The 56744-nt window shown below is 43.4% G+C and carries 61 protein-coding genes, 1 rRNA gene and 1 pseudogene (1 of these 63 running past the window's edge); 40 read left to right on the top strand and 23 right to left on the bottom strand.

The window, feature by feature from the left end; all coding sequences use genetic code 11:
• Positions 1–412, top strand: partial view of an immune inhibitor A domain-containing protein gene (locus tag M1K46_RS17670; protein ID WP_256227169.1) — the 3' end only. Its footprint begins 1946 nt before the window's first position; 412 of the gene's 2358 nt are visible here — the last part of the coding sequence; its start codon lies beyond the left edge, outside the window; the stop codon is at positions 410–412.
• Between the two features lie 381 nt (positions 413–793).
• Positions 794–1855 carry a ribosome small subunit-dependent GTPase A gene (rsgA, locus tag M1K46_RS17665; protein ID WP_256227053.1) on the top strand — a complete coding sequence of 354 codons (1062 nt, stop codon included), beginning with the start codon at positions 794–796 and terminating at the stop codon, positions 1853–1855.
• Between the two features lie 84 nt (positions 1856–1939).
• Here the strand turns inward: rsgA and M1K46_RS17660 are convergent, their stop codons facing one another.
• A complete protein-coding gene (locus M1K46_RS17660; protein ID WP_062238595.1) occupies positions 1940–2398 on the bottom strand; it encodes a DUF3050 domain-containing protein in 459 nt (152 codons plus the stop codon).
• A 91-nt stretch (positions 2399–2489) separates the two neighbouring features.
• Between M1K46_RS17660 and M1K46_RS17655 the strand changes: the two genes are divergently transcribed.
• Positions 2490–2891 carry a secondary thiamine-phosphate synthase enzyme YjbQ gene (locus tag M1K46_RS17655; RefSeq protein WP_256227051.1) on the top strand — a complete coding sequence of 134 codons (402 nt, stop codon included), beginning with the start codon at positions 2490–2492 and terminating at the stop codon, positions 2889–2891.
• Positions 2892–2953: 62 nt separating this feature from the next.
• Here M1K46_RS17655 and M1K46_RS17650 read toward each other — a convergent pair whose 3' ends face one another.
• Together M1K46_RS17650 and M1K46_RS17645 are read right to left on the bottom strand one after the other, a co-directional pair.
• Positions 2954–4897: a phospholipase D-like domain-containing protein gene (locus tag M1K46_RS17650; RefSeq protein ID WP_256227041.1), complete on the bottom strand. Its 1944-nt coding sequence runs from the start codon at positions 4895–4897 to the stop codon at positions 2954–2956.
• A gap of 184 nt (positions 4898–5081) precedes the next feature.
• The gene (locus tag M1K46_RS17645; protein WP_256227040.1) at positions 5082–5804 is read right to left on the bottom strand and encodes an NAD-dependent deacylase; all 723 of its coding nucleotides are present in this window, start codon (positions 5802–5804) and stop codon (positions 5082–5084) included.
• Between the two features lie 112 nt (positions 5805–5916).
• On the opposite strand from M1K46_RS17645, the gene M1K46_RS17640 reads away from it, so the two are divergent.
• Positions 5917–6387, top strand: a complete 471-nt coding sequence (locus tag M1K46_RS17640) for a low molecular weight protein-tyrosine-phosphatase (protein ID WP_053355690.1) — start codon at positions 5917–5919, stop codon at positions 6385–6387.
• Between the two features lie 13 nt (positions 6388–6400).
• Entirely contained in the window at positions 6401–6832 is a 432-nt protein-coding gene (locus tag M1K46_RS17635) for a GNAT family N-acetyltransferase (protein ID WP_091007925.1), read from the top strand.
• Positions 6833–6872: 40 nt separating this feature from the next.
• On the opposite strand, the gene M1K46_RS17630 is transcribed toward M1K46_RS17635, so the two are convergent.
• Complete coding sequence (locus tag M1K46_RS17630) at positions 6873–7127, bottom strand: GlsB/YeaQ/YmgE family stress response membrane protein (RefSeq protein WP_053355688.1); 255 nt, start codon at positions 7125–7127, stop codon at positions 6873–6875.
• A 165-nt stretch (positions 7128–7292) separates the two neighbouring features.
• On the opposite strand from M1K46_RS17630, the gene M1K46_RS17625 reads away from it, so the two are divergent.
• From M1K46_RS17625 to M1K46_RS17615, 3 genes are all read left to right on the top strand, one after another.
• Positions 7293–7796 (top strand): hypothetical protein, encoded by a 504-nt coding sequence (locus M1K46_RS17625; RefSeq protein WP_256227039.1) that lies wholly within the window; start codon positions 7293–7295, stop codon positions 7794–7796.
• A gap of 53 nt (positions 7797–7849) precedes the next feature.
• Positions 7850–8725 carry a YihY/virulence factor BrkB family protein gene (locus M1K46_RS17620; RefSeq protein ID WP_091007931.1) on the top strand — a complete coding sequence of 292 codons (876 nt, stop codon included), beginning with the start codon at positions 7850–7852 and terminating at the stop codon, positions 8723–8725.
• A 169-nt stretch (positions 8726–8894) separates the two neighbouring features.
• Positions 8895–9377 carry a VanZ family protein gene (locus tag M1K46_RS17615; RefSeq protein ID WP_256227038.1) on the top strand — a complete coding sequence of 161 codons (483 nt, stop codon included), beginning with the start codon at positions 8895–8897 and terminating at the stop codon, positions 9375–9377.
• Positions 9378–9586: 209 nt separating this feature from the next.
• Here the strand turns inward: M1K46_RS17615 and M1K46_RS17610 are convergent, their stop codons facing one another.
• On the bottom strand, positions 9587–10036 hold the full coding sequence (locus tag M1K46_RS17610) for a TlpA disulfide reductase family protein (protein ID WP_053355684.1): 450 nt from the start codon (positions 10034–10036) through the stop codon (positions 9587–9589).
• A 135-nt stretch (positions 10037–10171) separates the two neighbouring features.
• Complete coding sequence (locus M1K46_RS17605; RefSeq protein WP_256227037.1) at positions 10172–11356, bottom strand: MFS transporter; 1185 nt, start codon at positions 11354–11356, stop codon at positions 10172–10174.
• Between the two features lie 129 nt (positions 11357–11485).
• Between M1K46_RS17605 and M1K46_RS17600 the strand changes: the two genes are divergently transcribed.
• The gene (locus M1K46_RS17600; RefSeq protein WP_062238580.1) at positions 11486–11869 is read left to right on the top strand and encodes an OsmC family protein; all 384 of its coding nucleotides are present in this window, start codon (positions 11486–11488) and stop codon (positions 11867–11869) included.
• A 52-nt stretch (positions 11870–11921) separates the two neighbouring features.
• On the opposite strand, the gene M1K46_RS17595 is transcribed toward M1K46_RS17600, so the two are convergent.
• Positions 11922–12305, bottom strand: a complete 384-nt coding sequence (locus tag M1K46_RS17595; RefSeq protein WP_256227036.1) for a pyridoxamine 5'-phosphate oxidase family protein — start codon at positions 12303–12305, stop codon at positions 11922–11924.
• A gap of 144 nt (positions 12306–12449) precedes the next feature.
• On the opposite strand from M1K46_RS17595, the gene M1K46_RS17590 reads away from it, so the two are divergent.
• Positions 12450–13232, top strand: coding sequence for a YfkD famly protein (locus M1K46_RS17590; RefSeq protein ID WP_091007947.1), 783 nt, complete (start codon positions 12450–12452; stop codon positions 13230–13232).
• A gap of 28 nt (positions 13233–13260) precedes the next feature.
• On the opposite strand, the gene M1K46_RS17585 is transcribed toward M1K46_RS17590, so the two are convergent.
• Both M1K46_RS17585 and yfkAB read right to left on the bottom strand, forming a co-directional pair.
• The gene (locus tag M1K46_RS17585; RefSeq protein ID WP_053355679.1) at positions 13261–13590 is read right to left on the bottom strand and encodes a winged helix-turn-helix transcriptional regulator; all 330 of its coding nucleotides are present in this window, start codon (positions 13588–13590) and stop codon (positions 13261–13263) included.
• A gap of 117 nt (positions 13591–13707) precedes the next feature.
• Complete coding sequence (gene yfkAB / locus M1K46_RS17580; protein ID WP_256227031.1) at positions 13708–14817, bottom strand: radical SAM/CxCxxxxC motif protein YfkAB; 1110 nt, start codon at positions 14815–14817, stop codon at positions 13708–13710.
• 170 nt (positions 14818–14987) lie between these two features.
• On the opposite strand from yfkAB, the gene M1K46_RS17575 reads away from it, so the two are divergent.
• The 4 genes from M1K46_RS17575 (at position 14988) to rlmD (ending at position 19339) form a co-directional block, all read left to right on the top strand.
• Positions 14988–15200 carry an SE1561 family protein gene (locus M1K46_RS17575; protein WP_053355678.1) on the top strand — a complete coding sequence of 71 codons (213 nt, stop codon included), beginning with the start codon at positions 14988–14990 and terminating at the stop codon, positions 15198–15200.
• 80 nt (positions 15201–15280) lie between these two features.
• The gene (locus M1K46_RS17570) at positions 15281–16825 is read left to right on the top strand and encodes a fumarate hydratase (protein ID WP_256227030.1); all 1545 of its coding nucleotides are present in this window, start codon (positions 15281–15283) and stop codon (positions 16823–16825) included.
• A gap of 189 nt (positions 16826–17014) precedes the next feature.
• The gene (gene pdaA, locus M1K46_RS17565; protein ID WP_256227028.1) at positions 17015–17839 is read left to right on the top strand and encodes a delta-lactam-biosynthetic de-N-acetylase; all 825 of its coding nucleotides are present in this window, start codon (positions 17015–17017) and stop codon (positions 17837–17839) included.
• A gap of 99 nt (positions 17840–17938) precedes the next feature.
• Entirely contained in the window at positions 17939–19339 is a 1401-nt protein-coding gene (gene rlmD, locus M1K46_RS17560; RefSeq protein ID WP_256227027.1) for a 23S rRNA (uracil(1939)-C(5))-methyltransferase RlmD, read from the top strand.
• 713 nt (positions 19340–20052) lie between these two features.
• On the opposite strand, the gene M1K46_RS17555 is transcribed toward rlmD, so the two are convergent.
• The 5 genes from M1K46_RS17555 to M1K46_RS17535 form a co-directional block, all read right to left on the bottom strand.
• Entirely contained in the window at positions 20053–20223 is a 171-nt protein-coding gene (locus M1K46_RS17555) for a YfhD family protein (protein ID WP_082316035.1), read from the bottom strand.
• Positions 20224–20255: 32 nt separating this feature from the next.
• Positions 20256–20393 (bottom strand): hypothetical protein, encoded by a 138-nt coding sequence (locus M1K46_RS17550; protein ID WP_156316260.1) that lies wholly within the window; start codon positions 20391–20393, stop codon positions 20256–20258.
• A 99-nt stretch (positions 20394–20492) separates the two neighbouring features.
• Positions 20493–21059 (bottom strand): GNAT family N-acetyltransferase, encoded by a 567-nt coding sequence (locus M1K46_RS17545; protein ID WP_053355674.1) that lies wholly within the window; start codon positions 21057–21059, stop codon positions 20493–20495.
• A 190-nt stretch (positions 21060–21249) separates the two neighbouring features.
• Positions 21250–22392 (bottom strand): amidohydrolase, encoded by a 1143-nt coding sequence (locus M1K46_RS17540; RefSeq protein WP_053355673.1) that lies wholly within the window; start codon positions 22390–22392, stop codon positions 21250–21252.
• 45 nt (positions 22393–22437) lie between these two features.
• Positions 22438–23334, bottom strand: coding sequence for a TIGR01777 family oxidoreductase (locus M1K46_RS17535; RefSeq protein ID WP_256227026.1), 897 nt, complete (start codon positions 23332–23334; stop codon positions 22438–22440).
• A 101-nt stretch (positions 23335–23435) separates the two neighbouring features.
• On the opposite strand from M1K46_RS17535, the gene M1K46_RS17530 reads away from it, so the two are divergent.
• The 3 genes from M1K46_RS17530 to recX all read left to right on the top strand — a co-directional run bounded on the left by M1K46_RS17530 (position 23436) and on the right by recX (position 26722).
• On the top strand, positions 23436–25538 hold the full coding sequence (locus M1K46_RS17530; RefSeq protein ID WP_256227025.1) for a carbon starvation CstA family protein: 2103 nt from the start codon (positions 23436–23438) through the stop codon (positions 25536–25538).
• Positions 25538–25756, top strand: coding sequence for a YbdD/YjiX family protein (locus tag M1K46_RS17525; RefSeq protein WP_062238558.1), 219 nt, complete (start codon positions 25538–25540; stop codon positions 25754–25756). The genes M1K46_RS17530 and M1K46_RS17525 overlap by 1 nt, the downstream gene beginning before the upstream one ends.
• A gap of 153 nt (positions 25757–25909) precedes the next feature.
• Positions 25910–26722, top strand: a complete 813-nt coding sequence (gene recX / locus M1K46_RS17520) for a recombination regulator RecX (protein ID WP_256227024.1) — start codon at positions 25910–25912, stop codon at positions 26720–26722.
• On the opposite strand, the gene M1K46_RS17515 is transcribed toward recX, so the two are convergent.
• Positions 26709–27377, bottom strand: a complete 669-nt coding sequence (locus M1K46_RS17515) for an SDR family NAD(P)-dependent oxidoreductase (protein ID WP_062238553.1) — start codon at positions 27375–27377, stop codon at positions 26709–26711. The genes recX and M1K46_RS17515 overlap by 14 nt on opposite strands.
• 79 nt (positions 27378–27456) lie before the next feature.
• Here M1K46_RS17515 and M1K46_RS17510 point away from each other — a divergent pair, with 79 nt between their 5' ends.
• Entirely contained in the window at positions 27457–27771 is a 315-nt protein-coding gene (locus M1K46_RS17510; RefSeq protein ID WP_053355667.1) for a YfhH family protein, read from the top strand.
• A 119-nt stretch (positions 27772–27890) separates the two neighbouring features.
• Here the strand turns inward: M1K46_RS17510 and sspK are convergent, their stop codons facing one another.
• On the bottom strand, positions 27891–28046 hold the full coding sequence (gene sspK / locus M1K46_RS17505; protein WP_053355666.1) for a small, acid-soluble spore protein K: 156 nt from the start codon (positions 28044–28046) through the stop codon (positions 27891–27893).
• Positions 28047–28148: 102 nt separating this feature from the next.
• On the opposite strand from sspK, the gene M1K46_RS17500 reads away from it, so the two are divergent.
• Positions 28149–28403 carry a YfhJ family protein gene (locus M1K46_RS17500; protein WP_091007975.1) on the top strand — a complete coding sequence of 85 codons (255 nt, stop codon included), beginning with the start codon at positions 28149–28151 and terminating at the stop codon, positions 28401–28403.
• A gap of 36 nt (positions 28404–28439) precedes the next feature.
• Here the strand turns inward: M1K46_RS17500 and M1K46_RS17495 are convergent, their stop codons facing one another.
• Positions 28440–29438 (bottom strand): metal-dependent hydrolase, encoded by a 999-nt coding sequence (locus M1K46_RS17495; protein WP_256227022.1) that lies wholly within the window; start codon positions 29436–29438, stop codon positions 28440–28442.
• A gap of 63 nt (positions 29439–29501) precedes the next feature.
• Between M1K46_RS17495 and M1K46_RS17490 the strand changes: the two genes are divergently transcribed.
• From M1K46_RS17490 to M1K46_RS17480, 3 genes are read left to right on the top strand one after another with little or no spacing between them, the layout of a single operon-like run.
• A complete protein-coding gene (locus M1K46_RS17490) occupies positions 29502–29813 on the top strand; it encodes a hypothetical protein (protein ID WP_091007984.1) in 312 nt (103 codons plus the stop codon).
• Positions 29814–29820: 7 nt separating this feature from the next.
• Positions 29821–30918: an A/G-specific adenine glycosylase gene (mutY, locus tag M1K46_RS17485; protein WP_256227020.1), complete on the top strand. Its 1098-nt coding sequence runs from the start codon at positions 29821–29823 to the stop codon at positions 30916–30918.
• Positions 30915–31676, top strand: coding sequence for an SDR family NAD(P)-dependent oxidoreductase (locus tag M1K46_RS17480; RefSeq protein WP_091007988.1), 762 nt, complete (start codon positions 30915–30917; stop codon positions 31674–31676). Before mutY ends, M1K46_RS17480 begins: the two co-directional genes overlap by 4 nt.
• A gap of 48 nt (positions 31677–31724) precedes the next feature.
• On the opposite strand, the gene M1K46_RS17475 is transcribed toward M1K46_RS17480, so the two are convergent.
• Positions 31725–31949 (bottom strand): cytosolic protein, encoded by a 225-nt coding sequence (locus tag M1K46_RS17475; protein ID WP_256227019.1) that lies wholly within the window; start codon positions 31947–31949, stop codon positions 31725–31727.
• Positions 31950–32142: 193 nt separating this feature from the next.
• Between M1K46_RS17475 and M1K46_RS17470 the strand changes: the two genes are divergently transcribed.
• From M1K46_RS17470 to M1K46_RS17435, 8 genes are all read left to right on the top strand, one after another.
• Complete coding sequence (locus M1K46_RS17470) at positions 32143–32322, top strand: gamma-type small acid-soluble spore protein (protein ID WP_256227018.1); 180 nt, start codon at positions 32143–32145, stop codon at positions 32320–32322.
• A 393-nt stretch (positions 32323–32715) separates the two neighbouring features.
• Positions 32716–33243: a nucleoside tri-diphosphate phosphatase gene (ntdP, locus tag M1K46_RS17465; RefSeq protein ID WP_053355658.1), complete on the top strand. Its 528-nt coding sequence runs from the start codon at positions 32716–32718 to the stop codon at positions 33241–33243.
• A 159-nt stretch (positions 33244–33402) separates the two neighbouring features.
• Entirely contained in the window at positions 33403–35151 is a 1749-nt protein-coding gene (locus M1K46_RS17460; protein WP_256227017.1) for an ABC transporter ATP-binding protein, read from the top strand.
• Between the two features lie 252 nt (positions 35152–35403).
• On the top strand, positions 35404–36408 hold the full coding sequence (locus M1K46_RS17455; protein WP_256227016.1) for an ABC transporter ATP-binding protein: 1005 nt from the start codon (positions 35404–35406) through the stop codon (positions 36406–36408).
• A complete protein-coding gene (locus M1K46_RS17450) occupies positions 36389–37354 on the top strand; it encodes an ABC transporter ATP-binding protein (RefSeq protein WP_053355655.1) in 966 nt (321 codons plus the stop codon). Before M1K46_RS17455 ends, M1K46_RS17450 begins: the two co-directional genes overlap by 20 nt.
• Positions 37355–37411: 57 nt before the next feature.
• Positions 37412–39010, top strand: a complete 1599-nt coding sequence (locus tag M1K46_RS17445) for an ABC transporter substrate-binding protein (RefSeq protein ID WP_256227015.1) — start codon at positions 37412–37414, stop codon at positions 39008–39010.
• 93 nt (positions 39011–39103) lie between these two features.
• Positions 39104–40105, top strand: a complete 1002-nt coding sequence (locus tag M1K46_RS17440) for an ABC transporter permease (RefSeq protein WP_091008008.1) — start codon at positions 39104–39106, stop codon at positions 40103–40105.
• Positions 40106–40120: 15 nt separating this feature from the next.
• On the top strand, positions 40121–41032 hold the full coding sequence (locus M1K46_RS17435; RefSeq protein WP_256227013.1) for an ABC transporter permease: 912 nt from the start codon (positions 40121–40123) through the stop codon (positions 41030–41032).
• 50 nt (positions 41033–41082) lie between these two features.
• Here M1K46_RS17435 and M1K46_RS17430 read toward each other — a convergent pair whose 3' ends face one another.
• The 3 genes from M1K46_RS17430 to M1K46_RS17420 form a co-directional block, all read right to left on the bottom strand.
• On the bottom strand, positions 41083–42159 hold the full coding sequence (locus M1K46_RS17430) for an FUSC family protein (RefSeq protein WP_256227012.1): 1077 nt from the start codon (positions 42157–42159) through the stop codon (positions 41083–41085).
• Between the two features lie 147 nt (positions 42160–42306).
• Positions 42307–46767, bottom strand: coding sequence for a glutamate synthase-related protein (locus tag M1K46_RS17425; protein WP_256227011.1), 4461 nt, complete (start codon positions 46765–46767; stop codon positions 42307–42309).
• 278 nt (positions 46768–47045) lie between these two features.
• The gene (locus tag M1K46_RS17420; protein ID WP_256227009.1) at positions 47046–48341 is read right to left on the bottom strand and encodes a glutamate-1-semialdehyde 2,1-aminomutase; all 1296 of its coding nucleotides are present in this window, start codon (positions 48339–48341) and stop codon (positions 47046–47048) included.
• A gap of 219 nt (positions 48342–48560) precedes the next feature.
• On the opposite strand from M1K46_RS17420, the gene M1K46_RS17415 reads away from it, so the two are divergent.
• The 6 genes and pseudogenes from M1K46_RS17415 (at position 48561) to bcp (ending at position 52741) form a co-directional block, all read left to right on the top strand.
• The gene (locus M1K46_RS17415) at positions 48561–49577 is read left to right on the top strand and encodes an ABC transporter ATP-binding protein (protein WP_256227008.1); all 1017 of its coding nucleotides are present in this window, start codon (positions 48561–48563) and stop codon (positions 49575–49577) included.
• Positions 49570–50361: an ABC transporter permease gene (locus tag M1K46_RS17410; protein ID WP_053355647.1), complete on the top strand. Its 792-nt coding sequence runs from the start codon at positions 49570–49572 to the stop codon at positions 50359–50361. Before M1K46_RS17415 ends, M1K46_RS17410 begins: the two co-directional genes overlap by 8 nt.
• 6 nt (positions 50362–50367) lie before the next feature.
• Positions 50368–51153, top strand: coding sequence for an ABC transporter permease (locus tag M1K46_RS17405; RefSeq protein WP_053355646.1), 786 nt, complete (start codon positions 50368–50370; stop codon positions 51151–51153).
• Positions 51154–51481: 328 nt separating this feature from the next.
• Positions 51482–51661, top strand: a pseudogene (locus M1K46_RS17400) (S8 family serine peptidase); the annotation flags it as partial.
• A gap of 128 nt (positions 51662–51789) precedes the next feature.
• Positions 51790–52212, top strand: coding sequence for a potassium channel family protein (locus tag M1K46_RS17395; RefSeq protein ID WP_062238512.1), 423 nt, complete (start codon positions 51790–51792; stop codon positions 52210–52212).
• 58 nt (positions 52213–52270) lie between these two features.
• Positions 52271–52741 (top strand): thioredoxin-dependent thiol peroxidase, encoded by a 471-nt coding sequence (gene bcp, locus M1K46_RS17390; protein WP_256227007.1) that lies wholly within the window; start codon positions 52271–52273, stop codon positions 52739–52741.
• A gap of 40 nt (positions 52742–52781) precedes the next feature.
• Here bcp and M1K46_RS17385 read toward each other — a convergent pair whose 3' ends face one another.
• Positions 52782–52961 (bottom strand): H-type small acid-soluble spore protein, encoded by a 180-nt coding sequence (locus M1K46_RS17385; protein ID WP_053355643.1) that lies wholly within the window; start codon positions 52959–52961, stop codon positions 52782–52784.
• A gap of 148 nt (positions 52962–53109) precedes the next feature.
• On the opposite strand from M1K46_RS17385, the gene M1K46_RS17380 reads away from it, so the two are divergent.
• Together M1K46_RS17380 and perR are read left to right on the top strand one after the other, a co-directional pair.
• Positions 53110–54219 carry an aminopeptidase gene (locus M1K46_RS17380; protein WP_256227006.1) on the top strand — a complete coding sequence of 370 codons (1110 nt, stop codon included), beginning with the start codon at positions 53110–53112 and terminating at the stop codon, positions 54217–54219.
• A 285-nt stretch (positions 54220–54504) separates the two neighbouring features.
• Positions 54505–54939: a peroxide-responsive transcriptional repressor PerR gene (gene perR, locus M1K46_RS17375; RefSeq protein WP_053355641.1), complete on the top strand. Its 435-nt coding sequence runs from the start codon at positions 54505–54507 to the stop codon at positions 54937–54939.
• A gap of 30 nt (positions 54940–54969) precedes the next feature.
• Here the strand turns inward: perR and M1K46_RS17370 are convergent, their stop codons facing one another.
• Entirely contained in the window at positions 54970–55338 is a 369-nt protein-coding gene (locus M1K46_RS17370) for a YgzB family protein (RefSeq protein WP_053355640.1), read from the bottom strand.
• A gap of 108 nt (positions 55339–55446) precedes the next feature.
• Here M1K46_RS17370 and M1K46_RS17365 point away from each other — a divergent pair, with 108 nt between their 5' ends.
• Together M1K46_RS17365 and M1K46_RS17360 are read left to right on the top strand one after the other, a co-directional pair.
• Complete coding sequence (locus M1K46_RS17365; RefSeq protein WP_256227005.1) at positions 55447–56313, top strand: nucleotidyltransferase-like protein; 867 nt, start codon at positions 55447–55449, stop codon at positions 56311–56313.
• 273 nt (positions 56314–56586) lie between these two features.
• Positions 56587–56744 (top strand): 16S ribosomal RNA (locus M1K46_RS17360); the annotation flags it as partial.

Here is a 56744-nt window from a genome sequence, read left to right as displayed (position 1 = left end):
GTATGCGGATGACAGCTTCTCTGATAACTGGACTGGACCGCATCCAGGTGAAGGCTTCCTTGGAGTAGTAGACTCTCATCCGAAAGCAATTGTCGGTACGTTGAATGGCAAGCCTTCAGTTGAGGATTCTACACGTTACCAAGTAGCAGATGCTGCATTCTCTTTTGATAAAGCTCCGGCTTGGTACATCAACTCTCCATCCAGAGGAATCTTTGACTACAAAGGTTCTAATGGAGTAACATCATTCGATGATTCAAGACAATACATCGATATGACCGATTATAATGGCAGCGCAGAAGACGGTGTCATCGATGATGCAGGACGCAAGCTTCCTAACCTTGGGTTGCAGTTCCATGTAATCGGTGAAGCGAAGGACAACTCTGCTGGTGCGGTTTGGATCCGTCACAGATAATTACGTTAGTTTTAATAAACCTGAATGGCATCATCCATTCAGGTTTATTTTTTGAATTTTTGAATAACCTATTTACAAATCCTGCATACTTATACTATAGTTAGATTATTAAAGAGTCTTTAAGGAGGTATGTTATATGAGCATTGTTATTGAATACGCCATTACTGTTGTTAATTTCATATCACAGCCCTCCGGTAATATGGACATTTAATTTCTTTGAAGTATTTCAATGGTTAAGTGATTTTACCCGTGGGCTGTGAACAGCTCGCGGGTTTTTAATTGTAGAGGAATTCTGTCATTATGCAGATCTCCAAAAGACCGGTGCGCCGGTCTTTTTTATTTTAAACAAAATTAATCATTTAATCATTGGAGGAAAACAAATTGAATTTAAAACAATTAGGCTGGGACCTATTTTTTGAAGAAGGGTTCACATCATTTGATAAAGAAAGCTTTACGGTCGGCAGGGTAGCTCTTGAGCATAAGGGAATGTACCGATTGTTCACAGAGCACGGGGAACTTCTCGCTGAAGTGACAGGAAAGCTCAGACATATGGCATCAGAAAGGCAGGATTACCCGGCTGTAGGGGATTGGGTCGTTATTACGGCGAGGCCGGAGGAGAAAAAGGCTTCAATACATGCCATTCTTCCACGCAAAAGCAAATTTTCAAGAAAAGCGGCAGGACATACGACAGAAGAGCAGATAGTAGCCGCAAATGTGGACACAGTTCTACTCGTGAATGCATTAAATACGGATTTTAATCTAAGAAGGATAGAAAGATACTTGCTGATGGCCTGGGAAAGCGGAGCAAATCCGGTGATTGTGCTCAGTAAAGCTGACCTGTGTGATGATATTGAGGAAAAAATCAGGGAAGTGGAAGAGGTTGCAATGGGTGTTCCGATTCATGCGATCAGCGCGGAGAATGAAGATGGCCTAGAGCAGCTTGCCACCTATCTTGGAGAGGGTAAGACGGTTGCCTTGCTGGGTTCTTCCGGGGTAGGTAAATCCACGATGACGAATGCTCTCTATGGAGAAAAGAAGCAGGATGTTAAAACCATCAGGGAAGACGATGACAAAGGGCGGCATACGACGACGCATCGCGAACTCATCGTTTTAAAAAGCGGAGGAATTGTCATTGATACTCCTGGAATGCGTGAGCTGCAGTTGTGGGAAGCAGAAGAAGGAGTAGGGCACAGCTTTTCAGATATTGAAGGGCTTGCTGAACAATGCAGGTTCCGGGATTGCAGCCATACGAACGAGCCAGGATGTGCGGTTCAAAAGGCCATTAAGAATGAGACATTGGATGAAGGCCGCTATAGCAGTTATGTTAAGCTGCAAAAAGAGCTGGCTTTCCTTGCAAGAAAAGAAGACCAGCGTGCCGCACTGGCTGAAAAAGCAAAGTGGAAAAAGATTGCCGGAGACCGTACACGTGTAAATCGCAAATAAGAGGAAAGAGCTGCCCACACGGCAGCTCTTTCTTATGCTTTGCATTCTTCTATTTCTTGAAGGACGCCATCCCTAGTTTTATTCTCATTTCCAATGATTCCATGGCAGCCGTTTTGGCTTGCTGAAGTTTATCAGGATTCTCGCATCCGATCCAAGGGCCAAAAGGGGATCCTCACCTTCTTTTACCCGTGTAAGATAAGTCACTATAGGATTGGTATCGGCTTTCACTTCTTTCATAGCTTTCAAGTAAAGTTCGAAGTGGCTGATAAAACCGCCTTCGCCATCTTCATCTGTTTCTTCACCTAATACAATTTCATTAATGAATCGGGCGTATTCCGGGTGTGGCTGTGGCATCCAGGGAACGGAAACGCTGGTCAGCTCGATCTGCAGTTTCTTTAAAAGGCTCATGAAATCCCAAACGGCAAACACATGATGCTTCATTAGAATTTTTACCCTTTCTGCATTCGTTAGTTTTTTGTACAATGGGTGATTGATGAGTTCTTTGCGTATAGTGGTTAGTTCTTTAAAAGCGGCATGTTCCAAAATAAGCATCCTTTCTTTATTCTGGTGTTTGATGCTGAACCAGAATGGTAATGTTTATAAGATAACGGAAAACATAGCGAGGTGATCAGTTTTGCTGCAAAAATTCACAATAAAGACACACCATCGGGACGAAATGATCGATGTAACGGATACGGTCCGTGCTTATGTCCAAGAGCAAGGGGTACAGGAAGGGCTGTTGTATGTCTATTGTTCCCATACTACTGCGGGGATAACAATCAATGAGAATGCTGATCCTGATGTGAAGTCGGACATGCTGATGAGGCTGGATGAGGTTTATCCTTGGGAGCATCCAAAGTACCGGCATGCGGAAGGCAACACAGCGTCACATTTAAAAGCGAGTACAGTAGGATCTTCACAGATGGTTTTTATTCATAACGGTGACCTGGTGCTTGGCACATGGCAGGGGATCTATTTCTGTGAGTTTGACGGCCCGCGTTCCCGCAATTATTTTATAAAGGTTATCGCCGATTAAAGAAAAAAGAAATCCTCTTTTTGCTAAAAGAGGATTTCTTTATTTTATCTAACAGAAAACAATTATTGAACGCTTCCTCCAGCCATCTGATAGCGGGCTAGAAACTCCTGTTTAAATTGATTAGCAATAGCTGCATCATGAACGAATAAAGAATTTTCATCGTTTACATCGTTCCCGTTTGTACTCCAATTCGTTGATCCAGTAATCACTGTAGGGTCACTGGATGTATCAGCATCCACAATCATGTATTTATGATGCAGCTTACGAACTTCTTTATCCATGTATACAGGTGCAGGGTTCTTCCAGCGGGTATTTGGATTATTTGTACTCGTTTGGCTTGCTGTTCGGCCGGTCATGTCCACTGATGCAGACCACCACATGTTCCAATAGGAATCTTCAAACACACCTTTTAAGTCAAAGCCGGTTAATGCACCTTGTAAATCTTGATCCGACCCCTCCCATTTTACTTTTAAAGCATCTACTAGCTCTTGGTCTGACCAGGCGAAAATAGAAAAATACGTATTTTCATTAGCAGACGTTTTTATGAAATCAATCATCTGTGGAACAGCATTGTCCCCGGGAGAAAAATAAACATCCACCATTTTGCCGCCTACCGTTACATGATGAGGAGTATTATCCGACTTTCTTGGTCCAAAGTTGGCGTTTACTGGATCAGAAGAAAAAGTAGTACCTCCCCACATTTCTTCAAATTCTGTTTTATATACAGCTGCCAGTTCCGGAGAATTAAATTCGATGGAATGATTGGAGTTTCCATCAAGAATTCCGCTTTCTCTGTTTGCATCCGTTCCATACAGGCCGGATGTGGTGAAATTCCAGCTTCCTGTAAATGTCCATGTACCATCAATGACCAAGAACTTGTTGTGCATCTGATTATCAGGTGCATAATACGCGTTGGAAGATTTGGATTCACCATCTACCAGTAAATAGCCTGTTTGGCTGGATGAACCAACTGTAACGATCTTTTGTGTAAAGTCAGTATATCCGTCCGCTGGAAGTCCATATTGCTGCCTTTTCGCTGGATCTTCAACGGCAAACATGACCGAGTCAGAAAAAATAGATGCATCATCTGAAGTATGAAGAACACCATCTTTTCCGCGAAGAAGCTTTTCAAGATCGGCTCTCATCAGTTCATAGCGTTCATCGTGCTCTGGATCACTCGGTCCTTTTGCATCTGCTATGATTCGGACCCGAACACCCGAAGCAGCCCTATTGATTAAGGCATCTACGACTTTTGGCAAATTGATTTCATAGGTAGCCATATCAATGGTGGCTGTGGCGGAGTTAATTCGGTTGATCAGTCTGTTTTCCAGGTTGATATTATAATTCGCTTGGTTGTTTGGTGAGGAATATTCCGGCAGTGCTGATTTGTTGAAGTAAACGTTCATAGCTCCAGTGCCGTTTTGTACACTGTTTAGGTGTTCTGTTTGGCTGCCTTGTGAAACAGCGGCGGACAGGGGTGTTCCATAACCAGCATCATAAGCGACAGTAGAAGTAACCCAATTTGAGGTGTCATTTCCGGATGCAGCTGCATCTTTTCTTTCCATTGTGGCCTTTGTTGCTGCATCACCTGCATACCAGGATCCTATCGAATCCTGAATAGTATTCTGTGGATCGATTAATTCAAGTGTTTCTCCAGTATTTGATAAAGCTCCCGTATAAATCATATTGGCCTTAATTCCTGGAACAGTAGTATCATCCGAACGTTCGAGCAAATAGTAGCCGTTTGGTTCTATTTTTCCTGTCAGCAGGATGGAAGGCGTGCCGTCTGCTGATTTAAGGACCCATCCTGATAAATCGACAGGAACTTGTGAAGGGTTATACAATTCAATCCATTCATCATTTGCATCAGCTGTTGTTCCCATCCAAGCCACTTCATTAATAACAGGATGAGTGGTGACAGCCTCTGCTTTTTGCCCCTGATAAAAAGTGCCTAAAAAACTGGTTGTACATAAAGAAATGATTAATCCAAGTTTACTCCAGTTCATTCCCATTCCCCTTTTTCTGTTTGCTGAATTGCAAAGTAAATATAGCACAAGGAAAGAAGGGGAAAGCCGGGAATTTTGAATTGTAAATAAAGATAGTGCTTTGAAAGGATATAACAGAAATGTTAAAAGTTTTATTTGAAATATTTTTTAAGAAACGTAGGCGATTGGTAGCAGTGGAAAAAATTTACGGAACCAGGAGGTTTTCTACTTCTAATAATGAGTCTTTTGCACTGGAGTAAATGGATAGATCAAAAAGATGATCAAGTGCTGTTGGCTCTTTATTTATTAATACCGTCTTGCCTTTCGTCACAGCAGGAAGCTGGTTCACGGGATAAACTTGAAGGCTGGTTCCGATGACTACCACCAAATCAGATTGTTCGATGGCTGTTATCGCTTGCTGCCAAATATGTTCTGGCAGCATCTCCCCAAAGAGAACGATTGACGGACGAAGTTTTCCTCCACAGGAACACGCTGTTCCATCTTTAAATGCTTCAATTGAATGTTCTTGGCTGCACGTGTGACAGTAAATTTTTCTTAAAGACCCGTGGAGTTCATAAACATTCTGGCTACCTGAACGGAGATGAAAACCATCAACGTTCTGGGTAGCAATCGCATGAATTAGGCCTTGTTCCTGTAACCGCGATAATACTTCGTAACCTTGATGGGGAATACGAGTCTCAACGTCCTGCAGTCTAAGCGAATAGAATTCGTGAAACAAATGATAGTGATCCTCCAAAGCATCAACAGATGACACATAAGCGGGATCGTAATTTTTCCATAAGCCGTTCTGGGATCTGAAATCCGGTATCCCGCTCTCGGTTGACATTCCAGCCCCAGTTAACAGAACGGTATACGATGAACCTTTGATCCATTCAGCAAGCTGTTCAAGTGCTTGTCGATTTGCCATCCGCTCATCTCCTTTTTACTGCAATTATAATATACAAATGAGTTCTCCTTATGTTTTTACACAATTAACGGTATACTTTAATGTAACAGCAATAGACAGATGGGGGATTACTATGGTTAAAGTTTTATTTGTATGTCTTGGAAATATATGCCGTTCACCTATGGCTGAAGCGATATTCAAGGATATGGTCCAAAAAAAAGGCTTGGATGACAAGATTTCAGTGGACTCTGCCGGAACGGGAAACTGGCATGTCGGTGAACCGCCGCATGAAGGAACACGGGATTTATTAACGAAGAAAAATATTTCTTTTGAAGGATTGAAAGCAAGGCAGGTTGTGGCTGGAGATCTTACGGAATATGACTTTGTTATCGGGATGGATGCTAAAAATATTGGTGATCTTCAGCAGCTGGCAGGCCATGTACCTGCGAACCATGTGGCAAGACTGATGGATTATGTTCCTGAAAGTAAGGCAGAAGATGTGCCGGATCCTTATTTTACAGGAAACTTTGATGAGGTTTATGAACTGGTCACAGAGGGATGCCATCATTTGCTTGAAGATATAGCGGTCCGCGAGAACTTGTAGAGGAGATGGCTGAATGGGGATCATACGTCAACTTTCAACGGAAAAAGAAATAAAAGAAGCTTTTCCTGTTATGAAACAGCTTCGTCCGCATTTAACCGAGGCGTTATATCTTGCTTTAAATGAAGAAATGCAGACTAACGGGTATACGCTGCTTGGCTGTTATGATGATGAAACACTTGTGGCTGTAGCGGGTTTTGCCATAATGACAAACCTTTATTACGGTAAACATGTGTGGGTGTATGATTTGGTGACTGACGGAAACCTTCGCTCAAGAGGGTTCGGGGAAGAACTTCTTTCGTTTATCGAATCATTTGCTCTTCATAACAGCTGCAACTGCGTGGCTCTGTCATCAGGAATTGCCAGAAAAGATGCCCATCGCTTCTATGAAGGCAAGATGGGATATGACTGTGTCAGCCATGTTTTTAAAAAGGATTTTGGAAACTAAAAAAACGGTACGCCATTTGGCGTACCGCTTTTTTTGATGGTTATGCGTTTCGTCTCATACCACGAAGGATGGCACTGACGATTAATACTACAACTATTGCTCCAATAATGGCTGGTACGATAGCAAATCCAGCCACATCAGGACCCCAATCTCCAAGGACTAATCCTCCAAGCCACGCACCGACAAAACCAGCAATGATGTTTCCGATGATTCCACCCGGAACGTCACGTCCTGTAATTACTCCTGCTAACCAACCAATAATACCACCTATAATAAGTGCCCAAAGAAAACTCATCTCGTGTGTTCCTCCTTTAAAATTTTGTTTTGTTATTGTGCTGTACCGTTAAGATACCCATCACTTTAAAAAAATAAACAAAAACAAAAAAATGTTTTTTTGTTCCAACCATAGGGAATGTAAAACATACTAAATGGTACTTTAATATAAAGGAGAGATGTTTTTATGGCGTACAAAACATTTGATACTTATGAAAGAAATGACAGCAAACTTGTGAAGGGACTCCTCATTGGAGCAGCAGTGGGAGCAGCAATTGCTATGCTTGACCGCTCTACCCGGCAAACCGTAAAACGTAAAACGTTAGATGTAAAAGATCAGACAGTTACTATTGCAAAAAATGTAAAGGATAATCCTCAATCGCTCGCTGGCGGAGTAAAAGAAACTTTCCAATCCGCGTCTTCAGCCGTAAGCGATGTGATGGATGATATCAAACAGCTCATGTCGACAATGGAAGAAGTGAAAAATACATCAATGGAAGCCATGCAGCAAGTAAGAGGGGCAAGCAGTGAGCTTGTAAAAATAGGAAGTAAGTTGAAAGATGCAGGACAGGACGTTAAAGAGCATGGTAAAGATGTTGTGGGCGAAGAAAAGGATTCAATTACAGCTCCATCTTATTCCGACCTTCAAAACAAACCGCATGTGGTTACACCAAATGAGGGCAGCTATTAAGTTGCCCTTCTTTTTTCAGTATACGGATCGTTTAAAGCAGCGAGGTGAAACAGATGAAATTGTTCCATGAACTTAAGAATATATCTCCAAAGTCATTTGCCATTGAATTTATGCACAGTTTTAAAAAGAGTGATGTTCCTGATCTGGCTGCGCAGCTGGCATATTATTTTTTGCTGTCGCTTTTTCCGTTTCTCATCTTTTTAATAACCCTTGGCGGTATCTTTATTTCTCCGGAAGACGCTGTAAAAGTTCTTAATAATGTCGTACCTGGACAATCGATGGAGTTGATTAGAGAGAACCTGAAGGCTGTGCTTGAATCTAAAAAAGGCGGGCTGCTTTCTTTCGGGATTATCGCTTCCCTCTGGTCAGCCTCTAATGGAGTCAATGCAGTGATTAAAGCATTAAATGAAGCCTATGGTGTAGAAGAATGCCGTTCGTTTATCACAGCAAGGATTTTGGCTATCTTTCTTACCATTGGATTAATTATCTCTATCGTTGTTTCTTTGGTTCTTCCTGTCTTCGGAAAAATGCTTGGGGAATTTATCTTCTCTTATCTGGGACTCGATCAGTTCTTCCTGAGCATGTGGAGCTTGTTGAGATGGGTTATCAGTTTTGTGGTTATTGCTATTGTTTTTTCTGTATTGTACTTTATGGGGCCTTGCAAACGGCTGAAATATCGTGAAGTCTGGTGCGGTGCCATTTTTTCTACCGTTGCCTGGCTGCTTGTCTCACTTTGCTTTGCTTTTTATGTTGACAGCTTCGGCAATTATTCAGCCACCTATGGGAGCCTGGGAGCCATTATCGTACTCATGCTATGGTTTTATTTAACGGGGATGGTCGTCATCCTTGGCGGTGTCATCAATGCTACGTTTCATAAGTTCAAGATTGACCAGGCATATGAGAAGGGTTTATTGACAAAAACCAAATAAGATTTCCGATGAAAAGCCGCCTCATTGGCGGCTTTTTTTGGACAAATTAACATCTTCATGCATGATTACATACGGATATCATATGGTATAATGGACGGGGCTTTTTGAGCTGACTCAAATGAAATGTCATGCAATTGGCCGGGATTAAGCACGTGAATGGAGAATGATGATGAAGAAGAACAAAAAGCTCAACAAGAAAAAAGCCCGGCTAAGATGGAGAAATATCGGTTGGCTTATGTTCCTAGGGTATTTGGCTATTCTGATTTATGCAACATTGTTTACATACAACCACTATGTGTATGGAAAATCAATGAACCTTGTGCTCTTTGACAGTATTCGATTAATGTGGAAGAGCCGTGACTACTGGCTGATTTTTAAAAATATAATTGGCAATGTCATTCTTTTCTTTCCGCTGGGCTTTCTGCCACCGTTGATTAACCGTTCGTTATCTAAATGGTGGCTCATGTTTGTGATTGGATTTGGGACGAGCTCTGTAATTGAAGTCATCCAATATAATTACGCTCACCGGATCTTTGATATAGACGACATCCTATTGAATGGATTCGGAACGATGGTCGGCCTTGTGGTGTTTAAACTGTGTGCACTTATCTACCGCATTGTTGAAAATAATATTCTAAGAAGAAAAAGGTAGACGTGGGGCGATCCCCGGAAGCCCTTTTAGTATAAAAAACCCCTGTTGGCCAATTCCAACAGGGGTTTTGATTTTCAGCTTTTCTCGATCCAGCTTCAGTGCCCAAAAGCTCGGTCATTTCACTCTCTCATCAAAACACAAGGAGCGTGTTGAAGTTCGAGAGTTCCAACGTATGTCGCTTTTAAACCAGGCACCTAAGCTTTTCGAACTTACTTCGTTTCTTTTCCTAGTACGCGGTTGACGCGTTTGGTTAGCATTTTCATGCCATCGCCGCCGGCTTGGAAGTGGCGTAGTTTGCCTTCGTTATCAAATACATAGTAAGCAGGTACATATTGGTTTTCGAAGGCATCAGTAAGGTTGTGCTGGTTATCGACAAAGATCGGCTGAGTGATGTCGTGTTCTTTTGCTACTTCTTTGATTTGGTCGATGTCCAGGTCTTTTTCAGAACGAGGCATATGAACAGCAATAACGTTTAGTTCGTCTTTGTAATCATCACGGAATTTATTGATGTTTGGCATTGCTTCTTTACAGAGTCCGCAGCTTACAGACCAAAAATGAATAAGTGTTGGTTTGTTGCCGATTAGATCAGATTTTGTTACTTCACCATTTAACCATTCAGTTGCACCATTTAGTTCAGGCATTTCGTCGCGTAATTTCATGAACAATAAACTCCTTTTTAAGAAAAATTATTTATAATAATTATTATTTAATTACAATTATAGTATAAGGAATATCGAAATGCAAAAATATTGCTTTCTATAGTATGCAGTACCTCAGCTTTATTTATTGGCTTTTCATGACACGTTTTTTTCAGCAGCAGAACGTATGCCTGTTCCTTTATGTATAAAGGTAATCACCAATAAAGTCAGCAGCATTCCGCTTATTGCATAAACAAAAGCGCCTGATTTAAAGGTATCTATGAACCATCCTCCGATGAGCGGACCGCTCATACTTCCTGCACTGAACGCGATGCCTGCCAGGATATTGCCTACAGGAAGAAGGTGCAGGGGAAGCAAGTCGCTCATATAGGTAATCCCTAATGAAAACAGAGATCCAACGAACATGCCGGCAATAAAAAAAAGGAGGAGAAATAACGGCATATTTTCCCCTGCAAACAATGTAGCAGTAAATGCCGCAAAGCCCACGAAAAGACAAACTAAAAGAACATTTCTTCTTCCAAATCGGTCGCTCCATAATCCGAGTGGAAGCTGGAACACCAGACTTCCGACAATAAAGGAAGGCAGTAAGATGGATACCCAGTCGATCGGTATGCCGTGTCGTAATGCATAAACAGGGAAGGAACCATTTAAGGAGGCTTCAAGAAAACCGTAGCCGAACGCTGGAAGCAGAGCGACCCAGGCTAGAAGTATTACCTCACGATAACGGTTGAGCGTATTCATACCAGCTTCATTAAAGCTTTCTGTTTCTGGATATTCATTTTGGATAAAGGTCATAACAAACAGAGAGATCAGGCAGAACCCTCCTGAAATTATAAAGGGAAGCGCTTCACTATACACTGCCAGCCGGGTCATCATTGGACCAATCCCAAAACCTGCACCAAAAGCTATCCCATAAAGTGCGATATTCCGGCCTCTTTTATCGGCAGGACTGTTGGAAGTTACCCATACCTGGGTGGAAAAATGAAGCATATGGTCTCCGACACCGATGATCATGCGCAGAGCGAACCAGAACCAGAACGCTTTCCACCATGGAAATAAAAATAGTGATACGGTGACGAGAATAAGCCCGGTTATAATGATTTTTTTGTAGCCGAACATTCGCACCGGTTTTTCAATAAAAGGCGAGGCGAGAACGATACCGATATAGAGGGCGGTCGCGTTTAATCCGTTCAAGGTAGAAGAGGTTCCCGACTCTTCCAGCAAAATAGCGATCAAAGGCAGGAGCATACCCTGAGAAAACCCCGAAATGAAGACAATACTGACTAACACGGAAAATTTCGATTTTGTTAATACAGCCATAAGCAATACATCCTTTTTTCAATTCTACTCTTATTCTACAATGAATATCTATTTCTTGCCTTGCTGAGTGCATTCTTTGTAAAAACAAATTAAAATTGTTTACACTATAAAAAATAAGAGGTGATATTAATGGAATTTAAAATGAAGGAGAACGGTTTTCAAACCCAATTTGAATACGGCACGCTCGATATTTCAGGCAATGAAGAGTATGGCTTTCGTCCTTATCAGCTGATGGTTTCATCTGTGGCCGTTTGCAGCGGCGGGGTGCTTCGTAAAGTTTTGGATAAGATGAGAATTGATGTTCAGGATATTACGATTCGTACGCAGGTCGTTCGCAACAGGAACGAGGCGGATCGCATAGAAAGCATTCATATGCATTTTATTATAAAAGGCCAGGAACTTTCCTCGGAAAAAATTGAAAAGGCATTGCGGGTTACGGAGAAAAACTGTTCGATGGTTCAATCTGTAAAAGGAAGTATCGATATCACAGATTCATTCGAACTGACCGCATAAGAAAAAGCATTCCTTGAGAATATACCTAGGGAATGCTTTTTTGAATTATACCTTAGAGTTTCATCTCTACGGGTTCCCGCTCTTTCGCGTTCATCAGCCTGTAGACAGACGGCTTGATTTCCAGAATGATATAGTTTGGGTCCTCGGGGCCCGAAAACCAATGCTTCATCATGTCATGCCAGAATTCTTCCTTGAGTTCCTTACCATCACGCACGGTAACTGTACCTTGAAGCTCAAAATAAGGATCATTCCAGTCTTCGTATCCCAGGAGGACATGGACATTTGGATTCTCCTGAATTTCTTCCACTTTATGTGTTTGTTTACTGGTTGCTGTAAAGAGGGTTATACCTTCACGCTGAAACGACATATAACGTGAATGAGGTTTATTGCCTGATATGGTTGAAAGGGTGCCGATTGGGTTTGAATCTGTTATCATAGTTCCACCAATTTTAAAAGAGTAAACACAAAGACACTTGAAAAACATGAAGTGTCTGTTTTATGTGTTAAAAATTGTTATTCCTCTACTATGGATAAATTTCTTCAACAAGAAAAAAATAGGTGTATAAAGGAGGCAATTCATATGAAACGGAACCGCACATACCTTGTTATAATCATGCTTTTTTCCCTGCTGGCCCAAGCAGATACTGCTGCAGCAAGTCCTGCCAGGATACCTAACTCTGTTGTCAGCATATCAAAAGAAAATACGTATCCCAATTCCGCTCAGGATCTGCCTTACCTCGAGCCAAGCAAGCTTGCTAAATCCATGCTGAAAACATCCAATGTATCCATTGCAAATCCGGATTTAATCCGTATTCTGAACGAGTCGGTAATCAATCCATCAAAATTAGCCATCGGGTACAGAGCAAGAATTTTCCTTGGACAATGGCCGTTGTCCTATCAGTCCACGGAAACTACCGTTAATTGGGAGTACCAGCAGATCAACCTTAATCGTTTGGATAACCGAGGCGGAAAAGCAATGGCTCAGCTCAGATATCAACAGCAGGCACATAAACGGATTACCGGCGGCTTGACTGCTGAAATTCCGAATAGTGATGCTGTAAAAAAGATGATGCTGATTGCAGCAGGAGAGAAAACAAAGCTTCCTCTTTCTTTTCAGACCAATGTGGGGGCAGGAACAAGGAAAAGTAACGTCTATAATATTTCCCCTAAGCAGGTCGGTTACCTTTCAAGCTATGCGCCAGCTGTTAATGAAAGAGGAAGAGTGACATATGGAGAAGTCTACATCGTATTGAAGGGAAGCAAAAGAAAGCTTGAGGTACAGAATGTTACCCAGCAGGGAATCGGAGCCTGGATCCCGGTTCAAGAGCATGTTTCCTTCAGATTCCATTCTTCCAATATGTAAAATAAAACAGCTCCCTAAAGGAGCTGTTTTATTTTTGAAGTTCGCAATTCTCAACCCATTCTTCACTCCAGCTTTGAATAGCATCAATTACGGAGCGCAGGGATTTTCCTTTTTCGGTAAGATCATACTCAATCCGAACTGGTGTTTCGGGATAAACATGGCGGGCAACGATGCCCACAGCTTCAAGTTCTTTCATTCGTTCTGTGAGCATTCTGTCACTCATCTCAGGAATCTGCTTTTTTATATCCTTGAATCTTCGGGATCCACCCAATAATACACGGATGATCAGCCCCGTCCATTTTTTACCGATAATATCTATAGTAACTTCATATTTGGGACACATGGTATTGTAATCCATACAACAATTCACCTCATTGCATTGATCTTTTTCGGCTGAAAAGCCTGTTAGATATAGTCTTTCCTTTGATAATACTCTCAAAACTTACTAATGTAAAGTTTATAACTTTTTAAAAAGTTATATTTTGGAAGAACGGAGTGAAAAGTCCATTTCTTTATAATACGTATCTTTCACCAGCAGGTTGGGACCCAGGCATTTTACAGCTGGACAATGGCAGTTCAGCGATTTTGCTGTGTCGGTTTTGTTCCATTTTTCATAGGCTTCTAAAAAAGAAGTGCTTTGTATGTTGCCGAGTGAAGGAGTGTCGCCAAAGTCTGTTACGATGATCTCTCCGTCAAACAGATTGACGTTCAGCCGTGACCTTCCATCGGGATCATTACGGACGGTTACGCTCTTTTCTGCATAAAGGCGCTTTAGAAGCTTTTGATCTTCAATGGAGGTTGAACATGCATAAAAAGGCAGCGTTCCAAAAAGCATCCACACGTCCTGATTGCGGAAATCCAGCAGCCGGTGGATGGCAGCGCGGGTCTCATCCAGCGAAAGGACTTCAAGAGAGCTTGCGAAGTCGCTTGGATACATGGGGTGGATTTCGTGGCGCTGACATCCCATTTCCTGGATATGTTCATGGATTTTTTCAAGATAAGGAAGAGTGCTCTTGTTCAGCATGGTCTCCGCAGACACAAGGACGCCTTGTTTTGTGAGTTCCTGCGCATTATGTACCATCCGGTCAAATAAAGCTGTTCGCTGTTCCATGGAAGGTTTGCGGTCCATCACGGCAAAACCAATCTCAGCAAAATCTTGTGGAGTTCCCCAGTTATGAGAAATGTGAAGGACATCCAAGTAGGGAAGGATGGGCTCATACCGGGTGAGATCCAGCGTCAAATTTGAATTAATCTGAGTTCTAACCCCTCGTGATGATGCGTATCGGAGTAGTGGCACAACATACTGATCCACCGATTTTTTCGACATCATCGGCTCTCCGCCTGTGATCGAGAAAGAACGCAGATCCGGAATCTCATCGAGTCTGCGGATAAGAAGATCGAGCGGCAGGGGTTCAGGGTCTTTCACATTTAAGGTATATCCGACTGCACAATGGGCGCATCTCATGTTACAGAGGGTAGTTGTTGTTACTTCAATATTGGTTAGCCTCATGGAATCGTACTGTTCCACATCCATGTAGGCTTCCCAAGGGTCATATTGAACGGAAATTGGTTCTTTTATCATCATTATAAAAAACTCCTTTTTAAATAAAACGGGTAAAAATAAAGGGCTGCGATAACCTATAAATACACCATATGATAACTCAATCAGAAGCAAAGAAAAAGAGCCTAAATTTCAAGTTTAAATTGGCAGACAAATGATCCTTTGATACAGTATGAAGGAAAGGAGAGGTTAATGTGGGTAAATCGATTGAAGATAGATCATCTCAGAAAGAGTATATTGTGCAGCGGGTGGACATGCTGCTGCAGGTGCTTGATTCCATTGATGCAGAAACAGCAGGAGTAGAAGAAATCGACCGGATCATAGGAATGCTGGATGACCTGGAGTTTAAGTGCAAGCAGTTCCGAAATCATTGGGAAGAAAAAGAGCAGATCAAAAACGAAAAGTAAGCGCTATTTTATCCTTTTTGTTATAATGGAAATGGTTTTAATGGACAAAATTATTCTTCTATAATAAAAGGGGTTAGAGCATGGAAAAGTTTCAGGAGAGCATGTATAAGCTGATCGTGGAAACATCCACAAACTTGCCGAAAGACGTACGTAGAGCCATTGCGGCAGCAAAGATACGGGAGAACGCAGGAACCCGTGCTGCGATGTCTTTAGAAACGATTACAAAAAACATTAAGATGGCGGATGAAAATGTTTCGCCGATCTGTCAGGATACTGGGCTGCCGACCTTTAAGATTAAAGTTCCGGTCAATGTGAACCAGATTGAAATGAAAAAGGCGATCAAAAAAGCAGTTGCTGAAGCGACCAGTGATGCCAAGCTGCGTCCGAACTCTGTTGACTCCATAACCGGGGACAACAGCGGAGACAATTTGGGTGAAGGTACACCTGTTATTAAATTTGAACAATGGGAAGAAGATTACATTGATGTTCGTTTAATTTTAAAAGGCGGCGGCTGTGAGAATAAAAATATTCAATACAGCCTTCCTGCGGAGCTGGAAGGCCTTGGACGTGCTGGACGTGACCTGGATGGCATCAGAAAATGCATCATGCATTCCGTTTATCAGGCACAAGGACAGGGATGCAGCGCTGGCTTCATCGGTGTCGGCATCGGCGGAGACCGTACAAGCGGATATGAACTGGCAAAAGAAATGCTTTTCCGTTCTGCGGAAGATGTAAATACTAACGAAAATCTTCGCAAGCTTGAAGAATACGTGATGGAAAACGCCAACAAGCTTGGAATCGGAACGATGGGCTTCGGTGGAGAAACAACGCTTCTTGGCTGTAAAGTTGGAGTCATCAATCGTATTCCTGCCAGCTTTTTTGTATCTGTAGCTTACAATTGCTGGGCTTACCGCCGTCTAGGCGTTAAAGTTGATCCGGTTTCCGGTGAGATTCAAGAATGGCTCTACCAAGAAGGTGAAGAAGTCGACTTCGACAAGATGAAAGAAGAAGCGGCAGCTGCCCTTGAAGAAAAAACAGAAGTCCGCCAAGTGACACTCGAAGCACCGATTACGGAAAAACAAATCCGTGAGCTTCGTGTCGGTGATGTTGTCACCATCAATGGCATGATGCATACGGGCCGTGACGCAATCCATAAATATTTAACAGATCATGACGCACCAGTTGATTTGAACGGTCAGATCATCTACCATTGTGGTCCAGTAATGGCCAAAGATGAAGAAGGAAACTGGGTCGTAAAAGCTGCTGGTCCTACGACATCTATTCGTGAAGAGCCGTATCAAGGCGACATCATGAAAAAGTTTGGTATTCGTGCGGTTATCGGTAAAGGCGGAATGGGCAAAAAGACTCTTCAGGCGCTTGGCGAGCATGGCGGTGTTTATTTGAATGCCATCGGCGGAGCTGCCCAATACTATGCGGAATGCATGCAGAAGGTAGAAGGCGTAGACCTGATGGAATTCGGTATTCCAGAAGCAATGTGGCATATTAACGTGAAAGGTTTCACAGCGGTTGTTACAATGGATTCTCATGGAAACAGCCTTCATCAAGATGTGGAAGCTTCATCGCTTGAACGCCTTTCTCAGTTTAAAGAACCTGTATTCAAATAGATACAAGAAGCCTGCTCCTGGAGCGGGCTTTTTTTGTGGCATAGATGTAATGTCTAGCTTCAGCGCTTGTCGGACCTGAACAGGGCGCTTGCACTTTTCTCCTATGGCAGATACTACCTTGTATGCTTTTAAATCAGACAAAGAAACTAAAAGTAATGATATAAAAAGCATGGAGAGGAGTGAACGGACATGAAAAAATGGGGGAATCGTTTAATAATTGCCGCTGTTTTTCTCATGATCGCCAGCAATACAGCACAAGCTGCACATGGGGATTCTTCTAATAAACGGTACGAATGGTATTTCCAGAAGAGAGGAAATGAAGTACCGCCGACGACAGATCAACGTTATTTGCTGCTGTTGAAAAAATATGATGGCATGTATATTGGTAATCCCAATCAAAAAGATATTTATCTCACATTTGATAACGGATACGAGAACGGCTACACAGACGATGTCCTGGACACGCTAAAAAGCAGAAAAGTTCCGGCGGCGTTCTTTGTTACCGGACATTTTATTAACACTCACCCTGATCTGATTAAACGAATGGCAAATGAAGGCCATATTGTTGGAAACCATACCAATCATCATCCGGATATGACGACAATCAGCGGGCAGCGTATGGAAGAAGAATTGACAGCGGTTAAGGATAAATACACAAAGCTAACTGGAAAAAAAGATATGCATTATCTTCGTCCGCCAAGAGGTGTATTCAGTGAGCGTTCAATCGCCCTATCCAAACAATTGGGATATTCGCATGTGTTTTGGTCGCTCGCGTTTGTTGACTGGGATGTTAAACGCCAGCAAGGATGGCAATACTCCTATAACCACATCATGAAACAAATTCACCCTGGCTGTATACTTTTGCTGCATACTGTTTCAAGAGACAATGCTGAAGCTCTCGGAAAAGCGATAGATGATCTTAAGAAGCGGGGATACACTTTTAGGAGCCTGGATGATCTGGCTTCAAAAAGCAAGATGGATAAACATTTGAAGCAAACACCAAAAAAGCCTTGATCAAGGCTTTTTTTCATCTGTTTGGACATGTTAGTGGGAACAAGGTGTAAACAATGCTATAATGGATCGAAAAAATTATTTTGAGAGAAGTGAATGGCTATGGCAAAAGAAACAGCCAACCATAAACAAAAAACAGCATTAAATAAAGGGCAAACCATCCCACTCAAAATTAAACGCCTCGGCATTAATGGAGAGGGAGTCGGTTTTTATAAACGCACGGTTGTTTTTGTTCCAGGTGCTCTTCCTGGGGAAGAAATAACAGCGCAGATTGAACATGTTTATCCCAACCGGGCGGAAGCAAAAGTCAAAAGCATCCGCAAAAAATCAAAAGACCGGGTTATTCCGCCTTGTCCGATTTATGAACAATGCGGCGGCTGCCAGCTTCAGCATCTCAGCTATGCAGGACAGCTGAGAGAGAAGCAGGATGTGGTCCGTCAGGCCTTCGAGCGCTATACGAAAATAAAGCCGGAAGATCTGCCGCTTAAATCAACCATTGGCATGGAACACCCTTGGGAATACCGCAACAAGAGCCAGCTTCAAGCAGCTAAAGATAAAGACAAGGTCATCGCGGGGCTCTATGGACTAAATTCTCATCGCATTATCGATCTAGATCAGTGCATGGTACAGCATCCCGAGACAGTTCGCATAACCAATGCTGTAAAAAAAATCCTGGAGGATCTAAACATCTCCATTTATCATGAGAAAAAACGCACGGGGATCATCAGAACGATCGTCGTAAGGACAGGCTTTGAAACAGGGGAAACACAGCTGGTTTTAGTAACGGCTCAAAAAATGATTCCTCGAAAAGAACTGCTTGTGTCAGAAATCAAGAAACGGATTCCGAACGTTACTTCCATCGTTCAAAACGTGAATGATAAGAAAACATCCATCATTTTCGGCGATCAAACGATTCCATTGGAAGGACCGGAAACCATAGGTGAACAATTAGGTGAATTGTCATTTGATCTGTCGGCTCGTGCATTCTTTCAGCTGAATCCTAAGCAAACGGTAAAATTGTATGATGAGGCGAAGAAAGCGGCGAAACTGACTGGTACAGAAAAAATTGTGGACGCGTATTGCGGAGCTGGAACGATCGGGCTCTGGCTTGCTCCAGATGCCCGAGAAGTCAGAGGGATGGACGTCATCGATGAGTCGATACGAAATGCAAAAGAAAACGCGAAAAGGCATGAATTTTCGAACACCCATTATGAGACGGGCAAAGCAGAGGAAATTCTTCCGAAGTGGCTGAAAGAAGGTTGGCAGCCGGACGTTATTGTGGTTGATCCTCCCAGAACGGGCTGTGATCAGGCCTTCTTAAAAACAGTAGGGAAGATTAAGCCGAAGAGAATGGTTTATGTTTCATGCAACCCATCCACCTTGGCAAAAGATGTCCACATGTTGATAAGTGAAGGGTTTAAAGTTGAAAGCCTGACACCTGTGGATATGTTTCCTCATACGGCTCATGTCGAAGTGGTTTGTTCACTTGTCTGGGAGAAATAAAAGAGAAAGGGAGTCATTCCCTTTCTCTTTTTTAATAGGCAGAATATTATGGAACTAATCTCCGCCCCAGCCATCTCCGCCCTCGCTGCAGCTGTCTCCAAAAGATCCGCCACCCGTTCCGGTGTCTGCCCACCAGAAAGCGGAGGACGAATCCCTTCCTTCCTACATGTTAATTTTTTCTAATTATAAACATAAAGATACTGACCTACAAGACATGCAGGAAGGTAGGGTCTCTGTTATCCACAATGTTTGTTGAAAAGTATTTTATAAATCGATATTTTCTGACATATTCACACAATCCACAATGTTATCCACTGCTTGTGCATATGTAAAATAATGAAAAAATTATAAAAGCTACAATATTCGTCAAAAAAATTACAAAGTCTTTAAAAACAATTAAAGTTATCCACGATATTAACATCCTGTGGATAACCTTACTCACAAGCCATAAAGTTCCCCATAAAAGTTTTTTAGAAAAAGGGGCTGTCCAGAAAGTCGAAAATTGACCTTCAGGAGCCCCTTTTTGGCTTGAAAAATCTTCAATGAAAAGTTAATTGAAGTGGAAGATGCGAGACTCCTGCGGGACTAGCGTGACAGGTGAGACTCCCGTAGGCGCTAGCGCCAAGAGGCTCACCGCACGCCCCGCGGAAAGCGAGCACCCTGGAACGGAAATCAACAGCTTACAGACTTCTTGGACAGCCCATTTAACGTCTTTATTGATTAAGCTGGCGGCGATCTGCTTCTTCCGCACGTTCTAATGCTTCATGGTCGTCCTGGTCAGCCACCTCGGATGAGTATTGAACATCTACACCTTCAGGCTGCATCTGGTCAGCTTCTGTCAAGCCGTCCTGTGCGTTGTTTAGCTGATTCTTTTCATGATCCATGAGTGAAGCCTCCTCAAAAGTAATTTTTTACTTTATCTTGTTTGCTGGGAAGAAGGGAAAGCATTTTTTGCTGCTCCATCCGCTGATTTCATTTCTTCTTTATAGAGCATCTCCTGCGTTTTGGTCAGGTCGGCGTTCCGCTCTTCCGCTTGGCGTTTTTTACTTTTCAAGGCTGTTTCCCCCTTTTAGAAAATAAAAAGAAGATAACCCAGCAAGTTAAACTTACTGAGTCATCCCCTTTATAGTTTGGCTCAAACGGCGCCAATTATTTAAGCTTCTTTCAGATGATTTTCTTCATAAACATCGGTTTGATTTTGATTTCTTAACTGATGAAGCATGTAGTTGTCTTTCTCAATCTGATATAGGTTATAAAGATCCTCTTCACGGTTGAGCTGTTCATAGACGTCGGCCCGTGATTCATTGGCCATTGTGACATACGGAATTTTTTCTGCAGCTTTTTGCGAACGAAGATTGGTTTTGCGAATCCGCATAAAAACCGTCTGAATATCCTTTTCGTAAAATAATTCGGACAGAAAACTTTCTTTAGCAAGTTTATTGTAGCCCTTGCCAAAATACGGCTGCCCAATCCAGGTGCCCAGAAATCCGCAGCCATCTTGAACGTCGTACAAGCTGATGGCTCCGATTGGATTATACCACTCATCCATAATGGTTCTGGAAATCGTTTCCCCGCGTTCTTCTTCTTCAATAGTCTGCTTGGTCAGAAACATAAATTCTTCAAGCGAGTCGGTTTTTTGACGAACAAAAGGAAAGACATCCGGGTGCGCCATTAAATTGAAAAGAACATGACAGTCGTTTAAATCACGCTTTTTTAACAATTTAACCCCTCCTAGAGGGCAGAAAAATCCCACCCTCGAATTAAGAATAAAAATTAATTCGGGGTGGGAATCGAACCCACTAGGACCAGAAATTCTGGTGGCGCACCAATTGCCTTCCCTATGGTTTTTGCATATTCATTTATACTTGAATCATAAGATATTTTTCTAAAAAAGAAAATAGTTTTTTTGTTTATTTTTTGTGAAAATATTGGTTATTTTTATACACAATTTTTCCTTCAATTATGGTCATTACCGGAAGAGATGAAAAATGAAACGGATGCTCTGTCCAGATGCTGATATCTGCGTCTTTTCCGGGTTCCAGGCTGCCGATTCGATTGGCAACGCCCAGGTTTTTGGCCGGGTTGATGGTAATGCCGCGCAGGGCATTTTCTTCACTCAGCCCCTCCCGGACAGAAAGAGCCGCACAGACATTTAAATAATGAATCGGCGTATAGGGATGATCTGTTGTAATGGATACTTCCAGACCATGATCTGCGAGAATTTTATAGGTTTCCCAAGTTTTGTTCTTTAACTCAATCTTGGATCTTCTCGTTAGGGTTGGACCTACTGAAACTTGGAGACCTCGGCCAGACAGCTCCTCGGCAACTAAATGGCCTTCCGTGCAATGTTCAATACGGAGATCAAGATTGAATTCATCTGCTAGCCGCAGGGCCGAAAGGATATCATCCGCACGATGAGCGTGAATTCTGACAGGAATTTCACGGTTCAAAGCTGCTAGCAGGGGAGCAATCCTTAAATCCTCTGTAAAAGAAGAGCTTTTTGCGTGATAAAAAGCTTCCCGGAGCATTCCCATGATTCCCATCCGTGTAATGGAGTTATTTTCCCTGCCGCTGTGAATCCTTTTGGGGTTTTCACCGAGTGCCAGCTTCAGACCTGCCAGCTCCTTGATCAGCATTTTTCGAATATCCTTTCCAGCAGTCTTAATGACGGAAGTTGTCCCTCCAATCACATTTGCGCTGCCGGGCATAATGTGGACCGATGTTATGCCATGCTTGATGGCATCCTGAAAACCGCTGTCCAGCGGATGGCAGCCGTCGATCGCCCGGATATGGGGGGTGAGTACTTCATTTGTTTCATTTGCGTCATTCCCGGCCCATCCTGTGCCCTCATCATAAAGCCCCAAGTGGGTATGGACATCGATCAGCCCGGGCAGAAGGTGGCTTCCTTCCGCATGGATGATTACCATATCCGAGGTTTCTTCGATGGATGGGGCAAGATGTTTGATTTTTCCGTTTTGGATGAAGATATCACCTTTTTGCAAAACGGGGGAGGTAATCGGGTAAATCTTTGCCCCTTTAATCAGTATTTTCAATCTGCATTCACCTAATTTTCTTTTTATTCCTAGTTATATTGTATCTTATTTCAGTAAATTCTTTAATGCTTCCTGAAGCCTTGAAAAACGGAATTGAAATCCGCCTTGAAGTGCCTTTTCGGGATAGGCATGCTGCCCTTCAAGAATGAGAACACTCATTTCACCAAGCAAAGTTTTTATGGCAAAAGCGGGAGCGGGCAGCCAGTGAGGACGTTTGATGGTTTCTCCCAATTCTTTTCCGAAATCATTGTTCTGTACAGGAAAAGGGGCAGTAACATTTAATGGACCCTCAATGTCTGATTCGATAGCATATGCAATAAGCCTTGCCGCGTCTTCAAGATGAATCCATGATATCCACTGCCTTCCAGATCCGATTCTGCCCCCGGCAAAGAACCTATAGGGCATTTCAATCTGGGAGAGAGCTCCTCCTTTTTCACTGAGGATTACTCCAAAACGAGTGAATACAGTCCTGATTCCCAGCTCAGATGCCTTCTCCGCTTTTTGTTCCCACTTTTGTGCCACTTCTGATAAAAAATTTTCATTTTTCGGTTCCGATCGTTCTGTAAAGCGCTCCTGTTCAGCAGTGCCGTAGTAACCAACAGCTGAAGCATTGACCAGTACAGAAGGTTTTTCAGGGAGTTTGTCAAGAATGCGGAGGACCTCATCCGTTGCTTTCATTCGGCTTTCCATAATTTTTTTCTTTTTTTCCTCCGTCCAGCGGCCATTGATGCTTTCACCCGCAAGGTTAATAAAGGCGTCAATACCGGAAAGCTCTTTTTCAGGAACACTGGAATCTCCAAGCCACTCCACATAATGCAATTTTGAGTCATCAGCCTCTTTTTTTGACCGTGTTAAGATGTATACATCATGATTCTTGGAAAGAAGGAGGTTTGTTACTGCCGAGCCGATCAGTCCGGTGCCTCCTGTAATTGCAATCTTCATGCTATATCCTCCTTTAGCTGAAATTTCAAGTTATTTTAAATATTAAGAATATTTGTTATAATTGTCCTTGTAATTATAACAATCTTTTAAGGGGGAGCATAATGGAAACACAGCCGAGCACCATTAAAAAGAAAAGCAATCCTTTCACAAGGACAGTTATTTGGATTGCGATCGCTCTTGCAGGGGGATTAAGTCTGTCGGTTATTGCCCTGCAGAGGGACGAGCACATTAATGCCATTTGGTTTGTCGTGGCATCGCTGGCTACATACGCAGTTGCTTACCGGTTTTATTCCCGTTTTATCTCGAATAAAATCTTTGGTTTGGATAAAAAACGGGCCACACCTGCAGAGAGATACAGTGATGGAAAGGATTATGTGCCCACCAACAAATGGGTGCTCTACGGACATCATTTTGCCGCGATCGCTGGAGCTGGACCCCTTGTAGGTCCTACGCTTGCCGCACAGATGGGGTATCTTCCGGGAACAATCTGGATCATTGCGGGAGCCGTACTTGCGGGTTGTGTCCAGGATTTCGTCATTTTAATCATCTCCATGCGCCGAAAAGGCAAATCGATCGGTGAAATTGCAAGGGAAGAGATAGGGCCAGTTGGAGGCTATCTTGCCCTTGTCGGAGTATTTGCAATCATGATCATTCTCATTGCTGTTTTAGGGCTTGTTGTTGTAAACGCTTTAAAAGCGAGTCCCTGGGGCATGTACACCATTGCAATGACGATTCCGATCGCTTTATTTATGGGAATCTATATGAAATTTCTCCGGCCGGGAAGGGTAGGAGAAGCCTCCCTCATTGGATTTGCTCTTTTGATTTTTGCTTTGCTGAGCGGCCAGTGGGTGGCTGACTCTGCAACCCTGGCTCCAATGTTTACATTTGAAGGCAAAACGATTGCCATCATGATGATTGTTTACGGTTTTCTTGCCTCTGTACTTCCCGTCTGGCTTCTTTTGGCCCCAAGGGATTACTTGAGCACCTTCTTAAAGGTAGGAGTTATAGCTATGCTGGCAATCGGCATCTTTATCGTTATGCCTGAAATTAAAATGCCGGCTCTAACAAAATTTGTGGATGGAACAGGACCAGTATTTTCAGGAAACTTATTTCCGTTCCTCTTTATTACGATTGCCTGCGGTGCGGTTTCTGGATTTCATTCTTTAATATCATCCGGGACGACACCGAAGCTGATCGCTAATGAAAAGCATGCTAACATGATCGGTTACGGAGGGATGCTGACAGAATCTTTTGTAGCGGTGATGGCTCTTGTAGCAGCCACTCTTTTATCACCGGGAGTATACTTTGCCATTAACTCTCCTGCTGCAGCGATTGGGACCGAGGTGAGCGCCGCAGCAACCACTATTTCTTCCTGGGGCTTCTCTGTTAATGCACATGAGATTAACACGATCGCCCAGCAGGTGGATGAAGAGTCGATTCTTTCAAGGACGGGAGGAGCGCCTTCGCTTGCTGTGGGGATGGCCCACATCTTTTCTAAGATCGTAGGCGGTCCTGAACTCATGGCCTTCTGGTATCATTTTGCTATTCTTTTTGAAGCCGTGTTCATATTAACGACCATTGATGCCGGAACAAGGGTAGGGAGGTTCATGCTGCAGGATCTGCTGGGCAACATCTATAAACCGCTTGGCAGAACAGACTGGATGCCTGCTGTTTATATCACCAGTGCCCTTGTTGTCGCAGGATGGGGCTACTTCCTTGTCGTGGGAGTAACCGACCCGCTTGGCGGAATCAACACGCTCTGGCCGTTATTCGGAATCACGAACCAGATGCTCGCTGCGATCGCTTTAATCGTAGCTACGACAGTCATCCTAAAAATGGGCAAGACCAAGTACTGCTGGGTAACACTGGCTCCGCTGGCTTGGCTGATGATTGTAACGTTTACAGCAGGATGGCAGAAAATTTTCTCATCGCTTCCCAAAATCGGCTTTTTAAAACAAGCTGAAGTCACTCAGCAAGCGCTGGATGCCGGGAAATTGCCGCCGACTATTCCAACAGCAGAAGCGGCCAAGCAGATTATTTTCAACAACCAGCTTAATGCAGTGCTGACTGGAATCTTCATGCTTCTTATTCTTGGAGTGTTGATTGATGCTATGAGAATATGGGGGAAAGTTTGGTTTAAAAAGGAAGAACTTCCGACAAGTGAGGAGCCGTTTAAGCAAACCAATATAAGCGAGGTGTCTTAATGAACCAGCATAATCTCCGTTCCGTCATCAAGAGGATCAGAGACGGAGCAGGCGTGATTCGAAAAATCAGCAAAGGAATCTCCAATCTTCCGGACTATGACTCCTATGTCAAACACATTCAAAAGAATCACCCGGAAGTCGCTCCTCCTACCGAGGCTGAGTTCTTTAAAGACTTTCTTAACAAAAAATACGGAGCATCCGCAAAAAGGTGCTGTTAGAAAGGAAGCCCGCATTTGTTTATGCGGGCTTTTTTTTAAAGGCCGTTTTCGTAACCTTTGTTGCTTTTGAGAAAAGAGCCTTTTTAAAAACCTCTATAACAGCAATGGCAGAAGTGGCTATGTTAATATAAAGGAAATGAGGTGAAGAAGAAAATGGCCTTAATTACAAAGATCACAACGCAAAAAAAGAACAGCGACCGTTTTAATGTTTTTATTGATCAGGGAAATGGGGAAGAGTTCGGTTTCAGCGTTGATACGGATATTCTCATAAAGTATAAGCTCAAAAAAGGACTGGAAATCAATACGGGAGAGTTAAGCTCTTTATTGTATGAAGATGAGATCAAAAAAGGGTTTAACCGGGCTTTGCAGTTCCTGTCTTTCCGTATGAGATCAGAAAAAGAAGTACATGACTATTTAAAGAAAAATGAATATGAGGACAGTGTAATTGAAGAAGTCATTAAACGGCTTATAGAATATAAATACCTGGATAATGCTGAATTTGCAAAAATGTTTGTTAGAACAAGAAAGAATACGACATCCAAAGGGACAGGCGTTATTGCGAGAGAACTGATCCAAAAAGGGATATCTTCCGATCATATGGAAGCAGCATTAAAGGAATTTCCTTATGAAGAACAATTAGAATCAGCAATTAATTTCGTCCAAAAGAAATCAAATCAAAGCAAAGGATTATCAAGCAGTGAGAGGAAAAATAAAGTTTCCCAGCAGCTCCTGCAAAAAGGATACTCCTGGGAAGTGATAGAAGAAGCTCTTCGAACGGTTGATCTTGGCAGCACTGAACAAGAGGAAAAGGAAGCTTTGCTAAAGCATGCCAATAAAGCTCACAAACGCTATAAAAAATTTTCAGGTATGCAATATAAAAACAAAATGAAGCAGCATTTATACGGTAAAGGGTTTCCAATTGCTTTAATCGAGGAAATATTAGAGTCGGGGCTTATCGATCAATAAAAATCTCAGGCAGCCCATGGTCTTCCGCAGCGATTTGAAGTGCAACCTGCTCTGGTGTCTTGAAGCGGGATTTGTCTTTTACATGATCCGAATGGTCCCAAAAAGGAGTATCCATCCCCCCCATGTAGACGGCAGTTACTTGAATGCCTGTTCCGTCCAGCTCCTTGACGAGGCTTTCCGTAAAACCTCTGACCGCAAACTTGCTGGCGCAATACACTGATTCATTCACTTTGCCTCTCAGGCCTGCAGTAGAAATAATGTTCATGATTCTTCCTTCTTGTTTGTCTTTAAAGAAAGGCAAGCAAGTCTTTGTGGTAAAAATAGTTCCCTTTACATTAGTATCAAGCATCGTTTCAATCTCATCCACACTCAGTTCTTCCAAAGGGCCAAAGATTCCGGAACCGGCATTATTAATGAGCATATGTACATCTTCACGATGAAAAAGCTGATCGAAAACATGTTTTACTTCTTCCATGGATGTTATGTCGCAAACGCAGCTTTCTGCTTTAAAACCTTGTGCTGCAAGGCTGTCAGCAACAGAGTTAAGCTTCTTTAAAGAACGCCCGATCAAGATCACTTTATATTGCTTTGCATATTCCTCTGCAAGTGCTGCCCCTAAACCTGAGCCGCCTCCCGTTATAATCACTGATTTCATAAAAATTCACCACTCCGATACGTTTGGATTCTTAACCAATGTTTATTATACTAAAAGTACAGAAGAACGGAGGCGCACCATGGAAAAAAGATATAGCGAAATGACAAAAACAGAACTGACAGCCGAAATAGCAGATCTTCATGCAAAAGCCCAAAAAGCAGAGCAGATGGGAATGATCAGTGAGTTTTCTGTCTATGAACGAAAAATTACGATGGCAAAGTCTTATCTGCTTGATCCATCTGTCTTTGAAGCAGGTGAAACGTATCCCATTCAAGGAGATCCGGGCTCAACATTTAAAATAGTGTATATGAACGGAATTTTTGCTTGGGGGTACAGAAATGAATCTCACGAACTCGAAGCATTTCCTATTGCGATGCTGGTACAGCCTTCATAAATAATGAAAAAAGAAGCGGGGTAGCCGCTTCTTTTTCCGGCACTAATAATGCTTGCGTGTTTGAATGTAAGCCTTATTGGCATTGCCGTTTTGTCTGGCATCCATCATAACCGCAAGAACTATTGATCGTCTCGGTGTCGATTGGATAAAAACATTCGTTCCTGTGGTCGGTCTTGAATGGATCCATCTGGCCGTTTTGAAGAAAATTCTTCTTTGGCTCTCGGCTCACCTGAGAAGGAGATCCGATTAGGGAAGTTTTTAGCTTTGTTTCGCATCGATTAGCCCTCCTTAAAATCGGTTCTCACCTAGTATGGTTTGAATAAAACCCTTTAATGTGAGCCAGTAACGGCAAAATAATGGATAAGGAGGAAGTAAAAATGGAGGATAGGTTTGCCCGGCTTGCCCGCAATTTATTAGATAAGAATCAAAATTTGACCTATGAGGAAGCAAGAAGCTGGATCGAAGGGCTTTGGGAGGATTTTGAGTCAACAAGAGCCAAGGCCGGCTATGAATATGGCGGCAAAAATAAAACAGAAGAGATGGTCGTGCAATGGATTACGAGCTACGGCCCCAAACTGCATGAATACCAGACCATGAATCCGAAGTTCAAACACTTAAAAAAAGAGCAGTGACAGCATAAAAAAAGTGATGAAGGAACATTTCCTTCATCACTCATTTTTTAGAAGCTTGGATGGAGTAAAGTCCATCTTTTTGCGCAAGCGGTCCTCGCTGTATACCCAGCCGGTATAGGATGTAATGATTTCAAGATCCTCATCAAGCTGGACTAGTGCAACAAAGGGATAATGCCCTTTGCTTCTATAGCGGAGATCGATAAAACGCACTTCATGTCCATGGTTGTTTTTTTCAACTTCCCACCGATAAACCGGGGAGAAAGAAAGGAACGCTGAAATATTCTTGTCTTCTCTCGCTGCCTGAATGATTTTAGTGTCAGGAACTTCCACACGGTCAAACGTGTCAAGAACCTTGAGACGGCCTTGTTTAATATTGGCAACGAAAAACTGGTGCTTAGTTTTAATAGCAAGATGATACTGGGTCCATTTTAGCGTTGGAGAAGCAATGACTTCGATTGTCTCAGGAATATTCCTCCGAACGATTTGTGCTATTTTGTACCTGTTCCAGATTCTGAGGAAATAGTAGCCTGCCATGATCAAATAAACGGCAGAAAATGTAATTCCAGGATCGAAGCCGATATACCAAAGCAACAGACCGGCAATATGGATAATGAAAATAAACGGATCAAAAATGCTGATTACACCGAGTGCTATCCATTTTTTTGAGAAGGGATAGAGTGCTTGCGTACCATAAGCATTAAATATATCTACAAATACATGTAAAAATACGGCCAATGACGTCCACAGCCATAAATGAAGGCCGTTTGAGTACGGAACAAACAGGTAAATGATCAATGACAACAGGGCCGGCCAGATAAAAAGAGCAGGCACAGAATGGGTAATTCCCCTGTGGTTGCGGATATAGACGGCATTGTTTCTTAATTTTAGAATGGTATCAAAATCTGGTGCTTGTGAACCAACCAATGTACCGAGGAGTACAGCATGGGCGGTTATTGGATCTGCAGAGACAGCCGGATCAAGCATGGCTAATCCGCCGAGCCCTAATCCCATTACAACATGGGTTCCAGTATCCAATATACACACCTCCTAACTCATATAAGATGATTGCGATAATTGTTTAAAATTGGAGGACCAATCATGAATCAAAAATTAACGGTTTTTATCGAGTATAAAGTAAAACCTGACATAATTGAACAATATGAAGCTCATATGCAAAATGTGCTGATTGAATTAATGAAAGACGGCGCCCGCAATACCTCCTGGCTCAAAGCGCTGGATCAAGACTCTCTCTATGTGGAAAGTTTTGATGTTGAAGGTTCTGAGGTATATCACTCTTTAAAGCAGCTCAGGCTCTTAAAAGGCCATCCTGTATATGGGCCGCTTGATCAGATGATTTCGGGCGGACTGTCCAAACTCCATTGCTGGGCATTTGAAAAGAAAGGTGAGTAATAATACGTTGAATCGTTCTGAAACATATATTGAAGACTTTCCAGTTCAAGGTTTCCAGCAGGATCTAATTAACTGGTATCAAGAGAATCAGCGCGATCTTCCCTGGAGATTGAATCAGGATCCATATAGAGTATGGGTTTCCGAAATCATGCTGCAGCAAACCCGCGTGGATACTGTCATTCCTTACTTTAACCGTTTCCTGTCTTTATTTCCTACCCTTACCGACCTGGCTGAAGCGGATGAAGAAAAGGTTTTAAAGGCATGGGAGGGTTTAGGTTATTATTCCCGTGTTCGTAATTTGCAAACCGCAGTAAGAGAAGTCGCCGAGCAATATGGAGGGACAATACCCGATACAGCCGATGAAATATCAAAGCTTAAGGGTGTTGGGCCGTATACGGCAGGAGCGATCTTAAGTATTGCTTACGGAGTACCTGAACCTGCGGTAGATGGCAATGTGATGAGGGTGCTCTCCAGGATCCTGCTCATCTATGAGGATATTGGAAAAGCTAAAACAAGAATGCTGTTTGAAGATGCTGTTCGAAAATTGATTTCAAAAGAAGATCCTTCTTCGTTTAATCAGGCGCTTATGGAGCTTGGAGCTCTCATTTGCACGCCAAAATCACCGGCTTGCCTGATCTGTCCTGTTCAGGAGCACTGCAGGGCTTTTGATCAGGGAAGACAGAAAGAACTCCCTGTAAAAGAAAAGAAAATAAAGATCAAACATGTGGATATGGCTGCACTCATCTTACGTAATCAAGAAGGGAATTACCTGATTCATAAAAGACCGAAAGAAGGGCTGCTTGCTAATCTTTGGGAATTTCCGAATGTACCTGTTCATAAGAGGGGAGTAAGCGAGAAAGAGGATCTGAAGGTTTTCATTGAAGCTGAATGGGGTATTTCTGCTGCTGTCGGCGATCAAGTGAGTAACATAGAACACGTATTTTCCCATTTGAAATGGAACATACAGCTTTTTGAAGGACAATGCAGCCATGAAGCAATGGATGCTGCGGATTTAAAGTGGGTAACGCTGGAAGAGATGGAGTCCTATCCTTTTCCAGTATCACATCAAAAAATTATCAAATTGGCAAAAGAGGTGACGGCATGAATCTATATCTGGAAAACAAACGGGTACTTATAACTGGCGGTTCAAAAGGTTTAGGCAAGGGCATCGCCAAGCTGTTTTTGGAAGAAGGTGCATCTGTAGGTATTTGCGGGCGCAGCCAAGAAACCCTTGAACAGGCAAAATCTGAATTGGATGGCGAACTCATCATTCTAAAGGGAGATGTGACATCCCGAGAGGACAGGGAGCGAATCATACGTGAATTTATTGGGGAGTTTGGCGGCATTGATATTTTAATCAATAATGCTGGAGGCAGTAATGGATCTTCAGTAATGGAAACAAGTATGGAGGAGTTTGAAGAGGCGGTTCACCTTAATTTTTTATCCGCTGTTGGAATGAGCAAGCTTGCGGCTGAATACATGGTTAAAAATGAAAAAGGAACCATTATTAACATTTCCTCAATTTTCGGAAGGGAATCCGGCGGCAAACCGACTTACAACGGAAGCAAAGCGGCTCTCATCTCATTTACTAAGTCGTTTGCTGATGAAATGATCCAGCATGGAGTACGGATCAGCGGTGTCGCTCCCGGATCAGTGCTGCACCCTACTGGAAATTGGCAGAAACGGTTAAAGGAAAACCCGGAACAGATCAACCAGTATGTACAGCAGCACATACCCGCACAGCGGTTTGGTACGGTCGAAGAGATTGCCAACACGGTTGTGTTCCTTTCTTCAGACCGGGCATCCTGGGTCATAGGAGCGACGTTAAACGTTGACGGCGGGCAATCCTACAGCAATTTTTAATTGGTAAATAAAAAATTGAGCCTGAATATTCAGGCTCAGCTTTTTTCATTAATCCACTTTCGGGGTTGTTCCTCTTTCCCAGCTGGCCCCATCGTTCGAAAGGCCTCCTCTGGATTCAATTTCTTTAATAATTTCACGATGTATCGTTGTTCCTTCCTCATTCAGATAGGGGGCAATTTGCTGGAAAGACTGATGGAAATATGCCAATTCACTGTCTTTCCATTCTTTTTTAGCAACCATATCTAATTCTGTCATATCTCTTCCTACGTACATAAGATCGACCTCCCAAGCGTTATAGGTGCCAGGCACCATAAAAAATAATCGCCTTTAGTTTTTGAAACCATTTGCAATCCTATACCCTGTCTCATGGGCCCGCAATCGTTGAAAATATACAATAAAAAATTATTTTTTGTTCACATAAAAACATCTGCAGAGGGTTAAATTAATTTTCGTGGAGGTGATTCTAATGGACAAACAGCAAAACAAAACAAACGCACAACAAGTTAAAAAGCAAAACCAACAGTCTCAAGCTGGTAAAGGTCAATATGGTGCTGAGTTTGCAAGCGAAACTGACGCTCAACAAGTTCGTCAGCAAAACGCTCAATCTCAACAACAAAAAGGCCAAGGTAACCAAAACCAACAGTAACCTCTATCCAGAATGCTCCCTGCTATACGCAGGGGGCATTTTTGGTTTTCTGGCCAATTTAGACAAGGTTTTTAAGATACATACTAAGGGAAAAAGAACAATGACTAGGGAAAATGAAAAAATGGGCGAGCTTTTTTTCAATAAACAGGGTAACTATCATTTCCAAACTATTCTTAAAACGATATACTATAGGAGAGAAAATAACGTAAAGTAACTGTTTCTTGGGGATGATGAAGGCCGGGCAGGGCTAGAATAGTGATGAGACGATACAATGAACGAATTTGTACAACGAAGCTGGTGAATTACCTAAATGTTCTAATTTTAATTGGAAAGGAGTTCGCACATACCTGGTAACCCATTGGCTTCCGGAAATGCGAAGGAAAGGAGAGGCATATGAGTTTTCCCACACCCGGAAGTATTATTGATATACAAAGCTATAAACATAACGGATCACTCCATCGCACCTGGGAAGATACGGTTATCCTCAAGGGGAGTTCGTCTGTAGTTATAGCAGGAAATGATCGTATTCTTGTAACGGAATCAGATGGCAGGCAGTGGCGGACGAGAGAGCCGGCGATCTGCTATTTCAATTCCAAGCAATGGTTTAATGTAATCGGCATGATCCGGCAGGACGGTTTTTATTATTATTGTAATCTGGGGACACCCTATATATGGGATAATGAGGCACTAAAATATATCGATTATGACCTGGATATTAAGGTTTTTCCCGACATGTCCTATATTCTATTAGATGAAGATGAATACAGCTTGCACAGGCAAATGATGAAATATCCCCATGAACTCGATTACATTATTAAAAAGAATTTAAATGAATTAATTTCCATGATCAATCAGAGAAAAGGCCCATTCGAACCAGGCTTTATAGAGCAATGGTACGAAAGGTATTTGGAGTTTAGATAAGAAAAAACCTGTTGAATCCAGCGTTCAACAGGTTTTTCTGACAATAACAATAGTAATCGTAAAAAACGCCTGCGCGGGGGAGCCGTATATCGATCCCTTAAAGAGGCGTTTTAAGCTTTTAAAAGGGCTCTTCAGCATTTCATATAAGAAGGTGTAATTTTGGATAGTATCAGAAGGTATTTGGGTTTTGTAAAGCCCTACAAAAAACAAATTGGATGGACCATTGTAATTGGGATTTTAAAGTTTGGTATTCCCTTGCTCATCCCGCTTATTTTAAAATATGTGGTCGATACGATTATAAATGGACAGGGTTTGACGAGCGGTGATAAACTCAGCAAGCTGCTTTGGCTGATGGGAGGTTCCTTCTTTATTTTCGGTGTGCTTCGTCCGCCGATCGAATATTATCGGCAGTATTACGCACAATGGGTCGGAAGCAAAATCCTATATGATATCAGGGATAAGCTTTATGGACATATTCAGCGGCTCTCCTTACGTTTTTATTCCAATAACAAGTCGGGTGAAATCATATCGAGGGTAATCAATGACGTTGAGCAAACGAAGGATTTTGTCATCACGGGCTTAATGAATGTCTGGCTTGATATGTTTACGATTGTGATTGCGATTGTGATCATGGCAACGATGGATGGATGGCTGACAGTTGTCGCATTGGCGATGCTGCCGTTTTACGGCCTCTCCGTTAAATATTTTTATACAAGGCTAAGAGGTCTGACGAAACAGCGTTCGCAGGCGCTCGCGGAAGTGCAGGGGCATCTGCATGAACGAGTCCAGGGGATGTCAGTCATCAGAAGCTTTGCTCTTGAGGACTATGAGCAAGTTCAGTTTGATAAAAGAAACTCCCATTTTCTGAACAAAGCGATGGATCAGACAACGTGGAACGCCAAAACGTTTGCAGTAGTAAATACGATTACAGATATCGCACCGCTTCTAGTTATCGGTTTTGCGGCATATCGGGCGATTGGAGGCCATATATCTGTCGGAGAAGTGGTCGCATTTGCCGGCTATATGGACAGGCTGTATAACCCGCTCAGAAGGCTGGTTAATTCATCGACAACCCTTACACAGTCACTCGCGTCCATGGACAGGGTCTTCGAATTTATGGATGAGGAATATGATATTAAAGATCAGCCGAAAGCAAGGGAACTTACGGATGTAAAAGGAGAGCTGTCGTTTAACGAAGTATATTTCCGATACAATGAGGATGAACCGCACGTTCTAAAAGGAATCGATCTTAGAGTAGAACAAGGGCAGACGATCGCCCTCGTAGGGATGAGCGGTGGCGGGAAATCCTCGCTTGTCAGCCTTATCCCCAGGTTTTATGACGTGTCGAAGGGCAGCATCCTGCTCGATGGGGAAGATATCCGGAGTATCAAAGTGCGTTCGCTCAGGGATAAGATTGGCATGGTCCTTCAAGATAACATTTTGTTCAGTGAATCGGTTAAGGCCAATATCCTGATGGGAAATCCAGAAGCATCTGATGATGAGGTTGCTGCAGCTGCAAAAGCAGCAAATGCGCATGAGTTCATTATGAATCTGCCCCAAGGATATGATACGAAAATTGGTGAACGGGGAGTTAAACTTTCAGGAGGGCAAAAACAGCGGGTTGCCATCGCCAGGGTCTTCTTGAAGAATCCGCCGATTTTAATCCTTGATGAAGCGACTTCCGCCCTTGATTTGGAAAGCGAGCACCTCATTCAAGAATCGCTTGAAAAGCTTGCAAAAGACCGTACCACCTTTATCGTTGCACACCGCCTAGCAACCATCACCCACGCAGACCGTATAGTAGTTGTCGATAACGGTGAGATTGCTGAAAGCGGAACCCATTATGAGTTAATGAAAAAAAGAGGAGTGTACTATAACCTGTTTACGGTTCAGCAGCTTGGTGATTGAATTGGTAATTGATGGGCAGAAAGTTGGAATTGCATAACATGCCATAAGAAAAAAGAACGGGGCAGCCAAAGGCTTCCGTTCTTTTTTTGTGTTAGAAAAGACCCGAGTTTCCTAACAAACGACAAGATTATTAAAAATTTTTAGAAATTTTAATATTGTCAAATTATTAGACTAGTGTCATAATTTCAATAGAGTGTCCTACAAATTGTTCACGCTGTAAGTAAATGTCATCATGAAGAAAGGGGTGGGATAGTGAGCAGTCCAGTCTTGGAAGTAAAAGGATTAAGGACTTCTTTTCAGACGGATGATGGGGAAGTTTCGGTTGTCAATCACATCGATTTCCAGGTCAATTCCGGTGAAGTACTTGGAATTGTAGGAGAATCGGGATGCGGCAAAAGTGTTACTTCATTATCGGTCATGGGACTCGTACCAACACCTGCGGGGAAAGTTGAAGGAGATATTTTGTTTAAAGGGGAAAATCTTACTTCAGTATCTGAGAAAAGGATGCGCCAGATTCGCGGGAATGAGATAGCAATGATTTTTCAGGAGCCGATGACCAGTCTAAACCCGGTATTTACTATCGGCAGCCAGTTGATCGAGGCTTTGCAAATACATAAGAAATGGCCAAAAAAGAAGGCAAAGGCACATGCCGTTGAAATGCTTAAAATGGTTGGGCTTCCACGGGCGGAAGAACTGATGAAAGACTTTCCCCACCAGCTGTCAGGGGGAATGCGCCAGCGTGTCATGATCGCAATGGCCATGATCTGTTCCCCGAAACTGCTGATTGCAGACGAACCGACCACCGCGCTAGACGTGACAATTCAGGCTCAGATTCTTGAGCTTATGAAAAAATTGAACGATGAGACCGACACAGCCATCATGATGATCACCCATGATTTGGGAGTAGTAGCTGAAATGTGCCAGCGCGTTGTCGTTATGTATGCAGGTAGAGTCGTTGAAGAGGCAGATGTAAAAACGATTTTCACGAGTCCGAAACATCCATATACGGTTGGCCTGATTCAATCTGTTCCTGATATGAGGGATAAAAAAGAACGTCTTTATTCCATCCCAGGAAATGTGCCAAAACCCGGATCTTTGAAAGCGGGGTGCCAGTTTGCTCCGAGATGCGCCCATGCCTATGAGCGCTGCCAGAGCGAAACACCAGCGCTTGAAACCCTTGAAGGCGGCCAAAAAGTAAGATGCTGGCTGTATGAGGATCAGAAAGGGGTAGACATCGTTGACCGAACCATTAGTTAAAGTTGAGAACTTAAAAAAGCACTTTCCGATTAAAGGCGGAGTGCTTGGGAAAACAGTCGGAGAAGTAAAAGCAGTGGACGGTGTATCCTTTACCATTCAAAAAGGTGAAACTCTGGGACTTGTCGGTGAGAGCGGATGCGGGAAATCTACGACCGGACGCATGCTGCTCAGGCTTCTCGAACCGAGTGACGGCAAGATCTATTTTGAAGGGCAAGATGTGACTGCGCTTTCTTCGAACGCGATGCGCAAGATGCGAAGAGAGATGCAAATGGTTTTTCAGGATCCCTTTGCTTCACTTAATCCGAGGCATACCGTTGAAAAAATACTGGAAGAACCGCTGATCGTTCACGGAGTAAAGGACGCAAAAGAACGCAAGAGAAGGGTGAAGGAGCTGCTTGAAGTCGTAGGATTAAGCAGTTATCATGCGAAACGCTATCCCCATCAGTTCAGCGGTGGGCAGAGGCAAAGAATCGGCATCGCCCGAGCACTGGCTGTTAACCCTAAACTGATCATCGCGGATGAACCTGTCTCGGCGCTGGATGTATCCATCCAATCGCAAGTACTGAACCTTTTGCAAGACTTGCAGGAAGAATTCGGGCTTACTTACCTTTTTATCGCCCATGATCTTGGAGTCGTACGGCACATTAGCGACAGAGTCGGTGTCATGTATCTCGGCAGGATCGTAGAACTGTCAGACAGCGAACAGCTTTATGACAACCCTATGCATCCTTATACACAGGCCTTGCTTTCTGCCGTACCTATTCCCGATGTTGAAGTGAAAAAGGAGCGCATCATTTTAAAAGGTGATGTCCCAAGCCCGTCCAACCCTCCAAAAGGATGTGCGTTCCATACGCGATGTCCTCAAGCGATGGATGTATGCGCTGCAGAGCGTCCGGTATTTAAGGAAGCTGAGAAGGGCCACTACGTTGCCTGTCATCTTTATTGATGGCAGCTCGTACACATAAATAGAGGCAAAAATCTATCTGAAAACGGGGGAAAGAAAATGAAGAGAAGTATATTGACAGCTCTTGCATTAATCCTGGTCCTGTCTTTAGGACTGGCTGGCTGTAAATCCTCAAGCGAAAGCACTGGCGGAAAAGGAAGTTCCAGCGGTGGCGGCGTCATGATCTACGGACGCGGCGGTGATGCAGTAGGACTGGATCCTGCTCATGAAACAGACGGTGAATCTTTCATCGTTACTGAGCAAGTGATGGAAACACTAACTGGATACAAAAAAGAAAATACAGATGTTGTTCCTGAACTTGCGAAGAGCTGGAAGATTGCAGATGGCGGAAAGAAGTACACATTTACGTTGGAAAAAGGCGTTAAGTTCCAGGATGGAACTGACTTCAACGCTGATGCGGTTGTTAAGAACTTTGACCGCTGGATGAACGGTGATGCTGCTAAATTCCCTTATTACGCATCCATGTTCGGTGGATATAAAAAGGATCCTGGCCACGTCATTAAAGAAGTTAAAGCTATTGATGACACTACAGTTGAATTTACATTGAAACGCCCACAAGCTCCATTCCTTAAAAACCTTGCGATGAGCCCGTTTGCGATTTCCAGCCCGGCTGCGATTGACAAATACGGCGACAAATATGGCGAGCATCCTGTAGGAACAGGACCGTTCAAGTTTAAAGAGTGGAAACGCGGGGATACCATTTCAGTTGTGAAAAACGATAAATATTGGAAAAAAGGGCTTCCAAAACTTGATGGGGTAACCTTCAAAGTCATCAAAGATAACTCTTCACGCTTAAATGCTCTTACAAAAGGCGAAGTTGACTTGATTGACGGAGTAAACCCAAGTGATATTGATAAGATCAAAGCAGATAACAAGCTTCAAATTTTTGAGCGTCCTTCTATGAACGTTGCTTACTTTGGCTTCAATGTTGAAAAAGCTCCGTTTAACAAAAAAGAAGTCCGCCAGGCGATCAGCCACTTAGTAAACAAAGACGAACTGATCAAAAACTTCTACAACGGAACAGCTGAACCGGCTGCTACGCCGCTTCCTTCTTCCATTGCAGGACAAAACAAGGATATCCAGGATTATGGATATGACGAAGCAAAAGCAAAGGAACTTTTGAAAAAAGCTGGATACGAAAAAGGTTTCAAAATGGACCTTTGGGCGATGCCGGTATCACGTCCTTATATGCCAAACGGACAAAAGATTGCTGAAGCGATTCAAGCAAACCTTGCCAAGGTTGGAATTAAAGCGAACATCGTTACATTTGAGTGGGGAACCTACCTTGAAAAACTCCGTAAAGGTGAAGCACCTGCCTTCTTGATTGGATGGACAGGGGATAACGGAGACGCAGATAACTTCCTATACGCTCTTCTTGATAAAGACACGATCGATTCTAACAACTATTCACGCTATAAGAGTGAGCCAGTTCATAAGCTATTGATTGAAGCGCAATCAACAGCAGATGAAGGAAAACGTGAAGAGCTTTACAAAAAAGCGCAGGAGATCATCCATGAAGATGCTCCATGGGTACCTCTAGTGCATGCTAAGCCACAGCTTGCAGGTACGAATTCAATTAAAGGATTCTACCCGCATCCAAAAGGGTCTCAGTCATTTGTTGATGTTTCCATGAAGTAATGAAGAAATTGGGGAGTATCTTGCATGCTCCCCTTTTGTTTTGGAGAAAAACATCAGGGTGCTATAACAACTACGCGTAAATGAGGTGTGGACATGTTTTCTTATACCATTAGAAGGATTGGTTTGCTTATCCCGGTGCTTCTCGGGATGACGTTTATTGTATTTATGATGATCAGGGCAATTCCAGGGAATCCTGCTCAATTGATCCTTGGCCAGCAGGCTTCAAAGCAGGCTATCGCAACATTAACAAAACAATTGGGACTGGATCAGCCCTGGTACTCCCAGTTTGTTCATTATTTAACCGGTCTTTTTCAAGGTGATCTTGGAATGTCACTGAAATCAAGAACACCGATCAGCGAGGAGCTCTGGCCGTACCTTGCGGCTACAATCGAACTTTCACTGGTTGCAATTCTGATTGCAGTGATCGTCGGAGTCAATGCAGGCATTATCTCTGCCTGGTTCCAAAATTCCTGGTTCGATTATGGGGTTATGCTTATTGCATTGATCGGAGTATCCATGCCTATTTTCTGGCTAGGATTGATGGAACAATATTTTGTCTCCATCAAATGGGACTTGCTGCCGACAACAGGCAGGGACAATATCAGGATGCCGGTAGAGGCCATCACACATCTGTATTTGCTTGACACATTACTGGAGGGCAGGTTTGATCAGTTTATTGAAGTCGTTAAGCATTTAATCCTTCCGGGAATTGCACTTGGCACGATTCCAATGGCAATCATCGCAAGGATGACAAGATCAAGCATGCTTGAAGTTATGCGATCGGATTATATCCGCACAGCAAAGGCAAAAGGGTTAAAGATGTTCTGGGTAGTGTACAAGCATTCATTGAAAAATGCCATGATTCCTGTAGTAACTGTAATCGGTCTGCAGACAGGATTGCTTCTCGGCGGTGCCATTCTGACAGAGACCATCTTTGGATGGCCAGGGGTTGGCACATATATTTATGAAGCCATTCAGTCGCGTGATTATCCCGTCATCCAATCTGGAATTCTGGTAGTGGCCACACTGTTTGTACTCATTAATCTGTTTGTTGATATTTTGTATGCGGCCATTGATCCGCGCATCAAATACTGATAGGGGGAGTTTATTATGGCTGAATTAGCAAGAACAACACCACCGTTAACAAACCCGCCGAAAGTGGAACAAGGTGACGACAAAGTCATCTCTCCCTGGAAGGATGCGTGGCGTTCATTTAAGAAGAATAAATTAGCGATGGTCGGACTGGGAATTGTTATTTTCTTTATTTTAATCGCTATTCTGGCTCCTGTTTTGGCGCCTTATAGCTTTTCGGATCAGCATCTAGCGGACAAGCATCTGGCGCCTTCGGGAGAGCATTGGTTTGGAACAGATGAATTCGGACGGGATATCTTCAGCAGAGTTTTATACGGGGCAAGGATTTCATTATGGGTGGGCTTCGTCTCTGTAGCCGGATCAGTCATTGTAGGATCGGCCCTTGGAATCATCGCAGGCTATTATGGAAAATTCATTGATGGAATCATCTCAAGGATCTTTGATATCCTGCTGGCGTTTCCGAGTATTCTTCTCGCTATTGCGGTCGTTTCTGTATTGGGGCCATCTTTAAGAAATGCGCTTATCGCTATTGCCATCATTAATGTGCCGATATTTGGACGTCTTGTACGGTCGAGGGTTCTGAGTGTAAAAGAAGAAGAGTATATCACAGCGGCTAAGGCGATTGGTATGAAGGATTCCAGAATTTTGATACACCATGTGCTTCCAAACAGCATGGCGCCTATCATTGTGCAAGGGACCTTGGCCATCGCAACAGCTATCATTGAGGCAGCTGCCTTAGGGTTTTTAGGACTTGGGGCACAGCCTCCAACTCCTGAGTGGGGAAAAATGCTCGCGGATTCCAGGGATTTTATCATCCAGGCGCCGTGGACCGTTATCTTCCCGGGTATAGCGATCATGCTTACGGTTTTGGGCTTTAACCTGATGGGTGACGGCCTTCGTGACGCGCTTGATCCAAGAATGAAAAACTAATAGAGGAAGCCTGACATGAAAATGTCAGGCTTTTTTTACGGACTAATATTCTAATCTGTTTTCTGTTCTTTAATTGTTAGCTCATTGTCATCGGTGTGATGGTTTTTGAAGCTCTCAACGAGCCGGTTCAAATGCTCCAATTGATCACTGTAATCGATTATTAAGGCGAAAACAGGAAATAGCTGCATCCATTGATCATTTTGGGGAGTTGTATAATAGCTCATGAACGACTGCATTAAAGAACTTTTATTCTCACATAGCTCATCAAGCATGCCAACAGAATGCTGTGAACGGATTTTACCAGTGTATTTCAAATGGATCTGTTCATGGTAATTGGTCAGACAGTCGAGCTGTTCCGTGATCAGCTGTTGAAGATCTTCAGGCATGCAGAGCATTTCATTCTCATGGCGGTGAAGACTTCTTAGCAGTTCGAGAGATTTTTTAGTCGTAAAAATCATCTGCCGGTAGAGTACAAGCTTACGGCCTTTGGTAAATTGATTGTTTTTAAAATAAGTGCGGTCTTCTTTGTATAAGAGATAGAGCTGGTCCATTTTAAAGCTGTTTTCTTTCATTGTCCCCATGTCATCTTTGATGGCGGAATAATCAGAGGCATGCCGGATAATCATACGGATCCATTTGATGATGTCGTCTGTCAGATTAGAGATACTGAAGTAAAGTTTTGTTTCATGTTTTGGCGGCATAAAAATCAAATTGACAAGAAAAGCTGATACGACGCCCAGCATGATCAATAGAAAACGGCCCATCGCAAACGATATAAAATTAGGTGTCTGGCTTTCCATAATGACTATAACCGTCACGATGGCAAGGGGAATGGTCTTTTCATTCTTCATCTTTAAGTTTACAGCGATGACAATAACGACGACAAATCCGATGACAAATGGGCTGTTGCCCAGCAAAAGGACCGAGACGATGGCAAAGAATGCGCCGATTATATTACCCTGAGCCTGCTCAATAATGGTTTGATAGGACCTGTAGATCGATGGCTGAATCGCAAATGTGGCTGCGATTGCAGCAAAGACAGGTGTACTCAGGTTAAAAAACATGGCTAAATAAATGGCCATGGTGATGGCTAATCCCGTTTTTATCATTCGGGCTCCAAGTTTCATCTTGAATTGGTGTTCCCTTCTATAAGTAAGTTAATAATCTTGACAACTATACAATGATTCCCACTAATAATCAAGTATTCATTTATAACAAAAATATGAATTAAAAAAAGATCTCTATAAAGAGATCTTTTCTACTATTATGGCTATTTATTCCGTGGAAACATCGGGATCAGCCTGCTCTTTTACAGGAATGACCTGCACAAAATGTTCAAGCGGATGTTCCTTGAGATACTTGATTTCAGCAGCCTCTTCAAACTGCTCTGATTTTACAAGCGCAGATGAATACTTTGTCAGCAGCTCATTAATGTCCTCTGCACCCTTAAACCCGATGGGCTCCAATGAAACTTTGGCACCTTTCGCGATCCTTGTTCTCAATACTTCATACGTCAGACCCATTTCGGGCTGGAGGCGAAGATAGACGACCCCTCCGGTCATTCCAGCGCAGATCCATGGGCCTGGATCCCCGAGTACGAGCCCTCTGCCATTGGTCATATATTCAAAGGCAAATCCTTTGATGTTGGCGTTTACTCCGGTATTTCCACGATCTGTAATGACCGGAGCAGCAAGTTTGCCGCCGATGACAAGATCTGCTCCGGATAGGCGGATTCCGGCTCTTGCATCTGCATTTCCCTGAATCATAAAGAGCCCTTTCTGAGCGCCGTAGGCAAATCCTTTACCTACAGAACCATTGTAATACTGTCCGTTTTTCGCCTTTGATTTCAAGATGGTGATGGACCCGCCGAATGCGGTTTTTGCCAGCCCGTCCTGTGCTCCGCCTTCTACTTTAATTTTAATGCCTTTTGATGTATAGGCCCCAAGCCCGTTTCCAGGAATAGATCCGTTTTTAAAATGAAGGTGGATATCCGGCTGTTTTCCGGTTCGCTGTGAACGGGTCTTGTGCCCTGAAACCCGGCTGCCGAGAACACGCTGTTCGGCCGTTACAAATTGAAAGTCTCTTGAATGAGAGAGCTGGGTAACATCGTCATCCAAATATTCCGCACCGGCCGCCATTGTTACGGCAGCAAGGAGGGATTCCTGTACATGCGGCAATGGGATCATCTCTTCTACAGTCGATTTTTCCAGCAGGGAAGAGAGATCCAGCTGATTGAGTCCGCGATTCTGCACTAACAGATCTGATCGTCCTACAAGTTCCTGTGCCGATGTAAAACCAAGAGAAGCCGTAAGCTGCCGCAGTTCATCGCCAAACACAGTGAACAGTCTGACAAGGCCTTGGACGGCGGGGTCAAATTGCCTTGGAACAAAGCGGCGGAGCCCATGGTCTCTCGCTTTTTGCTCGGAATCAATCTGAGTGGCTATTCCTACATGGCACGTATCAAGATGGCAGCCGCGGCAGGTCGTACAGCCGATGGCTACCATGGAAAGGGTACCGAACCCGATCCTGTTTGCGCCTAGCAGCATCATTTTCACTGCATCAAGAGCACTGCGGATGCCTCCGTCAGCCCAAAGCTCGACTTTATGCCTCAATCCGGCTTCAAGCAGTGCGGTATGGGCAGCTTTTAATCCGATCTCGGCAGGCAATCCGACATGCTGGAGAGCATGCACCCTCGCAGCTCCGGTTCCGCCATCGAAACCGCTCAGCGTAATGATGTCTGCCCCCGCTTTAGCAATGCCGACGGATATGGTGCCGATATTAGGGACGACAGGTACTTTAACAGATACCTTTGCCTGGTCGTTGGCTGTTTTCAATTCGGTGATCATCTGTGCCAGATCTTCGATGGAGTAGATATCATGGTTGTTGGAAGGCGAAATTAAATCTGATCCGACTGTGGCATTTCGGGCCTCTGCGATTTTCTCGGTAACCTTCGAACCTGGAAGATGGCCTCCTTCACCAGGTTTAGCTCCCTGGCCGATTTTGATTTCCAATAGATTGGATGAGTTTAGCAGTTCGATATTAACCCCAAAGCGTCCAGAAGCGATCTGCTGTCCGCGTGTCTTCGGATATTTTCCAATCATGTCTTTGATTTCGCCGCCCTCGCCGTTTAAGCTGATCATATTCAGCACATCAGCAGCTTCAGCATAGGCTCGAAATGCGGTCTCGTTTTGTGAACCGAAAGACATAGAGCTGATCACAAAAGGAAGGCTGTGATCTTTTACACCAATATCGACATGAGCCGGATCAACTGGTGTTTCAGAACTGGACAGGTCGGTCAGATGGCGAATGGCAATAGGATTGCTTTTTTCCTGATCCTCCAATTTATCTGCATAGGTTCTGTAATCTGATTTACCGCTGGCGATGTCTCCGATCGATTTCCAAATTCTTGGGAACAAGCGGAAGCTCTTGCTTGCTCTTGCGTCAGTTTGCCTGAACACTTCTTTTCTTGCAAGACTGTCTTCTTTCAGTTTAGCAAAATTATATCCAAGCGATTCTGAGCCAAAGAAGTTTACGATATTCAATGTTTCGGCAATTTCGCTGCTCAGCCCGATGCTGGAAAAGAGGCGGTCGTATCCCCTTAACTCATGGATTCCGATTGTGGAAATCACTTTCTCCAGCCCTTTGTTTAATGCTTCAAATAATTTGGCCGCAGGGAGCTGGTTCTCAGGCTCGGTTACGGTCTCAAACAGAAGGTATGGGCTGACTGCATCAGCGCCAAGCCCGATTGTCAGGATGATATCATGCAGAGAACGAATGGCAGCAGATCTGAGAATCAATGAAACGCTGCGTCTCAGGAACTTCTTTCTGAGGCTTTGATCCACTGCTGACAGAACCAGATGAGGATCAAGCCAAAGATGCTTTCTGTGTGCCTGGTTGTCATCCAGAATGATCACCGCAGCTTCATTTTCTGCGGCTGTTGCGGCTTCAGCAGAGAGGCGGGAAAGTGCTTCTTCCACGGTCTCACTTTCCAGCATGACAGAATGAAGAACATACTTTTCATTTCTTCCTTCAAAATAGGCTGCTACTTGCTCATAAGATGGATGGTTGAATTGCTCCGAAAGGTTTTTCCCATCTATCCCTTCAACCAGCAGCGGTGTAAGGAGTTCAATCGTATTCAGTTCTTTTTCTTTTTTAAAGAGGGAAGGCCGTTTTCCGAGAACGGTACGGGTAGAAAAATGCTCGGTTTCCCTGTCTCTGTCAATCGCCGGGTTGGTAACAACAGCTACACTTTCTTTAATAAAATCAGCAATGTTTTGGCGTTCAGGATGAAGAGCGGCCAGCGGAGAATCATGGCCGAGCGATTGAATGGGCTCGACTCCTTTTTCTGCCATCTGTTCAAGCTGATGGATCTGTTCTCTGTCCCAGCCATAGGCGGCATACCATCCGTTATGTTTTTTCAGAGCTGCACGGAAAGGCCCGATCTCCAGGGAAGGTGTTTCTAACCGGTGCCTGGCACCGTCAACACAGATCCTGGTCTCCATCTTTTGGAAGACCTGCTCCTGGTAATCATTGTGATTGTAATAAGTAAGGCGGCCGTCATCTTCCCGTTTCAATCCAACCTTTTCACCGGGAGCAAAGCTTTTCGGCTCCGCTGTAAAGTCATTGTTGGAAAGAATTCCTTGTTCAGATGAGAAGTAGAAGGAAGTATCTGTTTCGAGCTGCCAGATCGGACGGAGTCCAAGGGCATCTACACTAAAAACCGCTTCGTTTCCGAATCTTGAGATGATTCCTGCAGGCCCTTGAGCAAAATGTCCCCAGGCTTCCCTTAAATAGGTATACAAATCCTTTAAGTGAGAAGGGTAGGCCTTGATTTCATGAATGATGGGAGGAAACAGAACGTCCATCGCTTCGAACAAGGAGAATCCTTCTCGAAGGATCAATGTTTCAATGACTCTGTTTAAATCTTGTGAGTCACTTCCGCCATCAGTAACCGGAATACCAATAATTTCAGCTTCTTCACGGAGTTTGGCGATCGTATTCAGTTCGCCGTTATGTCCAAGAACGCTGAAAGGCTGGACTCTGAAAAAGGTGGACAATGTATTGGTAGAATAGCGGTTGTGGCCTAAAGTAATGGTTGATGCGATGAGCGGGTTTGTTAAATCTTCATAATAGGCAGGCAGTGTTTCGCCTGAACCCATGACTTTATAGACAGCATGGTGATTGCTGAAAGAAGCGACATGGACTGCCGGGGACGTTTCGATATCAATCAGCAGGTTATAAAGCGTACGGTCCAGCTCTTCATGATTTTTAACAGGAAGCAGTGCTGCCTGCCAGAAGACTGGTTCTTCACCGCGAGCGATGGGCCCTAAGGCCGCAGAATTTGTAACCTCTGTTGTTTCATATATAAGCTCAAGGTGATACTTCTCAAACCATTGTTTAACCGTTTCCATCTCTGAGCGGCTGTCCGCCTTTTTGTCGATGAAAAAATGGCCGACAATAAAATGATCAGAATCCACAGCAGAAGAAGGTAAGCCTTTGCTTGTAAGCTTTTCCTTCCAAAGAAGTCGGGGGATATCGATATTGATACCGATACCATCACCTTCATTTTCAATAAAGCCTGCTCTATGGTTCATCGTGATCAAAGCATGAATAGCATCATCCACATTTTTCTTGGTCGGAATGTTCTCTTTCTCAATCACCGATACGATTCCACAGCTGTCAAATTCCTGCTTGCGATAATCCTTAAACAAAGCAGGACTCCATGATTTACTCATTACGAAAGCCTCCCTTACCCCTATGTTTCATACCTTATAAGACATAAAAAAACCACATCGCGAGAAATGGTTTTATCTCTTTACCCGTGTATTGTTTTAAAGCAATTGACCAATATAGTTAAATATTATCATCGTTTGAATAGTCAGTCAATTATTTTTATTCAAACTAATGTATATCAAAGGAGGGCTGAGGTGGTACTTTGAGCACAATCGTTTAAGAAAGCGCTTACATTTTGGAGTGAAAAAACAGAGTGGTTTATGCACTCTGTTTCATAAATTTACATCGAAGTAATTTTCTTAAACGAACGTTCAACCGCTTCGAGCGTTTCAGCGATGTCTTGATCTGTATGAGCGGTGGTTAAAAACATGGCTTCATACTTAGAGGGAGCAAGGTTGATTCCTTCTGCAAGCATGGCTTTAAAGTATTTTCCAAATCGCTCTCCATCGGTGTTTTCAGCCTGTTCATAATTCACGATTTTCTCATTCGTAAAGTAGACGGTAAGCGCCCCTTTTAAACGGTTGATCGTAATGGGAACACCATAGGCCTTTGCATGCCCCAGGATACCTTCTTCAAGCTGTTTGCCCAGTTCATCCATTCTTTCATATACGCCTTCTTCTTGAAGAACTTCAAGACATGCGATTCCCGCAGAGATGGAAGCCGGATTTCCGGCCATTGTTCCTGCCTGATAAGCGGGTCCTAAAGGCGCTACTTTTTCCATAATTTCTTTCTTGCCGCCGTATGCTCCGATCGGCAGACCTCCGCCGATGATTTTTCCAAGGGCAGTCATATCCGGTTTTACGTTAAGAAAATCTTGTGCACCGCCATACATAAAGCGGAAAGCCGTGATGACTTCATCATAGATGACGAGAGCTCCGGCCTTGTGAGTCAGCTCATTTACAGCTTCCAAAAAACCTTCTTTAGGTTCAACGATACCGAAGTTTCCGACGATGGGTTCAACGAGAACCGCAGCAATCTGGTCACCCCAGCGGTCTAACGCCTCACGGTAGGAATCAATATCATTGAAGGGAACTGTGATGACTTCCTGAGCGATGCTTTTCGGAACGCCGGCGGAATCAGGTGTTCCGAGTGTTGATGGGCCAGAACCGGCGGCTACAAGTACGAGATCTGAATGGCCATGATAGCAGCCTGCAAACTTTATGATCTTGTCGCGTCCAGTGTAAGCGCGGGCTACACGGATCGTTGTCATGACTGCTTCTGTGCCTGAGTTGACAAACCTCACCTTTTCCATGGCAGGCATAGCCTCTTTCAACATTTTTGCAAACCTCACTTCCAGGCTTGTCGGTGTGCCGTACAACACGCCGTTTTCCGCAGCCTTCGTTATGGCTTTTGTGATATGCGGATGGGCGTGGCCTGTAATGATGGGTCCGTATGCTGCCAAGTAATCGATGTACCGATTTCCGTCCACATCCCAGAAGTAGGCTCCTTGTGCTCTTTCCATGAATACTGGTGCTCCTCCACCTACTGCTTTAAAGGAACGTGAAGGGCTGTTCACTCCACCGACAATATGTTCTTGTGCTTCCTTATATAATAATTCTGACTGCTGATGATTCATTGATTTTCCTCCTTGCTGTCCATACATTCCCCACGGGGTAAATGAAACAATACAATTAAAATCCATCATATATTGTAGCATGTTTTAGGTGATGCTGTAGAGGATCCGCTTAAGCAGGCTAAATAGATTGAGGTAAGCGGAGACTTAGGATAAACTAGTTCATGCTGGTTAAAAACGGGTGCCTGGCACCATGAAGAAAGTTTTCGGAGGAAAAACACAATGGATTATATTATAGATGTAAAAGATTTGCGTAAAGAATTCACATCCCATTCCAGCCGTTCGGGGCTTAAGGGAGCATTTCGTGATCTGTTTACGAGAAACTACACCATCAAGACAGCAGTGGATGACATCTCTCTGCAGATACGTAAAGGGGAAATGGTTGGTTATATCGGGGAAAACGGTGCCGGTAAGTCCACGACCATCAAAATGCTGACAGGCATTCTGACGCCCACTTCAGGGCAAGTAATGGTTAATGGAATGAACCCCCATAAAGACAGGGAGAAATTTGTACGCAGCATCGGGGTGGTGTTCGGGCAGAGATCTCAGTTATGGTGGGATATTGCAGTTCAGGAATCCTTCCGGCTGCTGAAGAAAGTCTACAATGTTCCGGATGAATTCTATAACTCTCACATGACGGATGTAATACAAACACTGGCGATTGAACCTCTGCTCGATAAACCGGTGCGAAAGCTGTCTTTAGGACAGCGTATGAGATGTGAACTTGCGGCAGCGCTTATTCATAACCCGCCGCTTCTGTTCCTGGATGAACCTACCATCGGGCTGGACGTGCTGGTGAAACTTAAGATCCGTGAATTTTTAAAAGAGATTAATGCAAAATACGGAACGACCATTCTTTTGACTACACATGATCTGTCAGACATAGAGGCGCTATGTGAACGGGTCATCATGCTCGATGAAGGGAAGATCATCTACGATGGAGCCCTTCGCCAGCTCCGTGAAAACTGGGGAGAAGGCAAGCAGATTCAATTCCTTTTCACTGAGGATGTGTTTATGAATGAACTGCAGGAATTGACGAAGGAACACCTTGTTGTGTGGGAGCAAGGCAGCAATGCGAACAGCTGGACAGCAAGCGTGGAGAACGATGAGGAAGTGATCTCTGCGGTCATCGGTAGGGTTGTTGCTGCAAAGAGAATTGCTGACTTAAAGATTGTTGAGATTACAACAGAAGAAATTATTCGCAATATTTACGAAGAAGGAGCAGTCCGGAATGGCTAAATATTTAGAAATGATCCGCATCCGCTTCTTGATGATGCTGGCCTACCGGACAAACTATTACAGCGGTATTTTGATCTATAGCATCAATATCGGAGCGTATTACTTTTTGTGGAGTGCAATCTATGGGGATAAACCATCAATCCAGCATCTCTCTATTGTCCAGATGACTACATACATTGCGGTCTCCTGGATGGCAAGGGCCTTCTACTTTAATAACATCGACAGGGAAATAGCGCTTGAGATCAAGGAAGGAAAAGTGGCCATCGAGATGATCCGGCCGTATAACTACATTAGCATGAAGATGATGCAGGGATTGGGAGAAGGTATTTTCAGGATTCTCTTTTTCTCGGTACCAGGCATGGTCATCGTCTATTTTATCTTTCCAATCCAGTTTACTAGTCATCCGGCAACATGGCTGTATTTCCTGGTATCTATTATTTTAAGCTTCATTATTAATACTCAAATCAATTTACTGACAGGAATTGCAACCTTCTTCCTATTTAATAATGATGGTTTAATCCGGGCAAAGCGTGTCGTAATCGATCTGTTCTCGGGGCTAATCCTGCCAATCAGCTTCTTTCCCGGCTGGGCCCAAAGTATTATGGGCTATCTGCCGTTTCAGGGAATCAGTTATATTCCGAGCATGATCTTTACGGAAGGGTTTCAGGGAAGTGAAGTTATCCACGGGCTGATGAATCAAGCACTGTGGTGCCTCGTTCTCTTTATACCGATCCAGGTGCTGTGGACAACAGCAAAACGTCAGCTCATCGTGCAAGGAGGGTAATGAGGAATGTCCTATCTTTCTATCTTTTTTCAATATGCAGGCCAATATTTAAAAACAAGGCTGACCTACCGTGCAGATATGCTCGTTGATATATTTTCAGACCTGCTCTTTCAAGCTGTTAACCTTATTTTCATACTCGTGGTATTCGGCCACACCAGTCTGCTGAAAGGCTGGAGCAAAGATGAGATGGTCTTTATCTATGGCTTTTTTCTCGTGCCATTTGCGGTTTTTGGTGCTTTCTTTAACATCTGGGATTTCACGGACCGCTATATCGTGAAAGGGGAAATGGACAGAATTCTGACCCGGCCGATCCATAGTCTTTTTCAGATTATCTTGGAACGGATGGAGCTTGAGTCATTGTTCGGGGGCGTTACAGGCCTGGCGATCATGTATTATGCTGGAAACAATCTGGGATTAAGCTTGCATTGGTATGATCCATTTATTTTTCTCGTTCTGGTCGCAGGCGGTGCCCTTGTGTATGCAGGAATCTTTGTTACGCTGGCGAGCATCGGTTTCTGGTCGGACAGCAGAACGGATATTATGCCGATGATGTACAACATCGGAAACTACGGCCGTTATCCTGTAGATATTTATAATCGGATCATTCGCTATGTACTTACGTGGATTCTTCCTTTTGCTTTCGTCGGAGTCTATCCGGCAGCTTATTTTCTTGGCAGGGAAGAGTGGTACCATTATGCCTTCATCACACCGCTGATCGGCGTCATTTTCTTCGCTATCTCTGTTTTCTTATGGAATATAGGTGTAACCAAATATCGTGGGGCAGGGAATTAGCCGGTAAACCGGGCTGTCCAAGAAGTCTGGAAGCCGTTGATTTTCGTTCCAGGCCGCTCGCTTTTACCGGCGCGAGCGCGGGGCGTGCGGTGAGCCTTACCGGCGTGAACGCCTACTTTTTGGCGCAAGCGCCTGCGGGAGTCTCACCTGTCACGCTAGTCCCGCAGGACAAGGAACGCTGCGGCAGCGGTGCATCGCACGAAGAAAATGTGATTTTCATTTTCGAGGATCTCGCACCTTCCACTACAATCAACTTTTCATTGAAGATTTTTTACGCAAAAAGGGGATGCCTGAAGGTCAATTCAGGACAGCCCCTTTTTTATTTTGGATATCTGGAACCTCCATGGCGACTCCTCTTGTTGCGGGTGTAGCCGGATTGCTTGCTTCACAAGGGAAAAGTGCATCTCAAATCCGTGCGGCGATCGAAAATACAGCGGACAAGATTTCAGGTACAGGAACGTATTTCTCTAAAGGGCGTGTCAATGCAGCAAATGCTGTAAGATACTAATCCATATAAAAAGAAAACAATCGTTTTCCAGCCTTTTTTTGTGTTCTTTTTAATGTTCAGCCCTATTATATACCCGTCCTATTTGTCCAAAGGGCTGCATACACTGCTAACAGAGGCGGTGGGGGAAGATGATTTATTTTGCGATGCTTTTATTATCAGGGTTTATAGTATATAAAAGTCTTCAATCCCTTTTTTCACACCCGGTCATGAAGCATCAGCTCATGTCATTAAACCACCTTTTCGTGCTTGTTATCGTTTATGTCACCATCATCCTCGGTTTCGGGCTCATGTATACCTCGCTGCTTCTCATGGATATTCATGTTCTCGTGAAGCACGGGGAGGTGATCGGGCATCGCCATTTTTTTCATGTAATTGATGATGCCATGTATTTCAGCTCGATGACGATGCTCTCTGTAGGATATGGGGACTTGACTCCGCTGGGGGCTGGCAGATGGCTGTCCATAGTAGAAGCACTGATCGGCTACTTGCTCCCAGCTGCATTTGTACTGTCTTCAGTCATCGACAGGGAACCGGCATCAAAAAAGTTGTAGGAACGCGTGGAATTGGTTACCCTCTTTATATAGATGAAGTTAAACAGGAGGGATATCCTTGACCGTAACCACAGGAGAAAAAGCACCGGATTTTACATTGCCGGCAAGTAATGGAGAAGATGTAAAGCTATCAGATTTCCAGGGGAAAAATGTGGTGTTGTACTTTTACCCGAAAGATATGACCCCTGGATGCACGACTCAAGCTTGTGATTTCAGGGACAAGCATGATGAATTTAAGGATTTGGATGCCGTGATTCTCGGAGTCAGTACAGATCCGATGGCCCGACACGAAAAATTTATTGATAAATACGGCCTGCCGTTCCTGCTTTTGGCAGACGAGGAACATGAAGCAGCAGAGCTTTTCGGAGTTTGGAAACTAAAGAAGAACTTCGGAAAAGAGTACATGGGGATTGAGCGCTCAACTTTCATTCTCGATAAAGAAGGAAACGTTGTGAAAGAGTATAGAAAAGTGAAAGTGAAAGAGCATATTGATGAAGTTCTGGCTTATATAAAAGAAAACATGAAATAAAGAAAAGGGCACTGCTTTTTGAAAGCAGGCCCTTTTGCAATTAATGCTCAAGCAGATCGCTTACTGGCACTTCCATGTCATGATCAGGTTCTTCATTGGGATGCACCCAAGCTGTTCCGCTTGATGAATTAATGGACTCAATCCATACTGGCTTACCAAAATACATCACTTCAATTTCGCTAGGCGAAGAAATAATCTGTTTTGCTCGATCCACGTTCATTGTAACAAGCCCCTTTATTTTTTCTTATAGTATGAGCATATGAACCAGGTATATACTCCCGGATTAATTATGGGCAACATGAAGGTTTTAATGATAAGATGGAATTGTCGGAATTTTTTTAAGATACATAGAATAGGGGAGGTTTACAATGTTAGATGAAAGAGTCGTCATTCTTGCCAGGACGCTGCTGCACCACTCTGTAGAATTAAAAAAAGGAGAGCGTGTGCTGATCACTTCACCTCTAACTGCCAGGCCATTAATTAAAGCCCTCATTAAAGAAGCTTACGCGATGGGTGCTTATCCGTACGTGAATATATATGATGACGAAATCAGCCGTTACTTAATTACAGGCTATGAAGCAGAGCAGCTGGAAACCTCAATGGGCTGGGATTTGAAAAGAGTCAAAGAGGTGGATGCGTATATCTCCATCGCAAGTTCAGAGAATGATTCCGAGCTGTCTGAAGTTCCTGGCGACAAGTTCCAGCTTCGCGGTGAGTACTTTAAACCCGTGCAAAAAGTCATCATTAATGAACGTAAATGGGTGCTTTTGAATTACCCTACCAAGGGACTTGCTCAGAAAGCTAAAATGAGCTTCGAGTCGTTTGAGAACTTCCTATTGGATGTCTGCAATGTGGATTATAAGAAGATGGAGCAGGCACAGCAGCCTTTAAAAGAATTGATGGAGCGTACGGACAAGGTAAGAATTGTATCGCCTGGTACCGACCTGTCGTTTTCCATTAAAGGAATCCCGGCTGTTAAATGTGCAGGTGAGAACAATATCCCGGATGGGGAAGTCTTTACGGCCCCGGTCAAGGACAGTGTAAATGGGACAATCACCTATAATACACCGTGTCCTTACCGCGGAACGATATTCAACAATGTCAGTCTTACGTTTGAAAACGGCAAAATTGTAGAAGCAACAGCTGACAACTCAGAGAAACTCAATGAAATCTTTGATACTGATGATGGGGCACGCTTTGTAGGAGAGTTTGCGATCGGTGTTAACCCGATGATCCAGCATCCAATGGGCGACATCCTTTTTGATGAAAAAATTTGCGGCAGTATTCACTTTACACCTGGAGAGGCATATGAAGATGCGGACAATGGAAACCGTTCTTCCGTGCACTGGGATATGGTTCTCATCCAGCGTCCTGAATACGGCGGCGGTGAACTGTATTTTGATGATGTATTAGTCAGAAAAGACGGCCTATTTGTTATTCCTGAACTTGAAGGTTTAAATCCTGAGAATCTAAAATAGAAAATAAACATCAAGGCGTCTGACTATACTTCGTTTCATGATTTGCATAGGATTTAGTAATAACTCTTCCAATCGATGTGCGGGAATCTCTCCCGCACTTTTTATATGCATTTGGGGAATCATAAGAATGTAACTCTAATGGAACGGATAATAAAAAGGGCCTGGATCTTTTGTTGTTCAGTGTACATATACAGGCCAATGGATTGACAAAAGCAGGCAGTTCAAGATACACTAATTATAAACATTATAATGTAATAATTTCTTTTGAGAGTGAGGTGCATGACGATGTCTGAAGTACGCATAAATGAAGCAATAGATACATTAAAACAGTCTGGAGTTCGCATTACTCCTCAGCGTCATGCGATTCTGGAACACTTGATACAATCTATGACACATCCAACAGCAGATGAAATATACAAATCCTTAGAGGGTAAATTTCCTAACATGAGCGTTGCGACGGTCTATAATAACCTTAGGGTATTTAAAGAAGTAGGTCTCGTTAAAGAATTGACCTACGGAGATGCTTCCAGCCGTTTTGATTGTGTAACGACAGAGCATTACCACATTATATGCGAGGGATGCGGCAAAATAGTGGATTTCCACTATCCTGGACTTGATGAGGTTGAAACACTGGCTGAATCCGTAACGGGGTTTGACGTTGGACACCACCGCATGGAGATCTACGGAACTTGCCCGGATTGCAAAACTAAAAAGCATTAAAATAAGCTGAACCAGCTTGACTGGATCAGCTTATTTTTTTGCGGTCTTTTTCATAGCGCGTCTTGAATTATATTTTTCGTCAAATTCAAGACCTTCAAGATCCTTATCAAGCGTAAGCGGCTGATTGCATGCCATGCACGCATCCGCGCGGCCCAATACTTTGGTGACTTTCCCGCAATTTGGGCATACAACCTGAACAGCATTCGTTGAGATCATACCAATCCAAAAATAAACTCCGGCACTTGCGAGGGTTGCAAGAAATCCAATTAACATAAATAATGACATTAGTATGAAGTGACTTCTGAAAAATATGCCGGCATACATAATAATGATTCCAATAAAAACAAGACTTAAAGCAAACGTACGTATTTTATTGATCTTGCTCGTATATTTTATCATGGTTGTCCCTCCTAAATTACAGTATACAAGGACTTGAAAAAAAAGAAAGGATTTTCAGCGGCTGCGTTGAAATGTATGGAGACCGAAATTAGAACGGGAGTTGAAGGCATGGAAGACTTGTTACGCCCGCTTTATCAAGAAAGGGCAAGTAACGAAAACACACTTGGAGTTCTATTGATTGAAAAGAACAAACCATTTAGTCCATTAACGGATAATTTTGACTGCATCTTATTTATAATTGTCACTCACGGGGAGAAACCATGGAGTGTCAAACACTATGAATTTGATGACAAGATAGCTGCTTTACATATTGTGACAGAAGAGCGGCTGAATGAATGGCTTCTTCTCGGCTCAAACCGCCGAGTCGTCGATTGGGTCATTAATGGGAAGGTCCTGTTTAACCGAAACGAATATATCACTGAACTGAGAGACAGACTTGATAAATTCCCAGTTCCTGAACGCTCCAAAAAGATTACGCTAGAATTTGCCAAACTGCTTCGCCGCTTTTCTGATGGAAAAGAGCTTTTTCACAGCGGACAGCACCTTGATTCGTTCAACCATATACTCCATGCTCTCCATCATCTGGCACGTCTGGCTGTTATCGAACGGGGGTTCCACCCGGAAATTACAGTTTGGAATCAAGTAAAGGTAATCGAGCCACAAATCTACAAACTATATGAAGAACTGATTACCGGAAATGAATCCATTGATAAACGGATCGAACTTCTATTAATAGCAAGCGAATTTTCCATCAGCTCCAAAACGAAGCTAGGCGCGGGCCACTTATTAACGATATTCGAAGAACAATACGAGTGGACAGTCGCTGAACTGATGGAACACCGTGAAATTGCAGATTACTCTATTGATCTTGGAATCCTGCTTGAGCACCTTATTGAAAAGGGAATTGTGGATGTAATCCGCCAGCAGACCAAAGGCAAGCATTTGTTTCACCGCCACTATACAATGAATAAATAAAGGAATTAAACTTTTTTCTGAAAAGGTGTTGACCTCTTTCTTGCTATCATGGTATAGTACTACTTGTCGCTGAAACGACGCGGCAAACACGAACAAACACAAACAAAAAAGAGGTTGACACCTTACACCAAAGATGTTATCCTAAGAAAGTCGCCAAAACGAGCGGCATTCGACAAAATGTTCTTTGAAAACCAAACAAAAGCCAGGTAAGTCAGGGATTTTACAATCCCATCAATTTCTTATTTTTAAACTTTAAGAGCTATATCAAACACTTTATTGGAGAGTTTGATCCTGGCTCAGGATGAACGCTGGCGGCGTGCCTAATACATGCAAGTCGAGCGGACCAAAGAGAGCTTGCTCTCTGAGGTTAGCGGCGGACGGGTGAGTAACACGTGGGTAACCTGCCTGTAAGACGGGGATAACTTCGGGAA

The sequence above is a fragment of the Fictibacillus sp. WQ 8-8 genome (assembly GCF_024494405.1).
GTDB classification, from domain to species: domain Bacteria; phylum Bacillota; class Bacilli; order Bacillales; family Fictibacillaceae; genus Fictibacillus_C; species Fictibacillus_C marinisediminis.
The sequence above is the reverse complement of the archived record's forward strand: the minus strand, read 5'-3'. Positions and strand labels throughout refer to the sequence as shown.

What these genes read in the sequence shown, in the direction of transcription:
- M1K46_RS17380 (WP_256227006.1), top strand. Translation starts at nt 53,110, where the DNA reads ATGTTAGATGAAAGAGTCGTCATTCTTGCCAGGACGCTGCTGCACCAC.
- M1K46_RS17645 (WP_256227040.1), bottom strand. Translation starts at nt 5,804, where the DNA reads ATGGCAAATCGACAAGCACTTGAACAGCTTGCTGAATGGATCAAAGGT.
- M1K46_RS17525 (WP_062238558.1), top strand. Translation starts at nt 25,538, where the DNA reads ATGAACCAGCATAATCTCCGTTCCGTCATCAAGAGGATCAGAGACGGA.
- M1K46_RS17615 (WP_256227038.1), top strand. Translation starts at nt 8,895, where the DNA reads ATGAAGAAGAACAAAAAGCTCAACAAGAAAAAAGCCCGGCTAAGATGG.
- M1K46_RS17405 (WP_053355646.1), top strand. Translation starts at nt 50,368, where the DNA reads ATGTCCTATCTTTCTATCTTTTTTCAATATGCAGGCCAATATTTAAAA.
- rlmD (WP_256227027.1), top strand. Translation starts at nt 17,939, where the DNA reads ATGGCAAAAGAAACAGCCAACCATAAACAAAAAACAGCATTAAATAAA.
- perR (WP_053355641.1), top strand. Translation starts at nt 54,505, where the DNA reads ATGTCTGAAGTACGCATAAATGAAGCAATAGATACATTAAAACAGTCT.
- M1K46_RS17555 (WP_082316035.1), bottom strand. Translation starts at nt 20,223, where the DNA reads ATGGATCATGAAAAGAATCAGCTAAACAACGCACAGGACGGCTTGACA.
- sspK (WP_053355666.1), bottom strand. Translation starts at nt 28,046, where the DNA reads ATGCGAAACAAAGCTAAAAACTTCCCTAATCGGATCTCCTTCTCAGGT.
- M1K46_RS17420 (WP_256227009.1), bottom strand. Translation starts at nt 48,341, where the DNA reads ATGAATCATCAGCAGTCAGAATTATTATATAAGGAAGCACAAGAACAT.
- M1K46_RS17365 (WP_256227005.1), top strand. Translation starts at nt 55,447, where the DNA reads ATGGAAGACTTGTTACGCCCGCTTTATCAAGAAAGGGCAAGTAACGAA.
- M1K46_RS17630 (WP_053355688.1), bottom strand. Translation starts at nt 7,127, where the DNA reads ATGAGTTTTCTTTGGGCACTTATTATAGGTGGTATTATTGGTTGGTTA.
- M1K46_RS17600 (WP_062238580.1), top strand. Translation starts at nt 11,486, where the DNA reads ATGGAATTTAAAATGAAGGAGAACGGTTTTCAAACCCAATTTGAATAC.
- M1K46_RS17570 (WP_256227030.1), top strand. Translation starts at nt 15,281, where the DNA reads ATGGAAAAGTTTCAGGAGAGCATGTATAAGCTGATCGTGGAAACATCC.
- M1K46_RS17490 (WP_091007984.1), top strand. Translation starts at nt 29,502, where the DNA reads ATGAATCAAAAATTAACGGTTTTTATCGAGTATAAAGTAAAACCTGAC.
- M1K46_RS17595 (WP_256227036.1), bottom strand. Translation starts at nt 12,305, where the DNA reads ATGATAACAGATTCAAACCCAATCGGCACCCTTTCAACCATATCAGGC.
- M1K46_RS17635 (WP_091007925.1), top strand. Translation starts at nt 6,401, where the DNA reads ATGGGGATCATACGTCAACTTTCAACGGAAAAAGAAATAAAAGAAGCT.
- M1K46_RS17535 (WP_256227026.1), bottom strand. Translation starts at nt 23,334, where the DNA reads ATGAAGATTGCAATTACAGGAGGCACCGGACTGATCGGCTCGGCAGTA.
- M1K46_RS17470 (WP_256227018.1), top strand. Translation starts at nt 32,143, where the DNA reads ATGGACAAACAGCAAAACAAAACAAACGCACAACAAGTTAAAAAGCAA.
- M1K46_RS17425 (WP_256227011.1), bottom strand. Translation starts at nt 46,767, where the DNA reads ATGAGTAAATCATGGAGTCCTGCTTTGTTTAAGGATTATCGCAAGCAG.
- ntdP (WP_053355658.1), top strand. Translation starts at nt 32,716, where the DNA reads ATGAGTTTTCCCACACCCGGAAGTATTATTGATATACAAAGCTATAAA.
- M1K46_RS17480 (WP_091007988.1), top strand. Translation starts at nt 30,915, where the DNA reads ATGAATCTATATCTGGAAAACAAACGGGTACTTATAACTGGCGGTTCA.
- M1K46_RS17385 (WP_053355643.1), bottom strand. Translation starts at nt 52,961, where the DNA reads ATGAACGTGGATCGAGCAAAACAGATTATTTCTTCGCCTAGCGAAATT.
- M1K46_RS17440 (WP_091008008.1), top strand. Translation starts at nt 39,104, where the DNA reads ATGTTTTCTTATACCATTAGAAGGATTGGTTTGCTTATCCCGGTGCTT.
- M1K46_RS17510 (WP_053355667.1), top strand. Translation starts at nt 27,457, where the DNA reads ATGGAAAAAAGATATAGCGAAATGACAAAAACAGAACTGACAGCCGAA.
- M1K46_RS17475 (WP_256227019.1), bottom strand. Translation starts at nt 31,949, where the DNA reads ATGTACGTAGGAAGAGATATGACAGAATTAGATATGGTTGCTAAAAAA.
- M1K46_RS17590 (WP_091007947.1), top strand. Translation starts at nt 12,450, where the DNA reads ATGAAACGGAACCGCACATACCTTGTTATAATCATGCTTTTTTCCCTG.
- M1K46_RS17395 (WP_062238512.1), top strand. Translation starts at nt 51,790, where the DNA reads ATGATTTATTTTGCGATGCTTTTATTATCAGGGTTTATAGTATATAAA.
- pdaA (WP_256227028.1), top strand. Translation starts at nt 17,015, where the DNA reads ATGAAAAAATGGGGGAATCGTTTAATAATTGCCGCTGTTTTTCTCATG.
- M1K46_RS17640 (WP_053355690.1), top strand. Translation starts at nt 5,917, where the DNA reads ATGGTTAAAGTTTTATTTGTATGTCTTGGAAATATATGCCGTTCACCT.
- M1K46_RS17650 (WP_256227041.1), bottom strand. Translation starts at nt 4,897, where the DNA reads ATGAACTGGAGTAAACTTGGATTAATCATTTCTTTATGTACAACCAGT.
- yfkAB (WP_256227031.1), bottom strand. Translation starts at nt 14,817, where the DNA reads ATGATGATAAAAGAACCAATTTCCGTTCAATATGACCCTTGGGAAGCC.
- M1K46_RS17585 (WP_053355679.1), bottom strand. Translation starts at nt 13,590, where the DNA reads ATGGATTACAATACCATGTGTCCCAAATATGAAGTTACTATAGATATT.
- M1K46_RS17445 (WP_256227015.1), top strand. Translation starts at nt 37,412, where the DNA reads ATGAAGAGAAGTATATTGACAGCTCTTGCATTAATCCTGGTCCTGTCT.
- M1K46_RS17500 (WP_091007975.1), top strand. Translation starts at nt 28,149, where the DNA reads ATGGAGGATAGGTTTGCCCGGCTTGCCCGCAATTTATTAGATAAGAAT.
- M1K46_RS17620 (WP_091007931.1), top strand. Translation starts at nt 7,850, where the DNA reads ATGAAATTGTTCCATGAACTTAAGAATATATCTCCAAAGTCATTTGCC.
- M1K46_RS17370 (WP_053355640.1), bottom strand. Translation starts at nt 55,338, where the DNA reads ATGATAAAATATACGAGCAAGATCAATAAAATACGTACGTTTGCTTTA.
- M1K46_RS17625 (WP_256227039.1), top strand. Translation starts at nt 7,293, where the DNA reads ATGGCGTACAAAACATTTGATACTTATGAAAGAAATGACAGCAAACTT.
- recX (WP_256227024.1), top strand. Translation starts at nt 25,910, where the DNA reads ATGGCCTTAATTACAAAGATCACAACGCAAAAAAAGAACAGCGACCGT.
- M1K46_RS17515 (WP_062238553.1), bottom strand. Translation starts at nt 27,377, where the DNA reads ATGAAATCAGTGATTATAACGGGAGGCGGCTCAGGTTTAGGGGCAGCA.
- M1K46_RS17435 (WP_256227013.1), top strand. Translation starts at nt 40,121, where the DNA reads ATGGCTGAATTAGCAAGAACAACACCACCGTTAACAAACCCGCCGAAA.
- M1K46_RS17610 (WP_053355684.1), bottom strand. Translation starts at nt 10,036, where the DNA reads ATGAAATTACGCGACGAAATGCCTGAACTAAATGGTGCAACTGAATGG.
- M1K46_RS17430 (WP_256227012.1), bottom strand. Translation starts at nt 42,159, where the DNA reads ATGAAACTTGGAGCCCGAATGATAAAAACGGGATTAGCCATCACCATG.
- M1K46_RS17415 (WP_256227008.1), top strand. Translation starts at nt 48,561, where the DNA reads ATGGATTATATTATAGATGTAAAAGATTTGCGTAAAGAATTCACATCC.
- M1K46_RS17530 (WP_256227025.1), top strand. Translation starts at nt 23,436, where the DNA reads ATGGAAACACAGCCGAGCACCATTAAAAAGAAAAGCAATCCTTTCACA.
- M1K46_RS17605 (WP_256227037.1), bottom strand. Translation starts at nt 11,356, where the DNA reads ATGGCTGTATTAACAAAATCGAAATTTTCCGTGTTAGTCAGTATTGTC.
- M1K46_RS17410 (WP_053355647.1), top strand. Translation starts at nt 49,570, where the DNA reads ATGGCTAAATATTTAGAAATGATCCGCATCCGCTTCTTGATGATGCTG.